Raw genomic sequence first — 56331 nt, 5'->3', positions numbered from 1 at the left:
CTGCGCGACCCTCGGCACCATCGCGGTGACGATCATCGCGGGCCCCTTGAACTATGTGGGCGCCAATCCGAAGGTCGATGACTGCGACCTACCTCAGCCGAGCTGATGGATGCCGCCGTGGCCGAACACTCGGCCACGGCGGTCAATCCGGCTGACGCGGCCAGTGCTTTCCGCTGTCGGAGAGCGTGGCCGGATCCGTGCTGTACATACCACCCGCGCTCGGTCGCACCGGTGTGAATTCCGACCGGCTGTCGCCGACTTCGGCCAGCCCGACCACGATCACCAATCCGGTGACCACCAGCGACACCGTCGCGATCAACGGCAGCAGCAATTGCACCGGCGTGACACCGTCCACCACGGTCATCGGTTCACCATGGTGCACGCGCATCGCCGCCATCGCCGTGTAGTGCATGCCGCACACCGCGATTCCCATGACCAGCGCGGCGCCCGCCGTCATCAGCAGGCCACGCACGTGCAGCATGAACCACAGCGCCGCCGTGGCCGCTACCACCGCGATCACGAGCGACAACGCCATCAGCGCCGGCTCGTATTCGATGACAGCCTGGGTGCGCATCGCCCACATCCCCAGATAGTGCATGGCAGCCACCCCGAGCCCGGTGATGGCGCCACCCATCGGCAGCGTCACCCACTCGTTGCCGCCCCCCGTGACGACGGTGAGCCCGATCAGCACCACCACGATCGCGATGACCGCGCTGAGCAGCGTCAACGGCACGTCGTAGCGGATGACCGCACCGTCGATGCCGAACCCGAGCATGGCCGTGAAGTGCATGACCCAGATGGCCGCGCCGCCCAGCGCGACCGACGCCGCGATGAGCCACCCGAGCGGTGCGGACGACGCTTTGGCGTGCACCGCGCACCGTAGCCCCAATACCGAACCGATGAACGACAGGCCGAAGGCCAGTACCGGATTCATCCAGCCATTGTTGAAGTGCTCGATATGAAGCACACGCGTTCCCCTGATCTACCCAACGCATTTCGACAGTGGGCTAGAGACTAATCCACAAGCGCAGACAGAACGCGGAGACAGAGAATTCCACGAAACCATTGCAATGCGAAATACTCGCTATCAAGAAATACGAACCGGTCGGAATTCCTGCGAGTCATTCATTCTGCGAACGCGCACGGATCAAAGCGGCCAGCCGATCCAGGGATTCCTGGTTGCGTGCCGAGAAGAGCAGATCTTGCGCCAGGCCGGGGATCAACTGCGCGGGTCCGCGGGCGGCGCGTTCGACCATCCGGATCGTGGTGTGCCCCGGGGATTGTTCGACGAGCGTGAGCGTGATCCATGCCGAGCCGACCGACCACAGCCGCGCCTCCAGCTCCAGCCGGTGCGGCGGGTCGATCGCCCGCACCACCGTCGTATCGCTGATCAGCACCGGCCACAGCCCGAATCGGTAGTGGATGCGGCTGCCGATGGCGGGCCAGCCGGGGTCGACCTTACCGATGTGCGAGGCGCCGACCACCCAGCTCGCGTAGAGCCAGCCGTCGGCCAGGGTCGCGAACGCCCGCTCCGGCCGCACGGGCACGGTCACCTGGGCTGTCAGCACGTCTGATTTCCTCGTCCGTCGCGGGAGTCCGGTCACCACAGCCTAATTGGTGTCGGGGTCCGCCGCCGGACGTGTTCGCACCGGCCCGGCGGGCACGGCACGCCGAACCCGCGACGATGCGGGAAAATTGCTGTCCGCCGTTTCGACGTGGGATCGTTCCCTTATGTCCACGGAAGAAGCACGGCTCGGCGACCCGCCGAGCCCCGCCGACACGGCGGCCGAACGCACCCTGTTCGGTCACCCCATCGGTTTGACCAACCTGTTCGGCGTCGAGCTGTGGGAGCGTTTCTCCTTCTACGGCATGCTCACCATCCTGGGCTACTACCTCTACTACTCCACCACCGAGGGCGGCCTCGGGATCGCGCAGAGCACCGCGCTCGGCATCGTCGGCGCGTACGGCGGCTTGGTATACCTGTCCACCGTGCTCGGCGGCTGGATTGCCGACCGGGTGCTGGGGATGGAGCGAACGGTCTTCTACGGCGGTGTCGTGGTCGTGGCCGGGCATCTCGCGCTGGCGGTGCTGCCCGGGCTCACCGGTGTCGGCGTGGGTCTGGTGCTGGTCGCGCTGGGTAGTGGCGGGTTGAAGGCGAACGCGTCGTCGTTGCTCGGCACGCTCTACGCGCCGACGGACGCGCGAGTCGACGGCGGGTTCACGCTGTTCTATCTGGGCATCAATATCGGCGCGTTCTGCGGCCCGCTGCTGACCGGCCTGTTGCAGCGCGAGTGGGGTTTCCACGTCGCCTTCGGCGCGGCGGCCATCGGCATGGCGCTCGGCCTGGCCCAGTACGTGATCTTCCGCCGCAATCTCGGCACCCACGGGCGCGAAGTGCCCAATCCCATCACCCGCCGCGAACTGACCCCGGTGCTGATCGCCGTCGCCGTCGCCGCGGTCGTGGTGCTGGTCGCCGTGCTGACGAAGCTGATCACCCTCGAGAATCTCTCCGACGTCACCACCGGCGTCATCGTGGTCGCCTCGGTCGTCTACTTCACGGTGATGCTGCGCAGCGCCAAGGTGACCCAGGTCGAACGAACAAGGGTGGTCGCGTTCATCCCGCTGTTCATCGCCAACGCGGTGTTCTGGTCGCTGTTCCAGCAGATGTTCACCATGCTCGCGGTGTATTCCGACGAGCGCGTCGACTGGCGGATCTTCGGCTGGGAGGCGCCGGCCAGCTGGATCGGTTCGGTCGAGCCGGTGTGGATCATCGTGCTCTCGCCGCTGTTCGCGCTGATGTGGACCAAGCTCGGCAATCGCGCGCCGAGCACGCCGATCAAGTTCGCGCTCGGCGTCATCGGGATGGGCATCGCGTTCTGGTTGTTCGCGCTGCTCAGCGGGTTCGACGGTAAGACCGTGCCGGTGCTCGCGGTCTTCGCGATCCTGGGCGGCTTCGCGGTCTCGGAATTGCTGCTCTCGCCGATCGGTCTGGCGGTCACCACGCATCTCGCGCCCGCCGCGTTCCGCTCGCAGATGATGGCCCTGTACTTCTTCTCCGTCGGTATCGGCACGTCGATGGCGGGCACGCTGGCCCGCTTCTACAGCCCCGAGAGCGAAACCGCCTACTTCGGGTTCAGCGGTGCCGCGGCCATCGTGGCCGGTCTCGTCGTCGTGGCGTGCGCGCCCTGGATCAAGCGCCGCATGCAGGGCGTGCACTGACCTGGTTACGGGTAATCCCCGATTACGTTCGTGAGAAGAAGGAGAAATACCGTGCCGACACCGCAAGACGCTCCAGACGTGGGCCGATCGCCCGGCCGAGGGAGCGGGTTGTTCCGCACCAAATCCGTCGAGCAGTCGATTCTCGACACCGACGATCCCGATTCCAAACTCCGCAAAGATCTGACGGCCTGGGATCTCACGGTCTTCGGTGTCGCCGTCGTCGTCGGCGCGGGCATCTTCACACTGACCGCGCGTACCGCGGGCAATGTAGCCGGGCCGTCGGTGTCGCTGGCATTCGTTTTCGCGGCGATCGCGTGTGGGCTCACCGCGGTCTGTTATGCGGAATTCGCGTCGACCGTGCCGGTGGCCGGTAGCGCCTATACCTATTCCTATGCCACTTTCGGTGAATTGGTGGCGTGGATCATCGGCTGGGACCTGATCTTGGAATTCGCGCTCGCCGCGTCGGTGGTCGCGAAAGGCTGGTCGCAATATCTCGGCACGGTATTCGGATTCGATTCCGCCACTGTGCAATTGGGGTCGATCACCTTCGACTGGGGCGCGGTGTTACTGCTCGCTGTGCTCGGCGTGCTGCTCGCCGTCGGCACCAAGGTGTCCTCACGGGTGTCGGCCGTCGCGGTGGCGATCAAACTCGCCGTCATCGCACTGGTGCTCGTGCTCGGTATCACCTATTTCAAGGCGTCCAACCTGAGCCCGTACATCCCGCCGTCGCAGCCCGCCGAGGAAAGCGCCAGCGGACTGCACCAGACGCTGTTCCAGTTCATCACCGGCGCGGGTGATACCAACTTCGGCTGGTACGGCCTGCTCGCCGCGGCCAGCATCGTGTTCTTCGCGTTCATCGGTTTCGACGTGGTGGCGACCGCCGCCGAGGAGACCAAGAACCCGCAGAAGGCGGTGCCGCGCGGCATTCTCGGTTCGCTGCTGATCGTCACCGTGCTCTACGTGGCGGTGACGCTGGTGCTCACCGGCATGGTGCCCTACACCGAGCTGTCCGGTGAGAACGCCACGCTGGCAACGGCATTCCAGATCCACGGCGTGGACTGGGCCAAGAACGTCATCTCGATCGGTGCCCTGGCCGGCCTCACCACCGTGGTGATGGTGCTGTTCCTCGGGCAGACCCGCGTGCTGTTCGCGATGTCGCGCGACGGTCTGCTGCCCCGCGGGCTTGCCCACACCGGCAAGCGCGGCACGCCGGTGCGGCTCACCGCCATCGTCGGCGTGATCTGCTGCGTGCTGGCCGGTTTCGTCGACTTCGGCACGCTGGAAGAAATGGTGAACATCGGCACGCTGTTCGCCTTCGTCCTGGTCTCGGTGGGCGTCATCGTCCTGCGCCGCACCCGCCCCGACCTGCCCCGCGGCTTCCGTGTCCCCCTGGTCCCCCTCATCCCCATCCTGGCCGTCGCGGCCTGCCTGTGGCTGATGGTGAACCTCTCGGTGGAAACCTGGCTGCGCTTCGTGATCTGGATGGCCATCGGCTTCGCCGTCTACTTCGCCTACGGCCGCCGCCACTCGGTCCTCGGTAAAAAGGCCGCGAGTGACGACTGACCAGCCCCTTCGATGACATGATCGGTCCCGGCGTGGTCTGTTCCGACACGCCGGGCCGACCTTGTCGACCAACAGGATTCCGGTACACCCGTACGATTCGCTACGCTATCCGGGACGCCCCTATAGCCCAATTGGCAGAGGCAGCGGACTTAAAATCCGCACAGTCAGGGTTCGAGTCCCTGTGGGGGCACTCAAATGCCAGGTCAGGCCCGGTTGGTGGGTCTGGGGACTTGCAAAATATGGGCGATTCCCAAAAAAACACCAAGAATTCGCGCCGAAACTTCCTGTTGCCTGCCAAGCCCAGCCATCGTCATGCGGGACCGCCGCAGCGAGTAGATCCCCCAGTTCCGAAACATGCCCACCCAGCTCCTCTCACGTGAGTTCGGGCCAAAACCGACTCGTGTCGACTCGCGATGGTCAGGTAAACATCATGGCCACGGAACGAACCTGCCAGGCCGATGACGCCCCCGGACGGATGGACGCTGTGGCTCTCCGCTGTGGTGGCCGGACGCACCAAGACATCCCGCTATGCGCCGACGAAGACCTGGTGCCGGTGTTGAGCGAATGGGCTGCCGATGACCGTCGGGTTCTGGCCGACCTGGGCGAACCGACTTGCCGACTACGCCACCATGGCCTCTGCCCACGGCGAGATCGACGAGAGCGGCCTTTTCCAACCTGGTTGTATAGCAACAGTTTCACCGAAAATGATCGCGGCTCAGGACTGTGGATTCGGTCCTTGGGGCCCGATCAACTCGATCCGAACGACCGCTGGCCCGAAGCGATCGTTGCCCGCGCCGTCGGTGAGTTCTCCGCGCCCGGTTCGACAGTGCTGTTGATCGACTAGCCAGCCCCACCGCCCGAGGCAACCTGCGCGTACCCACGCCGGACACGACAGCAGCCCTCGCGCAGATTCGGGACCTTGACCGCGACAGCACCGATGCCCCCGGACAGTGCTGAGTCCGTCGATCTCGTGATCGCGAGTCTGCTGGGCAACCTTGCCGATCCGGTGCGCGCTGCCGAGTACATCACCGCGCTCGCGACCGAGGCGATGGCGATGGGCGGCGTGCTGGTGGTGCTCAGCCGCTGCCGCCACAGCACCGAGGGCGTTCTGCTCGACCCGGCCGGTTCGATCATCCTCGCCGCCCAGTCCGCCGATCTGCTGTACCTCCAACACATCGTCGCCGCCCCGGTCACCGGCGACACCGTCACCGCGCCCACGCCCGCCGACCCGACCGTGCCGGGCCTGCCACGCCACCTCGTCGCTCATACCGACATCTGTGTTCCTGCTGCCTGAACACGGCTGACCTCTGCGCCAACCTTGCTGCCCGACATACCGATTCCGCGAAGGACAACTCGATGACTGCGCACCCCGCCACCACCCCTGCAGACACCGATACCGCAACCACCGCACAGGCCGCCGTCGATGTGCCGATGTCGGTGTGGGCAACCGCCCAGCACGCCCCGACCGCGCAACGGCGGGGCCGCTACCACCCCGACAGCGTCAAGCATCCGGCCAAGATGTTCCCGGCCATCGTGGCCCACGCCGTGAACACCTACACCCGCCCCGGCGATCTCGTCCTGGATCCGATGCGGCGGAATCGGCACCACCCTCGTCGAGTCGCTGCACCTGGGCCGCCGCGCGGTCGGTGTCGAATACGAGACCCGGTGGGCGGAGCTGGCACGCACCAACATCGGACTCGCCCGGGAAGCGGGTATCGGACTCGATGCGGCCGTCTACTCCGGTGATGCCCGCAAGCTGGGCGAGCTGGTCCCGCACGAGTTGCGGGGTCAGGTGGATCTGGTGATCACCTCCCCGCCCTACGGCGACAGCCTCCACGACCATGTTCGCGCCAACGGTGCCGACCCGGTCCGCAAAACCAACCACCGCTACGGCCGAGTCCTGGACCGCGGCAACCTCGCCAACGTCGGCCTCGGCCGCCTACTGTCGGGGTTCACCAAGATCCTCGCCGGGCCCCCTACTCGACGAGCATTCTATTCCATACGTCCAAGCCTCTCCCTACGCATAGCTTCCGTAGATTCGCGAATCCTCTGCTGGATACGCCAGGAATCCCGAAGGAATTCGATGAACCCATCTGCAAGCTTTTCCTCCTCGGAAGTACCCTCCTGGTAGCCATAGACTGCACCGGATCCACGCTTGAAGAAATACACTTTATAACCTTGATGATGACCGAAGAAAAAGCGGCCATCCAACGTTAACCCCTTGCCAGAGACATCTTCGGCCGCCTCTACCGCATCGAGCATTCGCGGAAAGAATAGGTCAGTTCCCCTAAAGAGGGTGCCAGCCTTCTTTCCCATCTTTTCAAGAAAGGCCTGATACTCATCAGGGATGGGGAAGCCTTCGGGGGCAATGGAATAAACCTGTGCGATCTCCGCCGAGTCACACCCTATTATCGTGTCGCTCGTTGCAAATCCGGACTCAATCAACTCATGACTGAACGTCTCTATGTCGTGGTCACTACCGTCATCCACCATAGGTAACCTTCACCTGCACTCCAGGGTATTTCTTCATGAATTCTTCTACCACACTCTGGCAAGCATCGCAAGGTTCACGCTCAGTATATAAGTCGATTGTCCCCGTTGCGCCAGGCTCAAGCTGTTGCGCTAAGCTATCAAGAATTTTAAACTCGGAGTCCGTAGGCCGGACCGTTAGCTTATCGTCGGACTCTGGCTTTAGGACCGGGTTCTCCGGTTTTTGCACCGTGCCCGTTGGAGAGTCGTCGCCACTGACCGCGTCTAGGCTGATTTGCTGTCCGTTAATCTCGCCCCGCGCCACGGCGACATTACGAGTTTTCTTTATCGTTTCTCCGCTTGCAGCCAGGCGTTCGCGAACCTTTTTGGCTTCCTCTGCTCCATTGATTGGAGATTGTCCTTGGTCTGTGAGCGCTACGCCCTGCCTTTCAGTGATCAGTATTGGCAGTGCGACGATGGTCAGCAGCTGGCCGTTGGTCAGCTCTGCTGTGGTGAAGGTGAGGCCGCCGAGTGTAGCGAGGAAGGTGTTGGCAGGTCCGGCGATGGCCCCGGCGGCATCGTTGAGGAAGTCGATATCGATCTCGACTTTGTTTCCGTTGGGGTCGGATGATTGTTGCTTGCTTGGTGTTTTTGTTTTTGTTGGTGGCTCTTTGACGGTTACCGTCGAACGCCCAATCGAGATGGCGGTGACGACCACGACCATCGCGAACTGGGTGTTGATGTCCGCGCGCATCGTCGTCAGAGCAACCTTGTGGGCCTCGATCGCCGCTGCGATATCGCCAGCCGCGGTACGGATGTCGCGGAGGCTGTGAGCGAGCGTGCGAAGGTTGGTTGCGTGGTTCGGAATGTCTCTTGGGACCTGAGATCCGAAGCCGCGCTCCAGCCCGGAGGCGACCGTGAGTAGTTGTGCCACACCGTATTCAAGCGGGTCTGAATTGCCGAAGGTCTTCCATGCGGTTGCCGCGCGCTCGAGGTTTTCGGTGTCGCCGTCAGGGACTTGGCCGCCAGAGACAAGCGTGGTGACTTTGTCTTGTAGTTCGGTCCAGTCTGTTTGCAGTCCGTTACTGTATGTTCCCGATGAGGCGACACCAGCAGCTATGCCCGGGCCGTAGGGTAGTTCCGTGGGGAAGCCGGTGGGCAACGTTGGGGGGTCGCCTTTGTTGGGGTCGATGTTGGCGATGTATTCCCCGAGCATCCAGTTGTAGTTGGACGCGGTCAGTATGTCGGCATATTTTCGCAGGGCGCGCGCGAAGTTGGTCGAGACCGTGGCCACTGCGGCGGCGCGGATATCGTAGGCCTTCGACCACGGCTGGACTGCTCTATATCCCCCGGCCATCGCGGGGGTGTCTAAAATAACGGTTTGCAGTGAGTTGTAGACGGTTTGGAATTTCTCCGATAGGTCGTAGCAGGCCTTGGCTGCGGTCTCATAGGACTGCGGGGAGATCGAGGCCACAAAGTTCAGCCGCCGCTCATTCTCAAGTTGATGTCTGATGCTTGGCTGTAGGCGTCGCGGGCAGTGACGGCGGCGTTGTACATCTGGGTGAGCCCGTCAACCACCGCTGCAGCCCCAGTTGCCCATTCTCGGTAGGCGTCCTCTTGAGCGGTGGCAGCAGCTCCGTGCCAGGTTTGTTGGATGGTGGCGATTCGGTGGTTGATGCCATCGAGGCTCTCGGTGAGGAATCCGATGAATCCATCGGCGCGGCTGATGAGCTGGTCTAGCTCGTCGATGTCGAAGGCGAAGTCGCGGGAGTGGTCGACCATCACAGGTTCAGTTCTGGTAGATCGAGCGAGCTTAGGGCATTAGAATTGGAGATGTCCTGGCTGACAATGGCTTTGCTCGCGTCACCCAAGAGTTCGCCCATGATGTTGAGGGCGTTCAACACGTCGGCGGCACCCTTCTTGGTTTCAGTCCAGCCTTCCCCGAAGGCGTCTGCCGCCGATCCTGTCCAGTTGCTGAGGACGCCAGATACCTCGCGTTCGAGCGAACTGAGTCCGTTGATCATCGACTCGGCGACTTGCTGGACGTAGTTACCCGCGTCGGTCACTTCTACTGGAACCATCGCGAAAACTGTTGTAGGCGTATCGTTCTCACTTGACACGCGACCCCCTCATCAAGACAACGGGGCCCAGCCTATCCACGGCAGGGTTGGAACCGCAACAATCTGTCGAGCGTTGGCCGCACCGGCGCATTCCTCGTGCGCCGATCTGGCCGCAGAACCCATATCTGGCGGTCCCGCAGCGAATTCTGTTGCGTCGGCCGATAAGGTACAGCGGACTTGTCAACCCGAAATAGCTGTGCATCGTCTCGCGTCGAGGGTCTGCACCGTGGGCCCGCAGGTGCCCGTGATCATCCGGGACTGAACGTGCAGCACGCCTTGCCATCGCCGCAGGTAGACCGACCGCCGTGATCTGGTGGGATCGAATGTGAACACCGAAAACCCCCGAACAGTCAGGGTTCGAGTCCCTGTGGGGGCACTCAGCATGACCCATGGCGCTGGGTCGCGGCGTCTTTCGGTGGGCGTTGAGCCCCTCTCCCCCGCCTGGAAGCGAGGCGGATCACCCTGGGGTTCGGTGGAGTCCCGGCGTAGGTTCATGGGCAGGGAATCGTCGGCACGAAGGGGTGTTATCGATGCGGGTGGTCACGCGGGTTCGGGGTTACATCAAGGTGCTGGGGCAGGCTCGGCGTCATCGGGGGGATCTGGTGGGGTGGCTCGGGCGGCGGCCGCAGATCGCGGCGGCGACCATGGGGTATGAGACGGCATTGCTGTTCAGCAACAAGCTGGATCCTCGGCTCAAGGAGTTGGCCGAGCTCAAGACGGCGGGGCTGGTGGCCTGTCAGTTCTGTCTCGACATCGGGTCGGCGCTGGCGCATACGGCGGGGCTGACCGAGCAGCAGCTCATCGATCTGCCTCGGTATCGGACCAGTGATGCCTACACCGAGCTGGAGAAGCTGGTGATCGCGTTCGCGGAGGCGATGACGGTGACACCGGCGGTCGATATCGACGAATTGCGCGAAACTCTGCTCACCCATCTGTCGAAGGCACAGCTGGCCGAGTTGGCGGCGAGCATCGCGTGGGAGAACCAGCGGGCCAGGCTCAATCAAGGTCTCGGTGTGCAGCCGACCGGGATGGCCGACGGGCTGGCGTGCGCGATGCCGGAACCACGGCGAGCCCCGTAAACGGCGAGTACCAGACGTCGACGGCCCCGCCTGTATATGGCGTGAGGTGGGGATACGAGTAGCCCGTGGGTGTTCGCTGCCATGCGGTGCACTACGTTGATCGCGAGCCGACCACGGTGACGTGGACGGGCGGGATTCTCGATAGTTCGCCGGTGTTCGAGCGCAGCGAGGGGATCGTCATGCATTCGGTTGGGGCTTTGATCGTTCGCGTCGGTTGTGTGGTGGCAACGCTGCTGGCCGCGGTGGGGTTCGCCGCGCCTGCCTCCGCGGATCCGCCGGACTCGGCGCTGTGCGCGTGGCGGTTCATGTCCAACAGCACCGTGCTGAATGTGGCTTTCCCCGATGCGAATTCGACGTATTGGCTGATGCCCTACGCGCTGGGACCGGGTAACTCGATCGAATTGTCCGGTACCTATCCGGCCGCCCGGTATTTCTCGTTGAACACCTACGGGACCGACCTCGACACCGTGGACACCCTGCGCGACGACCAGATCGTCGCCGATCCGGGCAGCGCCAATCCGTTCGTCGACGCCACCGCCGCATCGCTGCCCGCCGCGCAGCGGCGCTGGCACGCCACGCTGGTCAACGGGCCGGCCGACCACAGCCGCAACGAGATCCAGGCTGTCGCGAGTGGCAGAGCACGCCGATCGGCTTCGTCATCGTCCGTGTCTATGTTCCGACCGAACCGGCCTCGCTCAGTGGCGGCGTCCCGCTGCCCGATGTGAAGCTCTCGATCGCGGGCGCCGACGTGCCTGCCCAGCCCTGCGCGCAGCCCTTCGACCCGGCCGCGTACACCGGTCCCGTCGCCGACGCCGCCGAGGCCGCCTTCGACCGGGCGATCGCCGGAGCGGCCTCGGGCGCGTTCCCCGGCAACACACCGGAGGCGACGTTCAGCAACCCGGCCAGCACCTCCGGGCTCTTCCCGAACGGCGACAACAAGTACATCGGAACACGGATCAGCTATCAGCCGGGACGCCTGCTGGTGGTGCGCGGCAAGGCGCCGATATTTCCGAATAGTCGTGTGGGACAATCGCCTACCGATCCGAACCAGCAGGTGCGGTACTGGTCGATGTGCCAGAACGACCTGCGCTCGCCCTACCCCGTTGTCGCCTGCGCGGCCGACTTCCAGACCGCGATCGACGCGTCCGGCTACTACACCTATGTGGTTGCCACACCCGCGGACGTGCCTGCGAACCTCGACCCGAGCGTGACGGTGATTCCCTGGGGCAGCACCGACGTGGACAAGGTCCTGTTCCTGCGGAACATGACCCCGAGCGCGGAGTTCTATCCGAATTCGATCCAGGCGTCCCAGGACTCCGGCGGCGACCCGGCCGACACGATGGGCCCGTATTACCCGAGTACCACCTATTGCAGCACCGACACCTTCGCCGCAGGCGGCGCCGAAGGCTGCCTCGGCACCTGATCGAATCGAGCTACGTGCGAAAAGCGGCTACGGGCAGTCCGGGGCAGGGGCGTCCACGAACAGCGGTTCATTCGCACGGTTGACATACGCGACGTACAGCACCGTCGGCTCGCTGCCGAGATTACGGCCGACATGGACGTGATCCGGTCCGACAGTCTCGGACAAGCCCTGACCGGCGGAGTACGTCGTCCCCACGCAGTCCGACTCATATCGGGTCACCTGCCCCGCGGTGACCACAGCGAGAACATTCCCGTCGTGATAATGCCACCCGAGCGTCCCCCCGGGCTCGATGGTGATCCGCCGGAAGGTGAGCTTGCTCGGCAACGAGGCGAACGGACTGAACGCACTGACATCGACCTGGCTCAGCGGTTCGACGCTCACGCCGGACGGCGGCGTACCCGAAGCCGACGGCGCTAGCGCGACGACCGCGGCGGCGATCACCACGGCGCCGGCAAAAGCATTCCGATAGATTCGCATCTTCGCAGTATACGAGCCCACTACCTGCTCGAATAGCCGGAAACAAACCCGCAACCTCGCTCCCTCGTGCCGCACGGCACGCACTGCGCAGATCTACACCGATCCCGCGCTCGTCCGCGATCTCTGCGGACCTTTCGAGCGCACGAACGGCTAGATCCGTAACCGTCCGCCTGGGTGCCCGATCGGCCGCTAGGGGCAGTCCATCTCGTAGCGGGTCACCTGGCTCGCGGTGATCGCCGCGAGAACCTTGCCGTCGTGATAGTGCCAGGCGCGTGTACGCGGTATTTCACGCGAAATGCCAGACCGCAATGGCGGCAACAGATTTGGACCATCTCAAAACTACACTAAACATTCACTGGCACAGGGCGAACGCGGGCGCGTTCGGCGCCGGTACCGGCGGGCCGGGCCCGGAGACCGAGCGGGCCCACTGTTTGAAAAGTGATTTTCGAGGCACTACCGGGGCAAGAGGCTCGTAGAAGGAGAAACCCGTGTCTTCCGGAATTCTGGTAGTTGCCATCGTCATCGTGGTCGCACTCGTAGGTGCGGCTCTTCTGGTGCCGCCATACCTACGCCGGAAGCGTCTACGCGACCGTTTCGGGCCCGAGTACGACCGGGCCGTCGAGCAGACCGAGGATCGCCGCGCCGCCGAACGCGAACTGGCGGAGCGAGAGCGCAGACACAACTCGCTCGACCTGCGTGAACTGACGCCCGAACGCAAGGAGGAGTTCACCAAGGACTGGGCGAGGGTGCAGGAGCGCTTCGTCGACGAGCCCGCCGACGCCGTCGGCGAGGCCGACCGGCTCGTGACGACTGTCATGGCCGAACGTGGCTACCCCACAGAAGGTTTCGACCAGCAGGTCGCCGACCTCTCCGTCGAGCACGCCTCGACGCTCGGGCACTATCGCGACGCTCACGGCATCGCGGTCGAGCACGCGAAGGGCAAGGCGAGCACCGAGGACCTTCGGACCGCCCTCGTGCACTATCGCGCCCTGTTCCTCGATCTGACGAACGGCCACACCACGCACAAGAAGGACACCGTGTCATGAGCACCGAATACGACCGAGCCGAAACCGATTCGCGCACCGACGATATCGAGCGCGACAACCTCGTCGAGCACGACCGCGTCGCGGCCGAGAAGCGCGGCGAGCACCACGTGATCGACGCCGAGGTCATCGAACCCGATTCCCGACGCGATCCCAAGACCTCCTCCACCGTGGACGGCAGTTCCGATACGACCTTCATCGCGGGCAGAGGCGCGGATACCGCGGACGAGACGCGCACGGGTCACCGGCGCAACGACTCCGCCGACGAGTCCGACATCGTCGCCGCGGGTGGCACCGAGCCCGAGCCGGTCGTCCAGCAGCAGAGCCCGGCCACCGACGCGGAGGATGACGTCGTCCCGCTGTTCGACGAGAAGTCTCTGGAACAGCTGCGCGGACGCTGGCGCGATCTGCAGGGCACCTTCGTCGACGATCCCCATGATGCCGTCTTCAAGGCCGACGAGCTGGTCACCGAACTGATCCACGAGCTCACCAGCACCTACGCCGCGCGCAAGGGGATCATCGCGGACCGGTGGTCGGAGAGCCCGGACACCGAGTCGTTGCGGCGCGCGCTGCGCAGCTACCGCTCGTTCTTCAACCAACTCCTCACCCCCACCGCCTGATCTCTTTCGTCGGCGACCGCTGAACCGTACGAGCACGACACACAGCCTCGCTCGTACGGTTCAGCCGTGTTCAAGGTGAGATCAGATGTGCGGGTCTGCGCGATTCGGGCGTTTACCCGCTGATCAGGCCCTTGGCGATGTGGGTGACCTGGATTTCGTTGCTGCCCGCGTAGATCATCAGCGACTTGGCGTCACGGGCCAGCTGTTCGACCTTGTATTCGGCCATGTACCCGTTGCCGCCGAACAGCTGCACGGCCTCCATCGCGACCTCGGTGGCGGCGCGGGAGGAGTAGAGCTTCATCGCCGAGGCCTCGGCGAGGGTCACCTTGTCGCCCGCGGCGGTGCGCTCGATGGCGTTGAACACCATGTTCTGCACATTGATTCGCGCGATCTCCATCTCGGCCAGTTTCAGCTGGATGAGCTGGAACTGCGCGATCTCCTTGCCCCACAGCGTGCGGGACTTGGCGTAATCCACGCACAGGCGGTGACATTCGTTGATGATGCCCAGCGCGAGGGAGGCGATGCCGATGCGTTCGGCCGCGAAAGATTCCTTGGCACTGTCTTTTCCGTCGCCCTTGGCCGGGTTCTCGGTTTCGCCGAGCAGCCGGTCGGGGGTGATGCGGACGTTCTCGAAGAACAGTTCGCCGGTGGGCGAGGAGTTCATGCCCATCTTCTTGAACGCGGGACTCTGCACGAAGCCGGGCATGCCCTTGTCCAGCACGAATGTCAGCACCTTGCGGTCGCGGCGGTCGGTGCCGTCCTCTTCGTCCAGCTTGGCGTAGACGATGGTGACGTCGGCGTGCGGACCGTTGGTGATGAACGTCTTGCGGCCGTTGAGGATGTAGTCCTCGCCGTCGCGGCGGACGTAGGACTTCATGCCGCCGAACGCGTCCGAGCCCGAATCGGGTTCGGTGATGGCCCAGGCGCCGACCTTCGCCATGGTGACCAGCTCGGGCAGCCAGCGCTTCTTCTGTGCGAGGGTGCCGCGGCTGCGGATGGTGCCCACGGCGAGACCGAGGCTCACACCCATGGAGGCCACCAGACCCAGGCTCACGCCGGCGAGCTCACTGTTGAGGACCACACCCATGCTGCCCGCGCCGCTGAAACCGCCGCCCGGTTTGCCCGAGCCGGTGGTACCCGCCTCTTCGCGGGCGAGCGCCTTCTCGAGGCCGTCGCGCGCCATCTCGTCGAGCCCGAAGGTGGCGTACAGCTTGCGGATGATGTCGAACGGCGGCAGCGCACCACTCTCCAGCTGGTCGACGTGCGGGGTGACCTCCTTGGCGATGAAGCCGCGCACAGCGTCGCGGAACATCAGGTCTTCGTCTGACCACTGGTACATATCTGGACTCCCGAGGGATCGCCGGAACTTTCCCTCGAATATAGAACACGTTCTAATTCGGTGAGGCGAAGGTGCGGGTGACGACCGGGGCGACGAACTCCTCGAGCATGGCGCGTTCGTCGGCAGCGTCGCGACCGGGAGCCGACATTAGGGAGACGATGACGCGGGTGAGCCAGCGGGCCAGGCGGCTTCGCTCCGGGTCGGTCAGGTCCGTGGGGGCGAAGATGGTCGCGGCCAGGGACTCGATGACGTCGGAGTCCTGGCTGATCCGCCCCGCCGTGCCCGAGTCGGCGGGGCGGAACCAGGCGATGAGCAGGGGGTTGGCGCGAACTTCCTCAACCGCGCCGAGCATCGCGGCGACGATGCGTTCTCCCGGGTCGGTGATGTCGCGGAACCGCTCGTCGAGCTGGGCGACGATGCGGCGGGTCTCGCGGTGCACGAAGGCGAGCCGCACCGCGTGCCGATTGTCGAAGTAGCGATACAGGGTGGCGCGGGAGCATCCGGCGGCCTTGGCGATCTCGGCCATGCCGACCGCGGCCACCCCGTGTTCGGCGAACAGTTCGGCGGCCGCGTCGATGATGCGTTCGGCAGCCAGGTCCGCCCGATCGGGGGCCAGCCAGTCACCGCTCATACTGTTTCCCCTCCCACTGCCTCCGGCCGGTTCATGCCGAATCCTGCGCACGGAACGGCACCGAGACGGGCCAGCGCACGTAATTGCCCTGCGACCATTGCACCGCATCGAGGTCGACGGTGAAATTCGGGCACCGCGAGAGGAGTTCCTCGAGCGCCACGCGCGCCTGCATGCGGGCGGCGGCCGCGCCGAGGCAGTGGTGGTGGCCGTGACTGAAGGTGAGAATGCGCTTGGGATTGCGGCGAACGTCGAGTTCGGCTGCGGTGGGGCCGAACTCGCGCTCGTCGCGGTTGGCGGAGCCGTAGAGCAGCAGCACGCGACGACCGGCCGGGATGGCGGTGTCGTGCAGTTCGACATCGCGGGTGGTGGTGCGGGCCAGACCCTGCACCGGGGAGGTCATCCGGAGGAACTCCTCGATGGAATCCGGAATCAGGGACGGGTCGTCGGCGAGCAGCCTGCGCTGGTCGGGATTCGCGGTGAGGAGCTGGACCGCGCCACCCAGATTGCCGGTGGTGGTGTCGTTGCCGCCGGTGATCATCGTGAACGCGAAGCCGAGAATCGCGATCAGGCCGTCGTTGTCGCCGTCGGCGCCGAGGCCGGAGGCCAGCAGGTGCGAAATGGTGTCGTCGCCGGGTTCCACGCGGCGGCGGGCGATCAGTTCGGTGAAGTAGCCGACCAGTTCACCGACCGCGGTGAAGGCGTGCTGGTCGCCCGCGGCCAGTCCGGCACCGGCGACCGCACCGCCGACGATGTTCTCGGTCCACTCGTCGAACTTGCCGTGATCGTGTTCCGGCACGCCGAGGTAATGCGCGACCACCATGGTGGGCAGCGGTTTGAACAGCTTCTCGACGATATCGCCGCCGCCCTCCGCGCGCAGTCGCTCGATGCGCTCGACGACGAATCGGCGCACGGCGGGCTCGACCGAATTCACCTGGCGTGGGGTAAATCCCGGCGCCACCCTGCGACGGAAGTCGGTGTGCTCAGGCGGGTCCATGAAGACGAAGGGCTTGACGCCACCGAACCCGGCGGCCGCCAGGTCGATGTAGTCGACGGTCAGGCCCGATGCCGAGGAGAAGGTCTCGGGGTCGCGGGCGGCCGCCCACACGTCGGGGTGCCGCGACAGCACGTAGAAGTCATTGGATTCCAGACCGTCGGGGATCACCCGATGGACCGGATCATGTTCGCGCAGTGCGGAATACATGGACCAGGGATCGCGCCAAGTGTCTCCGGAGCGAAGTTCGAACCGCACCGAATGAGACGTCGTTGTACTCATGACTCTATAGTGAGACATATGGGCCATTTTGTCTAGCATCGCTGATGAAGTACGCGATACCCGCAGGTCGAACGCTTGCGCGCTACCGTGGACCGATGAGCAGTCGACAAGTATCCGGGGGCGTTGTGCACGAGTTGCCGGCCGATCTGCGTGCGGCGCTGCTCGGCAACTCGGTGGCGCTGGGTGCCTGGCAGGACATCACGCCGCTGGCCCGCAACGAGTTCATCTGCTGGGTCGAGGACGCCAAGCAGGACGCGACCCGCGCACGGCGGATTCGGCGCACCCAGGAGGAACTCGAGGAAGGTCAGCGGCGGCCGTGCTGCTGGCCCGGATGCAAGCATCGCGAGCGCACCGGGAGCTGAGCCGGGAGATTCCAAGAATCCGTCAAGCTTTCTGTCGGCGGCACCTGCGAACATCGCGGCATGGATGGGGAGGATTTCGGTAGCTGGGGAGCCGCGTTCATCTGGGCACTACTCGCCTGGTCGATCGCGGGGCCACTGTGGTTGTGGACCGGCGAGGAAGCCTGGCTGATAGTCCTGGTGATACCCGGCATCGGGTTCACGGGTGTCGGCCGGGGCATCGTGTGGATGGCACTGGCCACCCTGTCCGCTCGCGGAACCCGCTTCGCCGGATGGTTCTTCGTGTCGGTCGCCGTGGCGGACGCGGTGGCGATATCGGTGTGGAAGTTGTCGCCCTCGGGGTGGACCTGGCCGGTCGCCGCGGCCGGGGCGCTGTTCCTCGGCGCGGTGACCTATCTCGCGGTCGCCTCCGAAGTGGCCGACGGCTGGCTGCTCGCCCACGGCACCGCGCTGCGGCACGTCGAACAGGAGCTCGCATCGGCGCATCCGGAGCAGACGCAGCGTATCGATCGGTCGTCGATGTATGCCTCGGGGCCCACACTCGGGCTCCGGCCACCGCCCTTCGCGATCGGGGCGCACGGGATCAACGGCAAGCTCGGTGAATACCACGCCAGGATGGCGCGCCGATACTGGATCAGCGCCCACACCGACCTGGCCTTGATGCACGCGGCGGAATCGTCGGCGGCACGCCGCGAGATGGTCAGCGGCCCGCTGAGGCACGCGAAGATGCTCGACTTGGCGCAGTCGCTCTACGAGGAGGCGTTCTACCTCGACGAACTCCGCCGTAAGCGCGAAGCCGTCGAGCTACGGGCCGAAGAGATCGACCTGCGTCGTCAGCTCGTGCGCCGCTTCGACAAGCGGTTTCCGGCGCTGGTCGCGAAAGCCACCCGGCCCCGGGCGACAACCGCGACGAAACAGCGGGCGGTCGCGGTTCAGTTGCTCGGGCAGGGCTTGAAGACGTCGCTCGTTACCGCGCTGACCACCCAGATCGCCGGATTGACGGCATTGGAGCGGACCGCCGAGGCGGCCGAACTCCGGGCCGAAGCCGAGACGCTCGCAGCCTCGGACACCTGACCCGATTCGCGCTCACCCGCCGGGCCGAACCGGTGCCGATTCCCGCTCGTCGGGGAGTCAGGCGGGTGCGTCGAGGATCGACATGGCGATACCGTCGAGGATGTCGTGTTCGCTGACGACCAGTTCGGAAACTCCCGCGCGACTCGACAATTCGTCGGCCAGCACTTCGGTGATCACCGCGCCGCCGCCGATCACATCGACGCGGCCGGGATGCATCGGGCCGAGGGCGGCGCGTTCGTCGTGGTTCATGCCGATCAGGCGGTCGCAGACCTGGTGCACCTCGGCGAGGCTCAGGCGGGTGAGATGCACCCGCGCGGAGTCGTATTCGGGCAGATCGAGGGCGACGGCGGTGATCGTGGTCATCGTGCCCGCTACCCCGACCCAGGTGTGCACCTTGTCGACGGGGACCTTCGCGAAGGCCTCGTCGAGCTTCTGCTGGGCGAATTCTCGTGCGGCAGCGACCTGGTCGGCGGTCGGCGGGTTGCCCGCCAGGCAGCGCTCGGTGATGCGGACGCAGCCGATATCCGCGGAATAGGCGGCCTGGACACCGTTCTCGTCGCCGACGACCAGTTCGGTCGAGCCGCCGCCGAGGTCGACCACGACGAAAGGTCCCGCGTCAGCGGACAATTCACCGACGGCACCGGCGAAGGACAGCCGCGCTTCCTCGTCTCCGGTGATCACCTCGGCGACCGCGTCCGGCACGACGCGACCGAGTTCGGTGCGGGTCATCGAGAAGAAGTCGTCGCGGTTGGCGGCATCGCGGGTGGCGGAGGTGGCGACCATGCGGACGCGCGAAACACCCTGCGCCACCATCACATCCACGTAATCGGCCAGGGCGAGGCGGGTGCGTTCGATGGCTTCGGGCGCGAGGCGTCCGGTGGCGTCCACACCCTGACCGAGCCGCACGATGCGCATCTCCCGATGCACGTCGGTGAGGCCGCCGTCGGCCCCGACCTCGGCGATCAGCAGGCGGATCGAGTTGGTGCCGCAGTCGACTGCGGCGATGCGCTCACTCATGGTGTCCTCCAGAGGTCTCGACCCACGTACGGGCACTGCCCGCGATTATGCCTGTTCGTCAGGTGCGGCGGGCCAGTCGGCGGGGATCGCGGTCCCACGGAAGCCCGCGGCGGCGGCCAGCGCGACGGCCTCGTCACCGAAGGGGTTCAGACCGGGCCCCTTGGCGAGGGAGTGCGCGATCAGCACGTGCAGGCACTTCACCCGGTCGGGCATGCCACCACCGGTGAAATCGGTGCCGAGGGACTCGATCTCGTTACGTTCGGCCAGGTAGCTCTCGTGCGCGCGACGGTAGGCGGCGGCCAGTTCGGGGTCGGTGGCGAGGCGTTCGGTCATCTCGCGCATCACGCCGGCCGACTCCTGCCTGCTCGCCTCGGCGGTCAGCCGGGGATCGGTCAGGTAGTAGAGCGTGGGGAACGGGGTGCCGTCGGGCAGGCGGGGCGCGGTCTTCACCACGGCGGGCAGGCCGTCGGGGGTGCGGTAGGCGACTTCGAGCACACCGCGAGGCTCGCGGCCCAACTGCTTCGCGATGATCTCGAGGTCGTCGGCGTTCGGTGTCGTCACCGTGGTCCTTCCGGGGCTGGTTCGGAGATGCTGCGCCACAGGTCGGTGTACCAGGGGTCGGGCGCCGCGGTGCGGGTGCTCATCGGCGGCGGCGCTGGTGCTTCGATGCCGGGAATCTGCACGATGTAGGGGGTTTCGCCGGGCATCACCAAGCGCAGGCGATCACGCGCCTCAGAGCGGATGTAGGCCGGATCCTGTTGTTGCGCACGACGATCGCGCAAGCCGGCCAGGTCGGCTTCGAGTTCGGTCCGCTGTTTGGCCAGTGCCACGGCCTCGGCGCGCTGACTGAAGTAGGTGCGCGTCGGCACGGCCAAGGTCAGCGCGAGGCCGCACAGCACCGCCGCCAGGATCACCGCTTTCCCGGTCGAGAGACCGAGGATGGTGTGTTCGCTGCGCTCGAGCTTGCCGCTGGGCTTGCGCGAGGTGGCCGCCTCTGGGCGGCGGCGGGTGGGACGTTTGGCCGCGGTGGGGCGGCTCGGCGTGTCGAGACGGGGGCGGGAGCGCGCGGCCCGCGACGTGCGCCTGTCGCCTCGTCCACCAGGACTGGTTCCACGCGCACGTCGCTCGGTCATTCGCTACCGCCCCTGTACTGCTTTCAGAATTCGCCGGTGAAACGCGGGAAGGCCACGTCACCCGCGTAGCGTGCCGAATCACCGAGGGCGTCCTCGATGCGCAGCAGCTGGTTGTACTTGGCGACCCGCTCGGAACGCGCGGGGGCACCGGTCTTGATCTGGCCCGAGCCCACCGCGACCGCGAGGTCGGCGATGGTGGTGTCCTCGGTCTCGCCCGAACGGTGCGACATCATGGTCTTGTAACCGTTGCGGTGCGCCAGCTCGACAGCGTCGAGGGTCTCGGTCAGCGTGCCGATCTGGTTGACCTTCACCAGCAGCGCGTTGGCCGCGCCCTTGGCGATGCCCTCTTCGAGGCGCTCGGGGTTGGTGACGAACAGGTCGTCGCCGACCAGCTGCACCTTGTCGCCGATGGCGTCGGTCAGTGCGACCCAGCCGTCCCAGTCGTCTTCCGACAGCGGGTCCTCGATGGAAACCAGCGGGTACTTGGTGAGCAGGTCAGCGTAGAAATCGCCCATCTCGGCGGCGGTGCGGACCTTGCCCTCGAACTTGTAACCCTCGCCCTCGGTGTGGAACTCGGTGGCGGCCACGTCGAGCGCCAGCGCCACATCGGTGCCGAGCTTGTAGCCGGCGCGCTCGATGGCGATGCTGATCAGGTCGAGCGCCTCCACGGTGCCCGCGACGTCGGGGGCGAAGCCGCCCTCGTCACCGAGACCGGTGGACAGGCCCTTCTCCTTCAGCACGGCCTTGAGCGAGTGGTACACCTCGGTGCCCCAGCGCAGCGCCTCGCGGAAGGTGGGCGCGCCGATCGGGGCGACCATGAATTCCTGCACGTCCACGCCGGTGTCGGCGTGCGCGCCACCGTTGAGGATGTTCATCATCGGGACCGGCAGCACGTGGGCGTTCGGGCCGCCCAGGTAGCGGAAGAGCTCGAGACCCGAGGACTCGGCGGCACCGCGGGCCACGGCCAGCGACACACCGAGCAGGGCGTTCGCGCCGAGGCGGGACTTGTCGGGGGTGCCGTCCAGATCCAGCAGGACCTGGTCGACGGTGCGCTGCTCCACGGCGTCGAGGCCGATGATGGCGGGCGCGATCTCGTCGAGAACACCCTCGACGGCCTTGGTCACACCCTTGCCGCCGTAGCGGTCGCCGCCGTCACGCAGCTCGACGGCCTCGTGCTCGCCGGTGGACGCACCGGAAGGTACGTCTGCCCTGGTCAGGGTGCCGTCGTCGAGGGCGATCTCGACCTCGACGGTGGGATTGCCGCGCGAATCCAGAATCTCGCGAGCTCCGACCTGTTCGATAATGGCCACGAAAACTGCTCCTTACGACGGAAGGCACGGTAGGTATCACGGGAAGGGCCGTGCGGTGCCGAGCCTATCGTCTCGGCGGAGTGGGGAGTAACCGGCACTCCGGGCCGTGGGCAACTACACGCGGCGGCCGATGCTGTATATGGCGGCGCGATCGCGCACCACATGCATGTACTTGTTCGACTGGTTGTAGGCGAACAGGGCGCGCTGCCAGCCGTCGGCCGAGGTCAGATCGCCGCCGCGGGTGCAGAGGTAGCGGGCGGCGGTGAGGGCGGCGTCATCGATGTTCTGCGGGTCGGCCACGCCGTCGCCGTTGGCGTCGACACCCCACCGCTTCCAGGTTTCGGGGATGAACTGCAACGGGCCGACAGCGCGGTCGTAGGTGGTGTCGCCGTCGAGGCTGCCGCCGTCGGTGTCGCGGATGTCGGCATTGCCCTTGGTGCCGTCGAGGGCGACGCCGATGATCGCCGGGCGCACTGTCCCGTCGGCGTCGACGCCGGCACCACGGTGGGTTCCGTGTCCGCTCTCCACGCTGGCGATGCCGGCGATGGTGGTCCAGGCGATCCCGCATTCGGGCTTCGACTTCGCCAGCACGGCGGCGGCGTAGCCGTAGGCCTCCAGCGCGACCGGTTGGATGCCGATCGCGTCGGACTGCTCGTCGGCCCAGCCGCGCAACTGTTCGGCCGCGCGGCCGGGTGCGTCGACATCGATCAGCGGCAGCGCGACGCCCGGCCCCGGCGGCATGTCATCGGGGATCGACGCGAGCGAACTGCACCCCGCTAACAGGGCGCTGATCGCGACTGCGGCGGCCACGCCGACCTTCTGCACTGACATCTTTTCAATCATCCAGATCCAGCACTGTTTACGCACATCTCACAGGGAGTTCTCAGAGAAAGCCGCGGCAGGCCGGCGATTCCGCGGCCCGCACGGGGCGTCAGCCGAGCAGGTCGGCGGTGGCCTGGTGCGAGGGTGCGGCGAGAACGGTTGCCGGGGTGCCTGATTCGACTATTCGGCCGTGGTCGAGGACGAGAAGGTCGGTGCAGTGGCCGCGGACCAGAGTCATGTCATGGCTGATCAGGATGATCGCGGTGGCTCGGTCGGCGCGGAGGCGGTCGAGCAGGGACATGATCGCCGCGGCGGTGTCGGTGTCGAGGGCGGTGGTGATCTCGTCGCAGATCAGGACGGCTGGGTCGGCGGCGAGGGCCCGGGCCAGGGCCACTCGTTGACGTTGGCCGCCGGAGAGCTGATGGGGGCGGCGGGCGGCGAGGTCGGCGGGGAGGTCGACAGCGGCGAGCAGGGCGGTGACGCGGGTGCGGATCTCAGGTCTGGGGACCCGTGCGATGCGACGCAAAGGGCGTGCCAGGGTCTGCTCGACGGTGCGTCGCGGGTTCAATGCCGCGCGCGGGTTCTGGGTGACGAGTTGGATCCCGTTGGCACCGACCCCGATCCGCCGCCTGCTCCCCACCGGAACGCGCACACCACCGACATCCAGCGACCCGACGGCGTCGGTGTGCAAACCCGCGATCACCCGCGCGAGCGTGGTCTTACCCGCCCCGGACGGCCCCACGACAGCGAGGGCCGCGCCTGTGGGCAGGCTGAAACCGATGTTCTCGAGCACCCGGTGGCCGCCCGCGTCAGCGTTGATCGCCTCGGCGTGCAGGGCGATCTCCTCGCCCGCGACCGCCTGGCCGTCGGTGCGAGATGCTGTCGCGCTCCCCTGGACCTCGCCGGGTGGGTCGACAGGTCGACGTCCGGTCGCCGCCGAGTGCCCGTTGGACAGGTGTTCGGCTCGCACCGAATCAGCCACCACAGCAGCGACATTCACCGAACGATCACCGGGTGGGTGCAGCTCGATCACCGTGTCGGCGACGGCGTTGATCGCGTCGGTGTCGTGGCCGGAGAGAAGGACGGCCGTGCGGTTCTCGGTGGCGAGAGTCGAGATCAGCTGGGCTATTTCGGTGCGGAGAGTGCTGTGCAGACCTGCGAGTGGTTCGTCGAGAACGAGGATTCGGGGTCGCCGGAGAATGGCTCGGGCCAGGGCGACACGGCGTTGCTGCCCGCCCGAGAGGCGGGCGCAGCGACGGCGGAGATGGGTGGGCTCGAGGCCCACTCGCGCGAGGACGGCGAGGCGTTCGGCGTCGGAGGTGCCGGGCGCCGCCTCGGCCAGGACTGCCCGGACGCGAAGCAGCGGGTTGAGTTCGGAGCCGGGATCCTGGCCGACGTAGGCGATCTGTTCACGACGGAATGCGCGCAGCGCGCCCGCGTCGAGCGCGAACACATCTCGCCCCGCGACGAGCACGGTGCCCTGCCCGCGAGCGCCTGCGGGCAGTTGTCCGAGCAGCGCACGCATCGCCGTCGACTTTCCCGCACCCGATGCACCGGTGAGCGCGGTGACCGTCCCCGACTTCAGCCGAAACGACAACGGCGCCAGCAGCACCGCCCCGCTGTCAGCGACAACGCTGAACCCGTCCACCGCCACCGCCTCCCCCGAATCCACCACCGAGATTCCACATCCAGCTCCCGCCGGCGCAACCCCGCCCGCGTCGACCGCCTCCGATGCGGTTGCCGGGGTCTGACGGGTCCTGGGCCCACTGGTCACCACCAGATTCACACCGACCGCCACGGTGGCGATGGCAGCGCTCGGTGCCAGCACCGCCCAGGGATTCAAGAGCAGCCCGGAGGCATTGTCCCGGACCATGATCGCCCAGTTGTCGGGGTCGAGCGCGGAGACGCCGAGGAAGGCGATGGTGCTCACGAGATACACGGCGACGACGAAGCGGAGGCCGAGCTGGGTGGTGAAGACGGCGCGGAGATTGGGCAGGATTTCGCGGAAGACCAGGTGGGACAGGGATTCTCCGCTGGCGACGGCGGCTTCGACGTAGCCGGAGGCGGCGACGGTCGAGGCGGAGGCCGCGAAGATCCTGGCGCAGTAGGGAACTCCGAAGATGAGCGACACCACGATCAGCGCGGTGACGCCACCCTGCGGCCATGCGGTGAGTACCAGCAGGATGCCCAGGACCGCGGGCAGCAGGATCACGAGGTCGCCGCAGAGTTCGATGACCTTGCCCGCACGCGGGCGCACAGCGGCGATCGCGCCGAGGAAGGCCGACAGCACGGTCACCGCCACCGCGATCACCGCGGAGACGGCCAGCAACTGCGTGCCGCCGGTGAGCAGATGGCTGAGCACGTCCCGGCCGAGCCGATCCGTCCCGAGCAACGCTCCCCCACCCGGCTGCGCGAACGGCATCCCGACGGCTTTGTCCCCCGGGTAGGGCGCGAAGAGCGGCCCGGCCACCGCGAGCAGCACAACCAGCCCCACCCCGGCCGCCACCGAGTACGCGCCCCACCTGGACACCACAGTGCGACCTCCGAAGCCGGGCTTGCTCATCGCGCACTCCTCGACGCCCACGTCCGGACGATGTCGGCCATCGCGAGCAGCACCATGATGACGATCGCCGTCAGGGCGACCACCGCGGCGACCATGGTCGAGTCACGGTCGGCGACGGACCCGGCGAGAACGGCGCCGACACCGGGATAGTTGAAGAGCGTCTCGACCACCAGCGCGCCGCCGAACAGCATCCCGACAGAGGTGGCGTATCCGGCGACGATGGTCGGCGCCGCGAACGGCAGCATGTGCCGGAGCAGAATCGTGCGCGCCGGTAATCCTTCCAGCACAGCACTTTCCACATGTGGAGCCACCGCGACATCGAGCAGCGCCGAGCGCACCACTCGGGCGTTCCAGCCGATCTGCGGAATCGCCAACGCCAGCACCGGAAGCACCAGCATCTCGGGGCCGACGGGAAAACCGGAACGGCCGGTAATGGTCACGGCCGGAAGCCATCCGGTGGCCAGGGAGAACACCAAGATCAGCATCGTGCCACCGACGAACTCTGGTACCGCCACGGCAACAGTGCTGACGGGCTGCAGAATTCGTGCTCCGAGCGCGGCCGGACGCATCGCCCACCAGCAGCCGAGTCCCAGCGACACGGCGATGGTCAGGAGCAACGCGATCCCACCGAGCAGCAGAGTCTGCGGGAACTTGTCGGCCAGCAGCGCACCGATCGAATTCCCGCGGGCGGTCTGCCCGAAGTTTCCGGTGAGCACCCCGGAGATCCAGTCCAGGAACTGCACCGGCAGCGCGCGATCCAGGCCGAGCTCGTGCTCCTTCGCCGCCAGCGCGGCCGGATCCGCGTCCCTGCCGAGCGCCGAACGTGCCGCGTTGCCCGGCAGCAGATCCACCGCGACGAACACGATGGCCAGCAAGGTCACCAGGAGCGCGATCCGCCGCATCATCGGCAGGGCAAAGGTTTTCATGACACTCACGCCAGCCAGGCACGTTCCAGCTGGACGCGCGCGAAACCGCCGAGCGTCGGCAGATCACGCACCGTCGACGCGGCGATGTCGATACCGTCGGCCATGCCCCACACCAGATAACCGCCACGCTCGAACTCGATGCGCTGCAATTCGCGCACCGCACGCGTGTAGTCCTCTCCGGACGCGGCAAGGGCTTTGGCGTCGGCCGCGTCGAATTCCGGGTCGCGGAAAGCGGTTTCGTTGCGGTTGGTGCCCGAGACCATCAGCTTGTCGGCCAGGAACAGCACCGAGTCGTTGGTCCCCCACGACACCGTGTACAGCGGTGCGTTGAGCCAGGTCTGGTCGTAGAACGCGGCCGATTCGACCACCTGCACGTCGAGCCGGACGCCGATCTCGGCGAGCTGGGTGGCGATCACCTTCGCCGACTCGACCTCGCCCGGCACTTCGGCCTTCGTCACGAACGGGTAGCTGCGGCCAGTGTCGAACCCGGCCTCGCGCAGCAGGGTTTTCGCGCGTTCGACGTCGCGGTCGCGGCGCAGCGTGGTGTCGTAGAGCGGGTCGGCGGTGCCGAGAACGTCGGCGGCGACGGTGCCGTAACCGGAGTGCACCTGGTTGACCAGCGCGGTCCGGTCGACACCGAGGCGCAACGCCGTGCGCACCCTGGCATCGGCGAACGGGCCGTCGGCGGCACGCATCGCCACGCCGAGCATGGTGTCGTCGGCGCGCCGGATCACCTGCAGGTCGCCGCGTCCCGCCGCGGTGCGGCCTGCGATGGCGCCCACGTTGGAGGCGAGGTCGATCTGCCCGCCCAGTGCCGCGTTGCCCAGGGCGGTGACGCTGTCGAACATCGTCACCTCGATGGCGTCGAGCAGTGGCGGGGTGCCGTGCCAACGCTCGTTGCGCACCAGCCGGGCATTGCCGCCCTGGTAGGACTCGAGCCGGAACGGGCCGGTGCCGACCGCGGCGGTGAAGTCGGTGGTGCCCTTCGGCACGGTGAAGGTCATCAGCCGAAGCAGCAGCGGCAGTTGGGTATTGGGTGCGGGCATGGTGAACACGACGCGGTTCGGACCGTCGGCGACGATGTCGTTCTCGGCCACCGGCATCTTCGACGCGCCACCGACCGAGCGCAGGCGCCGCATCGACCACACCACGTCGTCGGCGGTCACCGGCGCACCGTTGTGGAAGGTCGCGCCGTCGGCGATGGTGAAGGTCCAGCTGCGGTTGTCCGCGCTGGGCTCCCAGCGCGAGGCGAGGCGCGGGGCGACGGTCGGATCCGCGCCGGGAACAGTGAGTGCGTCGTAGACGAGCGAGACGATGAGGAAGTCGCTGTCGTTGCTGAGGTTGGCGTGCGGGTCGCGTTCGCTGCGAGCGGCGGTGCCGAGCGCGCCGACGCGCAAGGTGCCGCCGCGCTGCGCGGTGGTGGACCGATCATCGGTGCCGCACGCCGCCGCCAGTAGCAGTGCGGTGACGCCGACGCCGGATTGGAAGAGCTGCCTGCGAGTGAAACCCATCGTGTTGCCTCCTCGAACCGCGTGCGCCGAAACCCCTTTCCCGACGCCGCAAACTAGGCGAGGCTAGCCTAAAAGAGGTCCCGAGTGGGGAGCTTCACTTCGACCGTCACCGAACCGCAGCGACCCGCGACACCCCGGTCAGCGCTCACTTCGGCAACCCGGGCAGGAAGCTACGTTATATGGATCGGCTATTTCCCTCGCCGACGCATTAGGTAAGTCTTGCCTAATCACACGCCAGGCACTACCTTCGCACATCGAGCCTGAAGATCACCCGCTTTCGACCGATGCGAAGAAGGGAAACCGGTGAAAAGCGTTCTCTCCGAACGTATGACGATTCACCAGCACGACATCGAATACCGCGAGCTCGATCCCGACGCCGCGACGGCGCTCCGATCGCTCGCGACAGATATCCGCCACCGATTAAGTGACGCACCACACACCACGACCCTGCACGATCCCGCGTTGATCGCCCGGATCACCGAGCGCGTCGGCGACCTGCCCGACAGTCTGCGCCACGCCGTTCGACCGCCCGCCACCGCCGCGGGCGCGACCGTGGTGCGCGGGTTGCCCGTCGACGATGCCGATTTCGGTCCCACCCCGGCGCACTGGCAGGCCGCGGCCGAGCACGCGCATCCCGGCTCGCTCGAACTCGACATCGTGATGTTGCTGCTCGGGCGTTGTGCCGGTGAGCCGTTCGGCTGGCAGGGCCAGCAGAACGGCAGGCTGGTCAACAACATCGTGCCCGCCGCGGGCCACGAGGACGAACAGTCGGGCGCGAGTAGTTCCACCCTGCTCAGCCCGCACACCGAGGATGCCTTCCACCATCAGCGCGCGAACCTGCTCATGCTGGCCTGCCTGCGCAACCCCGACCGGGTCGCCACCACGGTCTCCTCGGTGCGCGAAGTGCGTCTGTCCGACGAGGACCTGCGGACCCTCACCACCCCCACGCTGCCGATCCTGCCCGATGTCTCCTACGGCACCGGTTTCGATCAGCTCGCACCGTTACCCACACTGTGGCTCGACGAAAATGACGCTGTCACAGCACGTTACGATCCCGCCTACACCCCGATCGACGATGCGGACGCGGTCTTCCGCGCCGCCTACGCCAGGCTCACCGCCGAACTCGCCAGGGTCAGTCACGCCCCCGCGCTGGCCCCCGGCGAGCTCCTGCTGGTGGACAACGATGTGGCCGTGCACGGGCGCGTTCCGTTCCGCGCGCGCTACGACGGCACCGACCGCTGGCTCAAACGCATCAATATCCGGCTGCCCGAACGCCGTCGGCGCGCGCAGGAGTCGTCCGAGAATGGGTATGGCCAACGAGTGGTCGCGCCGTTCCGGGCGACCGCTGATCGGACAGCAGAGCGGGGCATTGCAGATGAACGAGGATCCGTTGAACAACCGTGACCGCGGGATCGGGCTGCGCGTCCTCTCCCGCAGCGACCTGGCCGACGTGCCGATCAGCCCCGCCGAAGTGGTGCGCGCTGTCGAGGAGGCCTATCTCGCCTTCGCGGCGGGCGAATCCGACAATCCACGCAAGCTGAGCGTCGCCGACCCCGGCGGCTCGTCGGTGTCCTACGCCATGCTGGGCCGCGACGGGCGCCGGCGCGTGGTGGCGATGAAGACCTCCTACAAATTCGATCCCGGTCACGACCGCAGCACCAAGCGGTACTACACGACCATCACGCTCTACGACGACACCACCGGCGCCCCCATCGCGATGATGGACTGCGCGCGGGTCGGCGCGTTGCGTACGCCCGCCGTGTCGGCACTGCTGGTGCGCGAGACGGTGCGGCGCGGGGCGGAGAGCGTGCTGCTCATCGGCACCGGTACCCAGGGACGTAATGCGTTGCCGCACCTACTCGCCGCGAACCCGCAGTTACGCAAGCTGATGGTGTACGGCACCCATCCCGAGGGATTGGCCGCCGTGCACTCGCACCTGGCCGACGCGGCGCCGCACGCGCTGCTCGATGTGGTCGACGACCCGTACGCGGCGGCGGCGTCCGCCGATGTGGTGCTGGCCACGGCCGGCCCCGGCACCGAGGTCGCCCTGGAATCCTCGCATCTGGCACCGGGTTCGGTGGCGGTGCTGGTGGGCTACGGTCTGGCACCGTCGACGCTGGTCGAGGCCGATCGGGTCGTCGCCACCAGCGCGGCGCAGATGGCACTGACGGGCACCGACATGGCCGGACCCGACGGAACGCTGCGTTCGGTGGATGCCGAACTGCCGCAGGTGCTCACCCGCAGCGCGGTGGCCCGCCGGACCGAGGACGAGAAGATCTTCGTCTACAACAGCGGACTGGTGCTCACCGATATCGCGGTCGCGCACGCCCTGGCCGCCAGGGCGATCGCCGAAGGACGTGGCACGGAGGTGCCGTTATGGGACTGACGGGTGCACAGCCCGGGGTCACCGGGGACAGCACCCCACCGGCCGCGCCGCGATCCGACGCGCGGGTGCCGCCGAGCCCGCCGCACATCGAGGACCGCGTCGTCGACCCGGCACTATCGGCAACCACCGACCGGCCGACGCACTGCGCACCACCGATGCCCGCTCACACCGACGTGACGCAACAGCGGCTACTCGCCGATCCCTGCCTGCTCCGCGATATCGCCGACGCGGTCGGTGGACCGTTTCATGTGCTGTTCCCCGAGCGGGTCGCGGTGAATATCAGGGCGTTTCAGTCGGCCTTCACCGAGGCGGGCGTCGACGGGTTCGTCTACTTCGGGAAGAAGGCGAACAAGGCGGCGTGCGTGGCTCGTGCGTGCGCGGAGAGCGGGGCGGGGATCGACGTCGCCGGCACCGGCGAACTCGTCGCGGCGTTGGGGCAGGGGGTGCGCGGCGAGGACCTGATGGTCACCGGGCCCGCGAAGTCCGACGAGCTGCTGTGGCTGGCGGCTCGGCACGGGTCGTTGATCGCGATCGACGCGCTCGACGAACTCGACCGGCTCGCCGCGCTCGAACTACCGGTGCGGGTGCTGCTCCGGGTACTGCCGGAAGGCTCGACCAGCCGGTTCGGGCTCGACCCGATGGAGCTCGAACAAGCGATCCAGGCCATCGGCGCGCCGATCACGCTGTCGGGCTTCAGTTTCCACCTGTCCGGCTACGACGCTGTCGCCCGCTCCGAACAGGCGGTCGCGCTGGTCGGGCACTGCAGGCGCGCACGAGCCAACGGCCATCGCGCGGACACGATCTCGATCGGTGGCGGGTTCGGGGTCGACTACCTCGATGCCTCGACATGGACCGAGTTCCAGAACACCCTCAGCGACAAGTGGTTCCACACGAATCCGCCCGGCGACTACTACCCCTATCACTTCCCGGCCCCCGGCGCGGCGATGCTCGATGCCGTGCTCTCCCACAACGACCTCGCCGGGCTGTTGCGCGACAACGGAATACGACTCGCGATCGAGCCCGGCCGTGCCCTGCTCGACCAAGCGGGAAGTTCCGTCTTCCGGGTCCAGGGCGTGAAAACCCGAACCGCACAGGGAAACCCGTACGACATCCTCACTGTCGACGGCACCAGTCTCAGCCTGTCCGAACAGTGGTTCGACAGTGAATACCTGCCCGATCCCGTGCTGTGGCCCGAAAGCACCGGCCACCTCACCCCCACCTGCGTCGGCGCCACCACCTGTCTGGAGTCCGACCTGCTGAGCAGACGGCGCATCCCGCTGCCCCGTCGCGCACGAACCGGCGACCTGCTCGTCTACCCGAACACCGCCGGGTATCAGATGGACTCCAACGAGTCCCCGTTCCACGAACTCCCGCTCCCGCCGAAGGTGGTGCTGCGCGCAGGCGCGGACCGACTGCGCTGGAGTCTGGACAGCACTGCCCGCTGATCCACCCGAGCTCTCAATTCGATGGAGGAACACCCCATGGCTCTCGTCACGCGCGTGACGGACCTGATCGGCCGCACCCCCCTGTTCGAACTCGCCGTCACCGACACCGGCACGCGGCTGCTGCTCAAGCTCGAGCAGTTCAATCCGACCGGCGCCGCCAAGATCAGAATGGCCCGTTCGATGGTGCTCGACGCGGAGCGGCGAGGTTTGCTGCGCGATGGCGGGCATATCATCGAGTCGACGTCCGGCAACACCGGACTCGGCTTGGCGGTGGTCGCGGCCGAACGTGGCTATCGATTCACCGCCGTGGTCGACAACCACGCCTGTAAGGACAAGTTGCGCGCGATGCGAGCCATGGGCACCGACCTGGTGTTCGTCGCCGACGACGGTGACGACGAACTGGCCACCTCGGCACGGGAAGACCTCGCCGAGGCCATGGCGGCCGCCCGTGACGACGCGTACTTCACCGAACAGCACAACAACGACGCCAACGCCGTCGGCTACTACGCCGTCGCCGAGGAATTGCTGGCCGAGGTCGAGCGGGTCGACATCCTGCTCTCCGCGGTCGGCACCGGCGGCTCCCTGTTCGGCACCGCCACCCGGCTGCGCGACCTCGGCCTGCCCGCCCGGGTGATCGGGATCGAGCCGGTCGGGTCCATCGCCTTCGGCGGCGAGGGCGGACCGTACTGGCAGTCGGGCACCGGCACCCCACCCGGCGCGACCATCGGCACCGCCGTCGACTACGCCCTGCTCGACGAGGGCGTGAAGGTGAGCGACGTCGACGCCTTCGCCACCACCCGCGCGGTCGCCAGGACACACGGTCTGTTGATCGGTGGTTCGGCGGGCGGTTCGGTGCACAATGCCTTGGCGCGGCTCGAGGAGTTCCCGGCCGGGTCCACCGTGGTGACCATCGTGTGTGATGGTGGCGAGAAATATCTCGACACCGTGTTCGACGACGACTGGATGAGCGCCCGCGACCTGCTCGATCCCGCCGCCGAAGCGGAAGTGACCACGCTGCTGCGCCGCTACTCACCGCTGCGGCGCCAGGACGAATTGATGGAGGTCAGGTGAGCGCGATCGCGCGCGAGACGAACCGCGGAGCGGGCGGGTGAACGGCACGGCGACCGATAGCAGCGCGCTGGCCAGGCTGGCGACGCCGATCGCGCTCACCCAACTGGCGCAGATCGCGGTCTCGACGACCAATCTCGCGCTGATGGGCACGCTCGGTGTGCGCGAGGTCGCCGCGGGCGGGCTGGCGCTGGTGCTGTTCAACCAGATCCGCACGATGTGCGTCGGGCTGATCACCGGCACCGGCAATCAGATCGCGGGCGCGCTCGGCGCGGCCGGGAAGCGCGGCGGTTCGGCCGACGACGAAGTGCGCGCGGTGGTCCGGGCGGCGTTCGTCATCGCGACGATCGCCGGGCTGCTCGGCGGCGCGCTGCTGATCGGGCTCGGGTGGGTACTGCCGTGGCTCGGCCAGGATGCCGGCGTGCTCGACGCGGCACGGCCGATGATGATCGCCCTCGCGCCAGGGTTACTGCCGTGCCTGTGGTTCCAGGTGCTGCGCCAGTACACCGTCGGCATGCAGCGACCTCAGGCGTTGCTGCTGGTCACGCTCGGTTCGGTGGCCTTGAATCTGGTGCTGGCGCTGGCCTTCATCCACGGCTGGGCCGGTATTCCGGCGATGGGCCTGACCGGTGTCGGCATCGCGACCTCGCTGGTGTTCCTGATCACCTTCGGGGTGTTCTGGGCGATGGTGCGCCGCGACGAGCAACTCGGCCGCACACTGCCCTCGACGCCGTGGCCGGTGCGCTGGGCGACCGTGCGCGAGGAACTGCGCCTCGGCACGCCGATCGCGCTCACCTACGGTTCGGAAGCGGGCATGTTCTCGGTGCTCGCGCTGGTGATGGGCAGTTTCGGGCCCGCCGCGCTGGCCGCGCACAACGTGGTCTACCAGATCATCTACATCGTGTTCCAGATGGCGATCGGGCTGTCGCACGGAGCGTCGATCCTGGTGAGCGATGCGGTCGCGCGCGATGAGTTCGGCCACGCGCGGGCGCTGGCCTGGCTGGCGCTGCGGATGGCCGCGGTGATCGCGATCGTCACCGGCGCTGTCTACGTGCTCGCCCCGGACATCGTGCTCGCGCCGTTCCTCGATACCACCGACACCGATACTGTCGCCATCGCGCACACCCTGCTGCTCGTCGGCATCGTGCTGCAATTCTTCGACGCCGCCCAGAACATCGGCACCGGGCTCCTGCGCGGGCTGAAGGAGACCTCCGCGGGCTTCCGGCTGTCGCTGGTCGGTTACTGGGGTGTGGGGCTGCCCTCGGCGCTCCTGCTCGCGTTCCCGCTGCATCTGGGCGCGGCCGGGGTCTGGTGGGGCTTGACGGCCGGCCTGGCCACCACAGCCGTACTGATGCTGCGCAAGTACTTCGCGCTGCTCGATCAGGCCGGCGTGGTCCCGCCACGACGGGTGCCGGTCACCCAATCACGATGACAGCGAGCACAGCAAAGGCGGGCGACACACAGTCGCCCGCCTTCGCTGTCGTGGTTCGTCAGAGATTCACGCCGTAGTCGCGGGCGATGCCCGCCAGGCCCGAGGCGTAACCCTGGCCGACAGCGCGGAACTTCCACTCGTTGTTGTGGCGGTAGAGCTCGCCGAACACCATCGCGGTCTCCGTGGACGCGTCCTCGGACAGGTCGTAGCGCGCCAGTTCCACGCCGGTGTTCGCGTCGGTGACGCGGATGTAGGCGTTGCGGATCTGGCCGAACGACTGGCCACGGGCCTGGGCGTCGTGGATCGACACCGGGAAGAAGATGTTGGTGATCGTCGGCGGGGTGGCGGCCAGATCGACGTTGATGATCTCGTCGTCGCCGTCGCCCTCACCGGTCAGGTTGTCACCGGTGTGCTCGATGGTGCCTTCCGGCGAACGCAGGTTGTTGTAGAAGACGAAGTGCTGATCCGAGAGCACCTTCAGGTTCGTGCCGGTCGCCAACGCGCTGGCGTCCAAGTCGTGGTCGGCACCGGTGGTGGTACGCACGTCCCAGCCGAGACCGACCGCCACCTTGGTGAGGTTGTCGGTCTGCTTCGACAGCGAGACATTGCCGCCCTTGGCGAGTGTGACGCTCATGAAAACCCTTCTGTCCAGATGGTGTGCCGTAGAGGAACTTACGCTGCGGGCCCGTTGTCGGCCCAGGATCGCAGGGTCTCGACCCGACCCTCGAGCGCCCGCAATTCGGTGTCGTCGAGGACGGTGCGCTGGATGCCACGGTCGACGGCGAACGCGGACTGTCGATGGTCGTCGATCACGTCGACGTCCAGCTGCACCGCGGTGTAATCCTGCGCCGACGGCATCTGCTCGGCGATGACCGTCGCCCGGCCGCGCGCGCACAGCGCCACATTGCCGCCGCCCAGAATCAGCAACGCCACCTCCGGCTGTGCCCGCAATCGCGCCAGCGACCCGCGATCGGACTTCAAACTGAGGAGAATCCGCCGGTCACCCGCGCGCACCGGCCACGACACCGGGATCGCGTGCGGCCCCGCGTCGGTGGTCACCAGCACCGCGATGGTTTCCTGCGGCCATACCGGCAACACGTCCAGCTCAGGGTGGTCGGTCATCACATCCTGTCCTGCCGGATCTACCTCTGTACCCATCAACCTCACCTCGACGATCGCCGGACCCCTGCCCCGCCGCGGACGGCGAGCTGCTTCGAGTCTAAAGCTGTGTGGCCCTTGCCCGCTGGCGCGCGCACGATTGTCCACAAGATCTCAGCAACGTCTCAGCCGCCGACGCCGTGCGCAGGCGCCCGCGCAGCGTCGTTAGCTCAGCGGTAGCCGACACGGTCGGCGAGGGTTGCTCAGCGCGGCCAGAAGGTGTGCCAGTCATCCGCGCTGAGCGGCGACCGAGCGCCTCGTTCGGCTTCGGCGGCGTCCTCGGCGGCGCGGATGGCGGTAGCGAAGTCGACGGCCGCTGTGCGGAGCCGTTCCTCGGCCGAATCAGGACCGCCCAGTTCCACCACGCGCAGAGTGTCCGGGACGAGATCGGCTGGCAGACCCGCGTTGGCGCTGCGGGTGCGGATCTTCTCGGCGAGAGCGAGGGCGGGCTGGGCCATGGCGATGCCGTCGAGGCAGGAGCGGCGGGCCTTCTCCGCGGATTTGCGCTCCTCCCACGCCTTTTCCTGCGCCGCGATCTTGGCGGCCACCGAGGTACCCGAGGAGAAATCGGCATCGGTGAGGTAGGGACTGCGATGGACGAGTTTGCCGACCAGGGTCGCTGCCACGTCGTCGACGGTGAACTCGCCCGCGTGTTCGGCGATTCGGGAGTGGAACAGCACCTGCAACAGCAGGTCGCCGAGTTCTTCCTTGATGGTTTCGGCGTCGCCCGCCTGGATGGCGTCGAGGAGTTCGTAGGTCTCCTCGAGGAGATAGGGGCGCAGCGACTCGTGAGTTTGGGTGCGCTCCCAGCCGCCGAAATGCCAGAGGCGATCCATCACCTCGACGGCGTCGGACAGTCCCGCGGCGACGACCGCGGTGTCGGCCTGTTCCTGGGACATCTCCTGGCTCATCGCGCCGCCGCGGCTGCCGTCGGCACCGAAAGATCCACCATCCCCTGGGGTTTACCGTCCAGCACCAGCAGAAGATCGGCGACGAATTGCAGCACTGCCACGTCGCGCACCCGGTCGGCGCCGACACTGTCGGTGATCCGGGGCAGCGGCAAGGTGATCAGCCCGCTCGCCGGGCGATAGTTGGCCGCGGGGTAGATCCGCTTGAGCCGAAGTTGTTTGGAATCAGGAAGATTCAGCGGGGCGATCTTGAGCGACGAGCCGGTGACCACGATCTCGGACACGTCGTACTCACGCGCGAGCAGACGCAGCTTGGCCACCGCCACCAGTCGCCCGACCTCCACCGGCAGCGGGCCGTAGCGGTCGACGAGCTCCTCGACGACCGCGGCCAGGGCCGAATCGTCCTGGGCGGAGGCGAGTTTGCGATAGCCCTCGAGCCGCAGCCGGTCGCTGGCGATGTAGTCGGGCGGGATGTGCGCGTCGACGGGCAGATCGATGCGCACCTCCTTGTTCTCCTCGGTGACGATCGGCTTGCCGTCGGCGGCCGCGCGGTAGGCCTCCACGGCCTCGCCGACCAGTCGCACATACAGGTCGAAGCCGACACCGGCGACGTGACCGGACTGTTCGGCGCCGAGCACGTTGCCCGCACCACGGATCTCGAGGTCCTTCATCGCCACAGCCATACCCGCGCCGAGATCGGAGTTCTGCGCGATGGTGGCCAGTCGGTCGTAGGCGGTCTCGGTGAGCGGCTTCTCCGGCGGATACAGGAAGTACGCGTAGCCGCGCTCACGGGAACGACCGACACGACCACGCAACTGGTGCAACTGCGAAAGTCCGAGGGAATCGGCACGTTCCACGATCAGCGTGTTCGCGTTGGAGATGTCGAGGCCGGTCTCGATGATCGTGGTGCACACGAGCACGTCGTACTCGCGTTCCCAGAACCCCTGCACGGTCTTCTCGAGCTGGTCCTCGTTCATCTGGCCGTGCGCGACGACGACGCGCGCCTCGGGCACCAGATCGCGAATCTTCTTGGCGGCCTTGTCGATCGAGGACACCCGGTTGTGCACGTAGAACACCTGACCGTCGCGCATCAGCTCGCGGCGGATGGCGGCGGTGACCTGCTTGTCGTTGTAGGCGCCCACATAGGTGAGCACCGGATGACGTTCCTCGGGCGGGGTGAGGATGGTCGACATCTCGCGGATGCCTGCCAGGCTCATCTCCAGGGTGCGCGGGATCGGAGTGGCCGACATGGTGAGCACGTCGACGTGGGTGCGCAGCGCCTTGATGTGTTCCTTGTGCTCCACACCGAAGCGCTGTTCCTCGTCGACCACCACCAGGCCGAGGTCCTTCCAGCGCACGCCGGTCTGCAACAGCCGGTGGGTGCCGACCACGATGTCGACCGAGCCGTCGGCCAGCCCGGCCAGGATCTCCTTGGAGTCCGAGGCATCGGTGAACCGCGAGAGCCCCTTCACCGTCACCGGGAAGCCCGCGACGCGTTCGGTGAAGGTCTGCAGATGCTGCTGGGCGAGCAGCGTGGTGGGCACCAGCACGGCGACCTGCTTGCCGTCCTGCACCGCCTTGAACGCGGCGCGCACGGCGATCTCGGTCTTGCCGTAGCCCACGTCGCCGCAGACCACGCGGTCCATCGGCACCGCCTTCTCCATGTCCGACTTCACGTCGGTGATGGCGGTCATCTGGTCGACGGTCTCGGTGAACGCGAACGCGTCCTCCATCTCCTGCTGCCACGGGGTGTCCGGGGCGAAGGCGTGGCCCGGCGCGGCCTGGCGCGCGGCGTAGAGCTGCACGAGCTCGCCCGCGATCTCGCGAACGGCCTTGCGCGCCTTGCGTTTCGTGTTCGCCCAGTCGGAGCCGCCGAGCTTGGACAGGCTCGGCAGTTCGCCACCGACGTAGCGGGAGAGCTGGTCCAGCGATTCCATCGGCACGAACAGGCGGTCGCCGGGCTGGCCGCGCTTGCTCGGCGCGTATTCGATCACCAGGTACTCGCGGCGCGCGCCGCCGATGGTGCGCTCGATCATCTCGACGAACCGGCCGATGCCGTGCTGGTCGTGCACCACCATGTCGCCCGAGGTGAGGGCGAGCGGGTCGACCTGGTTGCGGCGCTTGGCGGGCAGCCGCTTGCCCTCGGTGGGCGCGGTGACCCGGTTGCCGGTGAGATCGGATTCGGCGACGACCACCAGCCCGGCATCGTCGAAGATCAGCCCGTCGTGCAGCGAACCACACAGCACCCCGACCACTCCCGGCTCCGGCACCCCTCCGGCGGGCAGCAACGCGGCGGGCACTTCGGCCTCGCCGAGCCGTTCCAGCACACGCTGCGCCGTACCGTGACCGGTGACCACGACGACCGCGCGGCCGCCGGTAGCGACGTGCGCGCGCAGCGACGCGAAGATGGTGGCGACCAGTTCCTCGGACCCGCGGGCGGTGGGCCCGGCGGCCACCGGCAGGTTCACCTCGATCGGGTCGCCGGAGCTGAGCGGGCTCAGCGTCCACCACGGCAGGCCGAGTTCGTCTGCGCTGGTGTGCAATTCGGGCAGGCTGCGGTAGCCGGAGGCAGCCAGGTCGAGGCCGTTGGCGCCCAGCGGCGCGTCGCTGCCGAACGAGGCAGCGGTCCATGAGGCTTCGAGGAACTCCTCGCCGGTGCGCACGAGATCGGCTGCGCGAGTGCGGATCTTCTCCGGATCGCACAGCAGCAACTGGGTGCCTCCGGGCAGCGCCTCGGTGAGCAGGCTGAGCTTGCCCGGCGCGAGGACCGGCAGCAGGGCCTCCATGCCGTCGACGGGGATGCCCTCGGCGATCTTGTTCAGCATCTCGACCAGCGAGGCGTCGGCCTCGTTGTCGGCGGCGACCGCGGTGGCGCGCTCGCGCACCGGCGTGGTGAGCAGCAACTCGCGACACGGCGGCGCGACCACCGTCTCGACGGTGCTCTCGGTGAGCGAACGCTGATCGGCGACCGAGAACGGACGGATCTCGGTGACCTCGTCGCCCCAGAACTCCACGCGCACCGGATGATCCGCCGTCGGCGCGAACAGATCGAGGATGCCGCCACGCACCGCGAACTCGCCGCGCTTGCCGACCATGTCGACGCGGGTGTACGCGAATTCCACCAGGCGAGCGAGCAATTCGTCGAAATCGTGTTCACCGCCGACACGCAGCACCACCGGCTCGATATCGCCGAGCCCGGCCGTCATCGGCTGCATCAGCGAACGCACCGTGGTGACCACGACCCGCAGCGGTTCGGGGTAGACGGGGTCTTCGGGATGGGCCAGCCTGCGTAGTACCTCGAGCCTGCGCCCGACCGTGTCGGGGCCGGGCGAGAGCCGTTCGTGCGGCAGGGTCTCCCAGGACGGGAACATGGCGACCGACGGGCCGAGCATCTCGGTGAGTTCCACGGTGAGATCGTCGGCCTCGCGACCGGTCGCGGTCACCACCACCAGCGGACGCTGATCGGCGATCGTCGCGGCGACGAACGGCCGCACAGCCGATGGTGCGACCAATTCCACCCCGGATTTGCCGACCAGGTCGGTGACCATCCGCAGCGCGGCGTCACCCGCGACCACTTCGGCCAGACCGGCGAGCGGAGGACGAAGGGAGGACATTGTTCGCTCCTGAATACGCAGACGGGATAGGCGAGGCAGCCCGTCTCGAAGTCTAGATGAGTGATTCCCGGGGGTCGGCCCGCGGCTGACCCCCGGCGAAACAATCCGAGGTCCGGCAGACAGTCGAGCAGCGTGTCGAAGACGGGGCTCGGCCGGGGGCCTGCTGTTCGCCGACAGGCTCGGCACCGTGGATGCCGCGACACGCGTAGGGTCGAGGCGTGAGTCTGGCTCGACGTGAACGCCACGCCCTCGTGGAAACGATGACCGAGGCCGGCCCTGCCGCGCCGACCCTGTGCGGCACCTGGACGGTGCACGACCTCGCGGCCCACCTGGTGGTCCGCGAACGCAGGCCCGACGCGTCGGTGGGCATCGTCTTCCGGCCGATGGCCGGCTACCTGGAAGCCAAGCAGGCGCAGATCGCGCAGCGGCCGTTCGCCGAGCTGCTCGAGCTGGTCCGCACCGGCCCGCCGTGGTGGTCGCCGTTGCGCCCGGTCGATGCGGTGGCCAATCTCAGCGAGATGTTCGTCCACCACGAAGACGTGCGCAGGTCAGAACCGGGCTGGGAGCCAAGGCAATTGGCGGCACGCGACGAGGACCGCCTGTGGACCGCACTGCGCGCCGTCGCCCGCGCGGCCTACCGCAAGTCACCGGTTCCGGTCGTCCTCGCGACGCCGCAGGGAGCCCGGATCACGGCGCACCGTGGCGACGGCGCCGAAGTGGTGCTCACCGGCACGCCGTCGGAGCTGCTCCTGCACGCCTTCGGCCGCGACGAAGTCCGGATCACCCCGACCGGACCCGAGGCCGACGTGCGGACGGTGCTCGCCACCGACCGCAGCGTGTGAACTAGACGACGTAGCGGCGCAGCCTGCGCGCCGCGAACTCCCGGAAGTACGACAGCTTCTCCGGCGGCACCAGCGAGGGCAGCAGGAAGTACCAGGCCCGCTCCATCCGCGCCGCCATCTGCTCCATCGACTCGGTGCCGACCGCGACGATGTGCACACCCGCGGTGAGCTCTTGGAGCAGCACACCGACCACCTCGGGATCGAGGTCGGCGATCAGGTCGCCCTGGGCGATGGCCCGCTCCGACAGCAACCGGTAGGTCTCGCCCCAGGTCTTGGCGATGTTGTCGCCCTGCGCGCCGCGATAGTCACCGATCTGATGGGTGAGCTTGAGCATCGCGCCCACCATCGGATCGTTCATCGACAGATCGGCCACCACATAGGTGATCCCGACGGCCGCCTCCAGCGCGGGCACCCGGGAATCGAAGAAACCCTGACAGGATCCGGTCAGGCGCTCGTTGCCCTGATCGACCACCGCCCTGGCCAGCTCCTCCTTGGAGCCGAAGTGAAAGTACAAGGCGCCCTTGGTCACATTGGACTGCGCGATGATTTCGCTGAGGCTCGCGTTGGCGTAGCCCAAACGGAGAAAGACATCGGCAGCGCCAGCAAGGACGGAGTCGCGGGTGATCTCCGCGCGTGCTTGCCTAGCCATCAGATCCGCCTGTCATCCAATAATCCAGCCATCCTGAAGTAGACCGACATCCCGAAATTTGCTCGACATACCGCCCGGCAGCACCCAAAAGGATGGGTGAACCGTACCACCAGGCGGCAAAGTGGCAGCCGAATCATGGATTCGGTCCACGCTGCTTGCGCTAACGTCCGGTTACCCCACCGCTGGTCGGCGTAGTCCCCGTATTCCATTCGGAGCTGAGCCCCGGTTCGGCTTCCAAATGACTCAAACCGTTCCAACACAGGTTGACCAGGTGCGCCGCGACCACCTCTTTGGGCGGAGTGCGCTCGTCGAGCCACCACGTGGCGGTGGTCGAGACCATGCCGACCAGAGCCTGGGCGTAGAGCGGAGCGAGGCTGGTATCGAGATCGCGACGGCCGAAATCACCGGCGAGCAGATGGGCCACCTGGTTCACGGCCTCGTTGAGCAGGCTCGAGTAGCGCCCGTCGGAGTTGGCGGCGGGCTGGTCGCGGACCAGGATCCGAAAACCGTCGGTCCGCTCCTCGATGTAGGTGAGCAAGGCCAGCGCCACCTGCTCTAATCGCACCCGCGATCGATTGCGGGTGAGTGAGGAGGTGACCATCTCCAGCAGCATCGACATCTCGCGATCGACGACCACCGCGTACAGGCCCTCTTTGCCACCGAAATGCTCGTAGACCACCGGCTTCGACACCTGCGCCCGCTGCGCGATCTCCTCGATCGATGTCGCGTCGTACCCCCGCTCCGCGAACAACGCGCGGCCGATCTCGATCAGCTGCTGCCTGCGCTGCGTACCCGTCATCCTGGGCCTGGCGGCCCGCCCCGGCTCACTGGACGACATGCGTGCCCCCGCCTCTCCGCGTTTCGACTCACGAGAAATCAGTACGTGCGTTCCAGAAGGCTAACAACGGCGTCCGAGCACGGACGCGACAGGCGTGCACAAGATTCGCCCGAGGGCGGGATCGTGTGCGAGGATCACTGGCGTGCCGTAGCACAGTGGTGGGCTCCGAGAGCCCACTGGTGTGGCGATCCGCCGTAGTGTAATGGCAGCACCTCTGATTTTGGTTCAGATAGTTCAGGTTCGAGTCCTGGCGGCGGAGCACACGGACACACAGTGACGTATCGTCGGCCCGCACCATCTACCGACCGAACCCGCCACAGCACTCGCTGACAGGCAGCCGAGGGAGATCCATGCCACCGCAGACCGCCGTCGTCGTTCTCGCAGCAGGTGCTGGGACGCGAATGCGGTCGAAGACTCCGAAAGTGCTGCACCCGTTAGCAGGCCGGTCGATGCTCTCGCACGCGCTGCACGCCGCCGTCGAGATCGATCCGACCCACCTGATCACCGTTGTCGGGCACGACCGGGAGAAGGTCGGAGCCGCCGTCGCGGACGTGGGTAAGGAACTCGGCCGCGAGATCGTGTGCGCGGTGCAGGAGCAGCAGCTCGGAACCGGACACGCGGTGCAGTGCGCACTGGGTTCGATCCCCACGGACTTCGACGGCGACCTTCTCGTCACTTCGGCCGATGTGCCGCTCCTCGACGGGCACACTCTGTCCGCGCTGCTCGACGAGCACCGCAGCTACGCCGAACGGCCCGCCGTGACGGTGCTGACCTTCGTGCCCGACGACGCCAACGGTTACGGCCGGATCGTGCGCGACGACGACGGTCAGGTCGCCGAGATCGTGGAGCACGCCGACGCCACCCCGGAACAGGCCAAGATCAAAGAGGTCAACTCCGGCGTCTACGCGTTCGACGCGTCCGTGCTGCGCACGATGATCGGGCGGCTGTCCACCGCCAACGCCCAGCACGAGCTCTACCTCACCGATGTGCTGCGGCTGGCCCGCGAAGCCGGTCATCCGGTACACGGCGCGCGGCTGATCGACTCCAACAAGGTCACCGGCGTGAACGACCGGGTGCAGCTGTCGCAGGCCGGCGCCACCCTCAATCGCTACATTCTCGAACGGCACATGCGCGCGGGCGTCACCATCATCGACCCGGCGACCACCTGGATCGACGCGAGTGTGCGGATCGGGCGCGACGCCGTGCTGCGGCCCGGCACCCAGCTCTTCGGCAGCACCGAGATCGGCGAGGACGCCGAGATCGGGCCCGACACCACGCTCACCGACGTGCTCGTCGGAGTCGGCGCGAGTGTGATCCGAACGCACGGGACGCACGCTCAGATCGGCGACGGCGCGTCCATCGGCCCGTTCAGCTACCTCCGCCCCGGCACCGTCGTGGGCGAGGAAGGCAAACTCGGCGCGTTCGTCGAAACCAAGAACGCCTCGATCGGCGCGCATTCGAAGGTGCCCCACCTCACCTACGTCGGCGACGCGACGATCGGCGAGTACAGCAACATCGGCGCTTCCAGCGTTTTTGTGAACTATGACGGAGTGAACAAGCACCACACCGTGGTTGGTTCCCATGTGCGAACAGGTAGCGACACCATGTTCATCGCGCCGGTCACCGTGGGTGACGGCGCCTATACGGGTGCGGGTACTGTACTGCGCAGAAGCGTTCCACCGGGTGCACTTGCTGTGTCGGGTGGGCCACAGCGCACTTTTGAAAACTGGGTGCAGCGCTACCGTCCAGGAACCGCTGCGGCGCGCGCGGCGGCGGAAGCCATCGCGGCAGACGAGACGTCTTCGAAGACAATCGAGCAAAAGGATGGCAACCAGCAGTGACCGCGTTCTCGATCGACAACCAGAAGAACTTGATGCTCTTCGCCGGCCGGTCACATCCTGAGCTGGCCGAGCAGGTCGCCAAGGAACTCGACGTCGACATCACCCCGCAGACCGCGCGTGACTTCGCCAACGGTGAGATCTTCGTCCGGTTCGAGGAGTCGGTCCGCGGTTCCGATGCCTTCGTGCTGCAGAGCTTCCCCGCGCCGCTCAACCAGTGGCTGATGGAACAGCTCATCATGATCGACGCGCTCAAGCGCGGTTCGGCCAAGCGAATCACCGCGGTGCTGCCGTTCTACCCGTACGCGCGCCAGGACAAGAAGCACCGCGGCCGCGAGCCGATCTCGGCCCGCCTGGTCGCCGACCTGCTCAAGACCGCCGGTGCCGACCGCATCATCAGCGTCGACCTGCACACCGACCAGATCCAGGGCTTCTTCGACGGCCCCGTCGATCACATGCACGCGCTGGTGCAGCTGTCGGATTACATCCGCACCAATTACCCGTCGGACAACCTCGCGGTCGTCTCCCCCGACGCGGGCCGCGTGAAGGTCGCCGAGAAGTGGGCCGACGCGCTCGGTGGCACGCCGCTGGCGTTCATCCACAAGACCCGCGACCCGCTGGTGCCCAACCAGGTGAAGTCCAACCGCGTCGTCGGTGACGTCGAAGGCCGCACCTGCGTGCTGATCGACGACATGATCGACACCGGTGGCACCATCGCCGGCGCGGTGAAGGTCCTCAAGGAAGCCGGCGCGGGCGACGTGATCATCGCGGCCACCCACGGTGTGCTCAGCGATCCGGCCGCCGAGCGCCTCGCCAACTGTGGCGCCAGGGAAGTCGTCATCACCAACACGCTGCCGATCAGCGAGGACAAGAAGTTCCCGACGCTGACCGTGCTGTCGATCGCGCCGCTGCTGGCCCGCACCATCCGCGAGGTCTTCGAGAACGGCTCGGTCACGGGCCTGTTCAACGGCAACGCTTGAGCTGTTCCGCCTCTCCGTGACTTTTGGCCAGACTGAGGCGCGGGGTGGGTTGGGGACGCGGCAAGCCTTCAGAGGTTGAGGGTTAGCTCGTGCCCGGTGAGTTACCCATGTTCTCTCGAGACCAGTCGGTGCGTTTGTCCTCGGACAATGGCGCACCGGCTGGTCTTTGGTGCATGGTGGTCCTGTCGTAGTGCGGGACGTGACAGGGGGCGGCATGGGGACTGAGCCGGAGCGGCGGGTCGAACTCGGTAAGGATCAGGTTGTGCCGCGGGTGCAGGACGCGCCGGAGGTGGCTGATCCGGCGGGCGGGGAACCATGGGGTGGGATCGCCGCTCCGGTAACCCCGGGTGATGCGGTGCCGTATCCCCCACCGCCCGCCGCTCAGCCCTGGGCTGGGGTCGCGAATCCGGCTGTCGAGTTGCCGCCGTATCCGCCGCCACCGCCGGGGCCGATGTTTCCCGCGCCCGGCTATCCCGCTGTCGGCAATGCCGCGCCGATATATCCCGCTCCGGGCTATCCGCCGCCTGGTCGGGCTCCTTACGGAGCGCCGCAATACCCGGGGCAGTTCCCGTCGCCGCCTCCGCCGGGGTACGGCTACCGGGACAGCACGCCGGTGTGGTCGATCATCAGCTTCTGCTGTGTCGCGGCGTCGGTGCTCGGTGGGGTGATGCTGTGCGGGCTGCCGGTGCTCGTGACCGCGCCGACGGGAGTCGTGCTCGGGCTGGTCGGACATGCCAAGGGTGAGCCGATGGGCAAGTGGGCGGCGATCGCCAATGGGGCCATCGCGGCGCTGGCCGCGGTTCTGGTGCTCGTGTTCGTGGCACTGATCGGCGGTGTTTGAGCCTCGGCGGGCGATACTGGTAGGCGGTAGCCGGCCCGGTCGCCACGCCGCCCCCGTCCCCGAACAGAACTGAGAAACGCCGCACCGATGGACGCTTTCACCGGATTCCCGCTCGCCGGACTCGACTTCTACGAAGACCTGGAGGCCGACAACTCGAAGGCCTTCTGGAACGCGCACAAACACATCTACGACGAGGCCGTGCGCGCACCGATGGTCGCGCTCGCCGCCGAACTGGCGGCGGAATTCGGACAGGCCAAGATCTTTCGGCCCTACCGTGACGTCCGATTCTCGGCCGACAAACTGCCCTACAAAACCCACCAGGGTGCGGTGGCGGGAGTGTCGCCCGGCGTCGGCTGGTACGTGCAGATCGGGGCGGCGGGACTGTTCATCGCGGGCGGCTGCTTCCGGCCCTCGCCCACCGCCTTGGCTGTCCTGCGGGCCACGATCGACGACGAGGTGCGCGGCGCGGAGCTGGAGAAGATCCTGGCCGCGACGACGGCGGCCGGTTTCACCCTCGGCGGCGACAAGCTCAAGACCAAACCGAAGGGCTACGCCATCGACCATCCGCGCATCGACCTGCTGCGCCACAAATCACTGACCGTGCACCGCGAGTTCGGCGCACCGGAGTGGCTCACCACCCCGGCCGCGGCCACCGAGATCCGCCGCGCCTGGAACGACCTGCGGCCGCTCGTCGAATGGTTCGCCGCCGTCCTCCAAGGCGTCCCGGAGGACACCAGCGGCAGACGCCCGTAGCCGGCGACCGCCCGGCCCGGGCGTGGTTCGTGACGGACGGCCGTCGGAGGCCGATACTGGAAACCATGAGCCGTGAACCGTTGGACATGGACATGGGCGATGACGATCAAGCCGACGACATCGTCGAATACGAACGCTATGTGGAAGACCCACCGGCCGACTACGTGATCCGCAATCACGAAGCCGACGCCGACGGCTTCCTCGGCATCAACGAGGAAGTCTCCGAGGAGTACACCGAGCGCCGGTCCCGCCAGGAGACGATGGCAGAGGACGAACGCCCCGCCGAGGTAGGCGCGATGCGCGTGGTCGGCGACGACGATGTCGACGGCGACCTCTTCGACGACGACGCCGTCAACGGCGAGGAAGGCGTCGAAAAGGACCTGGAGGGCGACGAGAACCTCACCAGCGGCGAATACCTCGCCGACGAACTCGACCTCTGACCACACGTCCCGCTCGATGACGTCACCGCCGACGCACCCCGCTTGTCGTGACCGCTCGGTTGTCGCCCTCCTGACCTGACCGCCGGCGCGCTTTTCGTGGCCGGAGCCGGGACTCAGCGGCGTTCGGACAGGGACAAGATGAAGCGGTTGTCGGGGTCGGTCCAGGTGTGCGTGGGGGTGAAGCCGGCTCGGTGCAGTTCGGCGGCGAGGGAATCGGGGCGGAATTTGGCGGAGATCTCGGTGCGCATCTCTTCGCCCGCGGCGAAGTCGACGGTGAGGTTCAGGCCGGCGACGGTGGCTGTCATCGCCTCGGTGGCGCGCAGGCGCATTTCGATCCACTCGTTCTCGGCGTCCCAGAGGGCGACGTGGTCGAATTTCTCGGGGGCGAAGTCGGCGTCGAGACGGTTGTTGAGGACGTGCAGGACGTTGCGGTTGAATTCGGCGGTGACGCCCGCGGCGTCGTCGTAGGCGGGGACCAGGATCGCCGGGTCGACGACCAGGCCCGCGCCGAGCAGGAGCAACTCGCCGGGTTCGAGGACCTCGTTGATGCCCGCCAGGAATTCGGCGCGCTCGGCGGGGACCAGGTTGCCGATGGTGCCGCCGAGGAAGGCGATCATGCGGCGGCCACCGCGGGGCAGGTTGTGCAGGGTGTCGGTGAAGTCGCTGACCACGCCGTGCACGGACAGATTCGGGTACTCCGCCGCGATCTCGGCGGCCGCGCCCCGCAGCGCCGAGGCCGAGACATCCTGCGGAACATAGGTTTTCAGCGAACCTTCGGCGGTGAGCGCATCCAGCAGCAGCCGGGTCTTGGCGGCCGAGCCCGAGCCGAGCTCCACCAGCACCTCGGCGCGAGCGGCCGCGGCGATCTCACCGACGACCCGCTCGAGCAGGGCTCGCTCGGTGCGGGTCGGGTAGTACTCGGGCAGTTCGGTGATCCGTTCGAAGAGCTCGCTACCGCGTGCGTCGTAGAACCACTTGGGCGGCAGCGACTTCGGGTCGGCGGTCAGACCGGTGCGGGCGTCGGTGCGCAAGGCCGCGGTGAGATCGTCGTCGGTGAGGTGGATGTCCAGCAGCGGCGCGGTCATGAACGGACCCTTTCGGTAGCGGGGAGTTCGAGTGCGGTGATGGTGCAGTGGCCGGGTGTGGCGGTGACCAGTTGGTGGTCGACGACGGATTGCCAGCGTGGGTCCGCGTCGTAGGGTTCGGACGAGAGCACGGCGTAGTCGTCGGTGACGAGCACCGACAGCGCGTGCCAGCAGGTGGTGGCCCACAGCTGGATTCCGTTGCCGAGCAACAGGTTCAGGCGAGCGCTCGGCTGATACCGGAGAACGGTCGCGACCAGCAGCTGGAGGGCGTCGGCCGGGGAGGTGACGGGGCCGGCGGGGTCGATCACCCCGAGCAGGCCCCGCAGCAGCACCCACAGCGCGGCGGAATCGGTGAGCGCCTCCGCCCGCAGCAGCACCGCGGGTGAATCGAACAGCGTTGCGGTGGTGCAGACTTCACGCAGGTCGGCGACGACGGCGACGAGCGTGGTTCGCCAGTCCGGGACGACGCCGTTGTGGCTGAAGGCCCAGTGTTCGTCGGTGAAAGGCGCGCAGGCCGAACGCTCCACCGGCATGCCGACGGTAGCCGAGCGCACGGCGGCGACGACCGAACGGGATTCGAGCTGCCCGAGCACCTCGGCGACGGCGGGGTCGGTCCAGATCGGGGCGTGGTTGCGGTAGCGGGTTACCGCGTCGCGGGCGCCCTCCGTTCCCACATCGGCGCGGCGCCACCAGGCCACGCCGAAGCCGTCGGCGTTGATGGTGCCGCCCGCGCGCATGTCGACCGGCGCCCAGGACTGGGTATAGAGCGAGTGGGGGCCGCGCAGAATCAGCTCGCCGACCCCCACCGGTGGGCCGACGTAACCGAGGTGCCTACACATCAGAGTTCGTCCTCGCGCAGATCTCGGGCGAGCCGGAACCCGGCGAAGATCTGCCGCCGGATCGGGTGATCCCAGTTGCGGAAGGTGGCGCGGCAGGCGACCTCATCGGTGCCGAAGGATCCGCCGCGCAGAATGCGGTAGTCGCCGCCGAAGAAGACCTCCGAGTATTCGCGGTAGGGGAACGCGCGGAACCCGGGGTAGGCCTCGAAACCCGAGGAGCACCATTCCCAGACGTCGCCGATGAGCTGGTGCACGCCGGTGGCCGACGCACCGGCCGGATAGGCGCCGATCTCGGCTGGTTCCAGGTGTCGCTGGCCGAGGTTGGCCAGGTGCGCGTCCGGTTGGTCCTCGCCCCACGGATAGCGCCGCGACGCACCGGTTTCCGGGTCGAAGCGGGCCGCCTTCTCCCATTCGGCCTCGGTCGGCAAGCGCTTGCCCGCCCACCGCGCGAAGGCCTCGGCCTCGAACCAGCACACATGCACCACCGGCTGATCGAGCCGCAGCGGGGTGCGGACGCCGAATGCCGTGCGCGTCCACCCGTCACCGTCGCGCTCCCAGAACTGCGGAGCGACCAGGCCGGCCTCCCTGCGGTGCGCCCAGCCACGCTCCGACCACAGCTCGGACCGGTCGTAGCCCCCGTCGTCGAGGAAGGCGAGGAACTGCCCGTTGGTCACCGGCGCGACATCGATAGCGAAGCCGTCGACGTGCACCGGATGGGCGGGGCGTTCGTTGTCCAGCGCCCACGGATCGGCCGAGGTCCCCATCAGGAATTCGCCTGCGGGAAGGATGACTTCGCCACCCGCCGACACCTGGGCGACCGGGGCGGGCGGCGCTGACAGGACCGGCGCGCCGATTCGCAATTGATGGGTGGCGAGCATGGTCTCGTCGTGCTGCTGTTCGTGCTGAGCGATCATGCCGAATGCGAAACCGTTGTCCACCAGTGGATTACCGGACAGATCACTGGAATCGAGGACGTCGAGGACCTTTTCGCGCACCGAGCCGACGTAGCCACGCGCCTGCTCGGGGTTGAGCAGCGGCAACGCGGGCCGGTTCGACCTGGCGTGCTTGAACGCGTCGTAGAGCTCGTCGATATCGGCTCGCACCGCATCGCGGCCGCCGACATCGCGCACCAGCCACAGCTCTTCCTGGTTCCCGATATGCGCCAGGTCCCAGACCAGCGGCGACATCAGCGGCGAATGCTGCGCGACGAGATCGGCTTCGTCCACGCTCTCGGTGAGCAGGGTGGTGCGGCGGCGAGCACGCGACAGGACCTCGGCGATGCGGGCCCGCGTCCGGTCGCGGTCACTGTGGTCGGCGGGGGCGGAAAGAGTCACGAGAGCTCCGAAACAGACAGGTCGGCAACGACTTCGGACAGAAGAACAGCGGCATGCCGGCCACGGGCGGCCGGCGGCGAGACCATCACGACCCGCCCGCGCCGTTGCATGCCGAGTCGACCTCGGCGAGTGGACTGCGGCCCGCATTACATCGGCGGGCCGCGGCGGCCAATTCCGCGGCAGCGGAGGGTGTTCGCGCATGGGCGGCGGCCAGGTCGAGCACGTCTACGGCAGCGCGGCGCAAGTGCGGGTCGAGCAGGCCGCAGCGCGCGGACGTCAACCACTCCCCCGCGGTGGGTGCGGCGAGGGCTGTCGCCTCGGCGACGACAGCGGGGGTCGACAGCAGCGCGTCGAACAGGTGGATCGGGGTGGTCCACGCTTCACCGGGCTGGGTGTCGAGGTAGCGGACCTCGAGGTGACCGGATGCTCGAACCGGGGGAAAGAGGGTGGTCAGGTGGTAGTCCAGATCGGCGCGGGTCGGGCGGCGGCCCACTTCGTCGTCGAGGGCGCCGGACAGCCAATCGGCGAAGGTGGCACCGGGAGGCGGGGACCAGTCGGCGTCGGCATCGGCGCACCGCACACACAGCAGCGGCACGTCGAGAGCCCAGTGGGCGTACGAGGTGATCGGGTCCGCCCAGTCGGCCACCGGGGGTCTGGAACGGGCGGGGTCCAGGCGCAACCAGGTGCGCATGCGCTGAGACGCCCAGTCGCCGCGCGGCACGCCGTGCAGGCGCGGTGAGCAGGCGAAGGCGGCGATGAGGGTGGGGCCGAGGGCGTAGAGGGCGGTCCAGCGCGCCCGCACCTCGGCGGGATCGGCGCCGGCGTCCACGCTGACCTGCGTGGCGGCGGTATTGCACATCATCAGGGTGCCGAAGGGGCCGACGCCGTCGAAATGACGTTCCATCGCCGCGTAGCGGGGCAAACGAAGCAAACGCTCGGCGGGACGGCCCGCATCGGCGGCGGCGGCGAAGACGCTGATCTCCTGGTCGGCGAGCAGGTCCCGCAAACGGGCCGCATCAGCGCGCAGATGCTGCGTCAGCGCGGCCGGATCAGCGAACGGTGCGCTGGAAAGTTCTATCTGACCACCGGGTTCGACGGTGACCAGGCTCCCGCCGGGCAGAGCAACCGCGGCGGAAGCGGGAGCGAGGGAGGTCGGTGTGTGCGGCCCGAGGGCCGCTGCCAGCTGGTCGAGCGAGGGCCGCGAACCGGTGGGACCGGCGGTGAGCCACTCCAGTTCGGCGCCGATCAGCGCAGGGGGACCGAGCTTGAAACAGACGCCGCCGACATAGGCCTCCGCCGCCGCCCTGGACGACATTTCTCCCTGGTCAGGAGCATAATCGGGCCACGATGAACGTTCCAGGGTGACCGCCATACCAACCTCCACGTGCTGCGTGCTGCCGGGGAACCTGCGTTTCGCTCATTCCAGAGTAGCGAGGTCCACCGACAGAGAAAGTGACGAAAATCCGAACGGCTCGGGGCGCTATCGTCGTCACCATGCTTGACCTTGCCGCGATCAGAGCCGACACCGCAGGACTTGCCGACGGTCAGGTCTTCCTCGACAGCGCCGGATCGTCACTGCCGCCGAAGATCGTCCTCGACACGATGATCACCCACTTACACCGCGAAGCGGAGATCGGTGGCTATCGGGCGGCTAATGAGCGTCTGGACGATCTCGCCGCGGTGAAGACCTCGATCGCGACGCTCATCGGCGCCACGCCCGACACCATCGCCCTCAGCGACAGTGCGTCCCGGTCATGGGCCGATTTCGCCTACTCGGTACCGCTGCACCCCGGCGACCGGATCCTGATCTCCGGCGCCGACTACGCCAGCAACGCGATCGCCGCGCTCCAGCGCGCGAAGCACACCGGTGCGGTGGTCGAGCGCATTCCCAGCGACGACACCGGCCGCCTCGACACCGACGCGCTCGCCGACATGCTCGACGAACGGGTCCGGCTGGTTTCGCTGCAACACGCCCCGACCAACGGCGGCCTCGTGAACCCGGTCGCCGAAGCCACCCGCATCGCCCACGAAGCCGGTGCGCTGGTACTGCTCGACGCCTGCCAGTCGACCGGCCAGCTGCCCATCGACGTCACCGAACTCGGGGTCGACGCCATGTCGACGACCGGTCGCAAGTGGTTGCGCGGCCCCCGGGGCACCGGGTTCCTGTACGTGCGTTCCGAATTGGCGCAGACGATGGAACCGACCCGCCTCGACCTGCACAGTGCCGCGTGGGTGAGCCCCGGCGAATACCGCCTGGCCGACGACGCTGCCCGGTTCGAATTCTGGGAGTGCGGTGTCGCCGCCCGCCTCGGTCTCGGCGCCGCCGTCGACTACCTGCTCCAGCAGGGCCCCGACGAGGTCTACGCGGCCGTGGCCACCCGCGCCCAGTACCTGCGCAAGACCCTGCCGGAGCTGCCCGGCGTGACCGTGCGCGATCTGGGCACCGAGCACAGCGGCATCGTCTCGTTCACCGCCGACGGCCACGATCCCGAACAGCTGCGCGATCGGCTCGCCGAGCACGCGATCACCGTCACCGTCAGCCACGCGGGCTCCACCCTGCTCGACATGTCCGAACGCACCCTGCCTGCCGTGCTGCGGGCCTCCCCGCACTATTTCGTCGGCCCGGCCGACCTGGACCGCTTCGTCGCGACGCTGGCCGACCTCACTCGCTGAGCCCCGCGAGGTGCTCGCGGACGATCCGGTCCACGAGCACCCGCGGGTCCTGATCGGGGGCAACGATCTCCAGCGTCCGGTTGACGGCGATCGTCGCCAAACCGTGCACATTGGTCCACAGGGCCAGCGCGCGCTGCGGCGCCGACTCCGGCGCCACCGCCGCGACCAGCTCCACCACCTGTCCGTACAGCGGCCGCGTCGTCGCCCGCAGATTCTCGCCGGAGCCCGCCAGCAGATCGTGGCGGAACATCAGCGTGAACATCTCGGGCCGCGACACCGCGAAATCCACGTAGTCAACGGCCATTCGACGTAACCGTTCCCGCGGGTCGTCGATCGTGGCGAGCACCGAGAACCGCTCGATCAGCTCCCCGAATCCGCGCGCCGCGATCGCCGCGAGCAGCGCCGCGTGCGTGGGAAACCACCGCCGCGGCGCGCCATGGGAGACGCCGGCGGCCCGCGCGATCGCACGCAGCCCGAGTGCGCCGAAACCGTCGGTTTCGAGCAGATCGACACCGACGTCAACCAGGCGCTCGCGCAACGATTCAGGCATACCGGCAATTCTGCACACCCGTTCGCGGACGTTCGCGGTCGCATGCGTAGACAGTGTCTACTAGTCTGCGTAGACAATGTCTACGAAGGGACTGCCCATGTGGTACCTGCTGTGCAAATACGTCCTCATCGGCCCGGCGCTGCGCCTGCTCGGTCGCCCGCACGTCGAAGGGCTGGAGCACATTCCACGCACCGGTCCGGTGATCATCGCGGCCAATCACCTGGCCTTCATCGACTCGCTCTACCTGGCCCTGGTGATCCCACGGCCACTCACGTTCCTGGCGAAGCAGGAGTACTTCGCAGGCACGGGGTTACGTGGGCGATGCAAACGCTGGTTCTTCACCGCGGCGGGCCAGGTACCGGTGGACCGCACCGGCGGCGACGCGGCCGCCGACGCGCTCGCGGCGGCCACCGCGATCCTCGACGGCGGCGGCGCCTGGGCAATTCACCCCGAGGGCACACGGTCACGGGATGGCAGGGTCTATCGTGGTCGCACCGGGGCGCTGCGCGTTGCCATGGCCACCGGGGCACCGGTGGTGCCCGTGGTCCTGGACGGTACCGATCGCATGAATCCTCGCGGTCGGAAACTGTTGCGTTTCACCAAGGTACGCATCACCGTCGTCCACCCCCCGCGGCGCTATCCCACAGCTGTTCATCACGCCCAGGTCAGAGCGGCAACCGACCTGCTGATGCGGGAAATTGCCACGTTATCGGGTAGACCATACGTAGACCGCTACGCAGCCACCTTCGCTGTCTAGGGCGCAACAGCAGGGGTGCTGGGGCGTCAGCCCGGGTTAACACGCGCGGGGCGGGGCGGGATTTCTTGTTGGGAGTGCAGAGCACGGCCGTAACCGATCGTTGGCGTAAAGGGAGACCGACGTTGAGCAGGTTCACCGACGAAATGTTTGGCACAGCGTTGACCAGCTCCAAGGGGCTGGTCACCGGAGAGCCGGAGGCACCACTGCGGCAGACCTGGGGGGACATTCACAGGCAGGCGCGGCGGATGGCGGGTGGTCTCGCGGCCGCCGGGATCGGGCACGGCGACGCCGTCGGCGTGCTGGCCGGCCTGCCGGTCGACATCGCGCCTGCCTGCCAGGCCATCTGGATGCGTGGCGCTTCCATCACCATGCTGCATCAACCCACGCCACGCACCGACCTCGCGGTCTGGGTGCGTGACACCGAAACGGTGCTGCACATGATCGACGCGAAGGCGGTCGTACTCGGCGCGCCGTTCGCGGCCGCCGAGCCGGTGCTCCGGGAACGCGGGATCATCGTGGTGCCGGTCGAGGAGCTGCACCGGGGTGTCGACACCGATCCGGTACCGACCACCGAGGGCGATATCGCGTTGCAGCAGTTGACCTCCGGTTCGACCGGATCACCCAAGGCCGTCCGGATCACCCACGGCAACTTCAACACCAACGCGCACGCGATGTTCACCCGGGTCAAATTCCAGCTCGACGACGACGTGATGATCAGCTGGCTGCCGCTGTTCCACGACATGGGCATGGTCGGATTCCTCAGCGTGCCGATGCAATTCGGTGCCGAGGTGGTGTGCGTGACACCGCTGGACTTCCTGGCCAGGCCACTGCTGTGGGCCGAGCTGATCGACAAGTATCGCGGAACTGTCACCGCCGCGCCGAATTTCGCGTACTCCCTGCTGGCCCGGCGCCTGCGTCAGGCCGAACCCGGCTCCCTGGATCTGTCCAGCGTGCGTTACATGTGGAACGGCGCCGAACCGGTCGATCCCGACACCATGATCGCCCTCGCGGCGGCGGGCGACCAGTTCGGGCTCAGCCCGATGGCACTCACGCCGGTGTACGGCATGGCCGAGACCACCCTGGCCGTATCGATTCCCGACCCCGGCAACGGGCAGGTGCTCGACGTGATCGATGCCGACCTGCTCGAGGTCGTCGGCAAGGCGGTACCGATCGCCGAGGACGGCCACCACGGCACCCCGCGCAGGCTGCCCACGCTGGGGCACCTGGTCGACGATCTGGAGGGTCGCGTCGTCGACGCCGAACGTCAGCCGCTGCCGGTCCGCTCGGTCGGCGTGATCGAATTGCGCGGCCCCGCTGTCACTTCGGGCTATGTCACCGTCGACGGCTTCCGCCCCGCCAAGGATGCCGACGGCTGGCTCGACACCGGCGACATCGGCTACTTCACCGAAGACGGCCTGATGGTGGTGTGTGGGCGCATGAAGGACGTCATCATCATGGGCGGGCGCAACATCTACCCCACCGACATCGAACGAGCCGCACTGCGCGTACCGGGCGTGCGCCCCGGCAACGCGGTCGCGGTGCGCCTGGACGCGGGGGAGAAACGCGAGAGCTTCGCGGTGGTGGTCGAATCCAACGATTATCAGGAGGCCGACGAGGTGAAGCGGATCGAGCGCGAGATCGTCCACGAGGTCTTCGCCGAAGTAGGCTCGCGCCCCCGCACGGTCGCCGTCCTCGGGCCGGGAGCCCTGCCGAAGACCTCCTCCGGCAAACTCCGACGCTCTGCCACCGCGGTGCACTTGCGATAGCTACTCACCGCACCCAGTCGCCCCCGTCTTCAACAACCCCCCCAACCCACCCACCGCACTCCCGACCCCTAGGGAGGGACGGCCACAAAGTGGCCGGTCGCGGCCGGGTCGCCGGTTAGCCGCCGGGGCGTACGCGACGAAGGAGCAAGCCCCGGTGGCTAACC

At 67.3% G+C, this 56331-nt stretch carries 52 protein-coding genes, 2 tRNA genes and 2 pseudogenes (1 of these 56 only partly in view); 27 read left to right on the top strand and 29 right to left on the bottom strand.

What is annotated here, in order from left to right:
• A protein-coding gene (locus ACFULV_RS24995) for a hypothetical protein (RefSeq protein WP_378660670.1) crosses the window boundary here: on the top strand, nt 1–106 show its end. Its footprint begins 107 nt before the window's first position; 106 of the gene's 213 nt are visible here — the last part of the coding sequence; the start codon falls outside the window, past its left edge; its stop codon occupies nt 104–106.
• 36 nt (nt 107–142) lie between these two features.
• Here the strand turns inward: ACFULV_RS24995 and ACFULV_RS24990 are convergent, their stop codons facing one another.
• Nucleotides 143–934: an MHYT domain-containing protein gene (locus ACFULV_RS24990; RefSeq protein ID WP_378660667.1), complete on the bottom strand. Its 792-nt coding sequence runs from the start codon at nt 932–934 to the stop codon at nt 143–145.
• Between the two features lie 187 nt (nt 935–1121).
• Entirely contained in the window at nt 1122–1568 is a 447-nt protein-coding gene (locus ACFULV_RS24985) for an SRPBCC family protein (protein ID WP_378660664.1), read from the bottom strand.
• 163 nt (nt 1569–1731) lie between these two features.
• Here ACFULV_RS24985 and ACFULV_RS24980 point away from each other — a divergent pair, with 163 nt between their 5' ends.
• From ACFULV_RS24980 to ACFULV_RS24960, 5 genes and pseudogenes are all read left to right on the top strand, one after another.
• On the top strand, nt 1732–3219 hold the full coding sequence (locus ACFULV_RS24980; protein WP_378660661.1) for a peptide MFS transporter: 1488 nt from the start codon (nt 1732–1734) through the stop codon (nt 3217–3219).
• 51 nt (nt 3220–3270) lie between these two features.
• Nucleotides 3271–4782, top strand: coding sequence for an APC family permease (locus tag ACFULV_RS24975; protein ID WP_378636168.1), 1512 nt, complete (start codon nt 3271–3273; stop codon nt 4780–4782).
• Between the two features lie 116 nt (nt 4783–4898).
• Nucleotides 4899–4972 (top strand) — tRNA-Leu (locus ACFULV_RS24970).
• Between the two features lie 729 nt (nt 4973–5701).
• Nucleotides 5702–6076: a hypothetical protein gene (locus ACFULV_RS24965; RefSeq protein WP_378660659.1), complete on the top strand. Its 375-nt coding sequence runs from the start codon at nt 5702–5704 to the stop codon at nt 6074–6076.
• Between the two features lie 276 nt (nt 6077–6352).
• A pseudogene (locus ACFULV_RS24960) lies at nt 6353–6571 on the top strand (hypothetical protein); the annotation flags it as partial.
• A 203-nt stretch (nt 6572–6774) separates the two neighbouring features.
• On the opposite strand, the gene ACFULV_RS24955 reads toward ACFULV_RS24960, so the two are convergent.
• The 4 genes from ACFULV_RS24955 to ACFULV_RS24940 are packed head-to-tail and all read right to left on the bottom strand — an operon-like array spanning nt 6775 to nt 9332.
• Entirely contained in the window at nt 6775–7272 is a 498-nt protein-coding gene (locus ACFULV_RS24955; RefSeq protein ID WP_378660657.1) for an SMI1/KNR4 family protein, read from the bottom strand.
• Nucleotides 7265–8725 (bottom strand): deaminase domain-containing protein, encoded by a 1461-nt coding sequence (locus tag ACFULV_RS24950; RefSeq protein WP_378660655.1) that lies wholly within the window; start codon nt 8723–8725, stop codon nt 7265–7267. The genes ACFULV_RS24955 and ACFULV_RS24950 overlap by 8 nt, the downstream gene beginning before the upstream one ends.
• A gap of 5 nt (nt 8726–8730) precedes the next feature.
• Complete coding sequence (locus ACFULV_RS24945) at nt 8731–9033, bottom strand: WXG100 family type VII secretion target (RefSeq protein WP_378660654.1); 303 nt, start codon at nt 9031–9033, stop codon at nt 8731–8733.
• Nucleotides 9033–9332: a WXG100 family type VII secretion target gene (locus tag ACFULV_RS24940; RefSeq protein ID WP_378660652.1), complete on the bottom strand. Its 300-nt coding sequence runs from the start codon at nt 9330–9332 to the stop codon at nt 9033–9035. The genes ACFULV_RS24945 and ACFULV_RS24940 overlap by 1 nt, the downstream gene beginning before the upstream one ends.
• Nucleotides 9333–9901: 569 nt before the next feature.
• Between ACFULV_RS24940 and ACFULV_RS24935 the strand changes: the two genes are divergently transcribed.
• Together ACFULV_RS24935 and ACFULV_RS24930 are read left to right on the top strand one after the other, a co-directional pair.
• Nucleotides 9902–10450, top strand: a complete 549-nt coding sequence (locus ACFULV_RS24935) for a carboxymuconolactone decarboxylase family protein (protein WP_378660650.1) — start codon at nt 9902–9904, stop codon at nt 10448–10450.
• Between the two features lie 179 nt (nt 10451–10629).
• Nucleotides 10630–11873: pseudogene (locus ACFULV_RS24930) on the top strand (hypothetical protein).
• A 27-nt stretch (nt 11874–11900) separates the two neighbouring features.
• Here ACFULV_RS24930 and ACFULV_RS24925 read toward each other — a convergent pair.
• Nucleotides 11901–12350, bottom strand: a complete 450-nt coding sequence (locus tag ACFULV_RS24925) for a cupin domain-containing protein (RefSeq protein WP_378660646.1) — start codon at nt 12348–12350, stop codon at nt 11901–11903.
• A 488-nt stretch (nt 12351–12838) separates the two neighbouring features.
• On the opposite strand from ACFULV_RS24925, the gene ACFULV_RS24920 reads away from it, so the two are divergent.
• A complete protein-coding gene (locus ACFULV_RS24920; RefSeq protein WP_378660644.1) occupies nt 12839–13396 on the top strand; it encodes a hypothetical protein in 558 nt (185 codons plus the stop codon).
• A complete protein-coding gene (locus ACFULV_RS24915) occupies nt 13393–14013 on the top strand; it encodes a hypothetical protein (RefSeq protein WP_378660641.1) in 621 nt (206 codons plus the stop codon). The genes ACFULV_RS24920 and ACFULV_RS24915 overlap by 4 nt, the downstream gene beginning before the upstream one ends.
• A gap of 112 nt (nt 14014–14125) precedes the next feature.
• On the opposite strand, the gene ACFULV_RS24910 is transcribed toward ACFULV_RS24915, so the two are convergent.
• From ACFULV_RS24910 to ACFULV_RS24900, 3 genes are read right to left on the bottom strand one after another with little or no spacing between them, the layout of a single operon-like run.
• Nucleotides 14126–15352: an acyl-CoA dehydrogenase family protein gene (locus ACFULV_RS24910; protein WP_378636123.1), complete on the bottom strand. Its 1227-nt coding sequence runs from the start codon at nt 15350–15352 to the stop codon at nt 14126–14128.
• Nucleotides 15353–15404: 52 nt separating this feature from the next.
• Nucleotides 15405–15983, bottom strand: coding sequence for a TetR/AcrR family transcriptional regulator (locus ACFULV_RS24905; RefSeq protein ID WP_378660639.1), 579 nt, complete (start codon nt 15981–15983; stop codon nt 15405–15407).
• A gap of 31 nt (nt 15984–16014) precedes the next feature.
• On the bottom strand, nt 16015–17256 hold the full coding sequence (locus ACFULV_RS24900; RefSeq protein ID WP_378660637.1) for a cytochrome P450: 1242 nt from the start codon (nt 17254–17256) through the stop codon (nt 16015–16017).
• A gap of 95 nt (nt 17257–17351) precedes the next feature.
• Here ACFULV_RS24900 and ACFULV_RS24895 point away from each other — a divergent pair, with 95 nt between their 5' ends.
• A complete protein-coding gene (locus ACFULV_RS24895) occupies nt 17352–17618 on the top strand; it encodes a YdeI/OmpD-associated family protein (protein WP_378660634.1) in 267 nt (88 codons plus the stop codon).
• Nucleotides 17619–17678: 60 nt separating this feature from the next.
• Entirely contained in the window at nt 17679–18689 is a 1011-nt protein-coding gene (locus tag ACFULV_RS24890) for a hypothetical protein (RefSeq protein WP_378660632.1), read from the top strand.
• A 57-nt stretch (nt 18690–18746) separates the two neighbouring features.
• Here the strand turns inward: ACFULV_RS24890 and ACFULV_RS24885 are convergent, their stop codons facing one another.
• The 8 genes from ACFULV_RS24885 to ACFULV_RS24850 all read right to left on the bottom strand — a co-directional run bounded on the left by ACFULV_RS24885 (nt 18747) and on the right by ACFULV_RS24850 (nt 27971).
• On the bottom strand, nt 18747–19706 hold the full coding sequence (locus ACFULV_RS24885) for an exopolyphosphatase (RefSeq protein ID WP_378636113.1): 960 nt from the start codon (nt 19704–19706) through the stop codon (nt 18747–18749).
• Nucleotides 19707–19751: 45 nt separating this feature from the next.
• A complete protein-coding gene (locus ACFULV_RS24880) occupies nt 19752–20267 on the bottom strand; it encodes a DUF501 domain-containing protein (RefSeq protein WP_378636110.1) in 516 nt (171 codons plus the stop codon).
• Entirely contained in the window at nt 20264–20839 is a 576-nt protein-coding gene (locus ACFULV_RS24875) for a septum formation initiator family protein (protein WP_378660631.1), read from the bottom strand. The genes ACFULV_RS24880 and ACFULV_RS24875 overlap by 4 nt, the downstream gene beginning before the upstream one ends.
• A gap of 23 nt (nt 20840–20862) precedes the next feature.
• On the bottom strand, nt 20863–22149 hold the full coding sequence (eno, locus tag ACFULV_RS24870) for a phosphopyruvate hydratase (RefSeq protein WP_067451558.1): 1287 nt from the start codon (nt 22147–22149) through the stop codon (nt 20863–20865).
• A gap of 114 nt (nt 22150–22263) precedes the next feature.
• Complete coding sequence (locus tag ACFULV_RS24865; protein ID WP_378636105.1) at nt 22264–22980, bottom strand: lytic transglycosylase domain-containing protein; 717 nt, start codon at nt 22978–22980, stop codon at nt 22264–22266.
• A 100-nt stretch (nt 22981–23080) separates the two neighbouring features.
• Nucleotides 23081–25534 (bottom strand): ATP-binding cassette domain-containing protein, encoded by a 2454-nt coding sequence (locus tag ACFULV_RS24860; RefSeq protein WP_378660629.1) that lies wholly within the window; start codon nt 25532–25534, stop codon nt 23081–23083.
• Entirely contained in the window at nt 25531–26460 is a 930-nt protein-coding gene (locus tag ACFULV_RS24855) for an ABC transporter permease (RefSeq protein ID WP_378660626.1), read from the bottom strand. The genes ACFULV_RS24860 and ACFULV_RS24855 overlap by 4 nt, the downstream gene beginning before the upstream one ends.
• Nucleotides 26461–26465: 5 nt before the next feature.
• A complete protein-coding gene (locus ACFULV_RS24850; protein ID WP_378660624.1) occupies nt 26466–27971 on the bottom strand; it encodes an ABC transporter substrate-binding protein in 1506 nt (501 codons plus the stop codon).
• 327 nt (nt 27972–28298) lie between these two features.
• Between ACFULV_RS24850 and ACFULV_RS24845 the strand changes: the two genes are divergently transcribed.
• Genes ACFULV_RS24845 through ACFULV_RS24825 form a run of 5 tightly spaced genes read left to right on the top strand, consistent with a single transcriptional unit; the run spans nt 28299 to nt 34302 of the window.
• Entirely contained in the window at nt 28299–29375 is a 1077-nt protein-coding gene (locus ACFULV_RS24845; RefSeq protein WP_378660621.1) for a TauD/TfdA family dioxygenase, read from the top strand.
• On the top strand, nt 29347–30357 hold the full coding sequence (locus ACFULV_RS24840; RefSeq protein WP_378636093.1) for an ornithine cyclodeaminase family protein: 1011 nt from the start codon (nt 29347–29349) through the stop codon (nt 30355–30357). Before ACFULV_RS24845 ends, ACFULV_RS24840 begins: the two co-directional genes overlap by 29 nt.
• On the top strand, nt 30348–31802 hold the full coding sequence (locus ACFULV_RS24835; RefSeq protein ID WP_378660619.1) for a Y4yA family PLP-dependent enzyme: 1455 nt from the start codon (nt 30348–30350) through the stop codon (nt 31800–31802). Before ACFULV_RS24840 ends, ACFULV_RS24835 begins: the two co-directional genes overlap by 10 nt.
• Nucleotides 31803–31838: 36 nt before the next feature.
• Entirely contained in the window at nt 31839–32873 is a 1035-nt protein-coding gene (locus ACFULV_RS24830; RefSeq protein WP_378636088.1) for a PLP-dependent cysteine synthase family protein, read from the top strand.
• Nucleotides 32874–32910: 37 nt separating this feature from the next.
• Entirely contained in the window at nt 32911–34302 is a 1392-nt protein-coding gene (locus ACFULV_RS24825) for an MATE family efflux transporter (protein WP_378660616.1), read from the top strand.
• Nucleotides 34303–34360: 58 nt separating this feature from the next.
• Here the strand turns inward: ACFULV_RS24825 and ACFULV_RS24820 are convergent, their stop codons facing one another.
• From ACFULV_RS24820 to mfd, 4 genes are all read right to left on the bottom strand, one after another.
• The gene (locus ACFULV_RS24820; RefSeq protein ID WP_378636082.1) at nt 34361–34936 is read right to left on the bottom strand and encodes a TerD family protein; all 576 of its coding nucleotides are present in this window, start codon (nt 34934–34936) and stop codon (nt 34361–34363) included.
• A gap of 38 nt (nt 34937–34974) precedes the next feature.
• Nucleotides 34975–35460 (bottom strand): hypothetical protein, encoded by a 486-nt coding sequence (locus ACFULV_RS24815; RefSeq protein WP_378636080.1) that lies wholly within the window; start codon nt 35458–35460, stop codon nt 34975–34977.
• A gap of 203 nt (nt 35461–35663) precedes the next feature.
• A complete protein-coding gene (locus ACFULV_RS24810) occupies nt 35664–36359 on the bottom strand; it encodes a MazG family protein (protein WP_378660613.1) in 696 nt (231 codons plus the stop codon).
• Nucleotides 36360–36367: 8 nt separating this feature from the next.
• A complete protein-coding gene (gene mfd, locus ACFULV_RS24805) occupies nt 36368–39982 on the bottom strand; it encodes a transcription-repair coupling factor (RefSeq protein WP_378660611.1) in 3615 nt (1204 codons plus the stop codon).
• A gap of 218 nt (nt 39983–40200) precedes the next feature.
• Here mfd and ACFULV_RS24800 point away from each other — a divergent pair, with 218 nt between their 5' ends.
• Nucleotides 40201–40824 (top strand): TIGR03085 family metal-binding protein, encoded by a 624-nt coding sequence (locus ACFULV_RS24800; RefSeq protein WP_378660609.1) that lies wholly within the window; start codon nt 40201–40203, stop codon nt 40822–40824.
• 1 nt (nt 40825) lies between these two features.
• Here the strand turns inward: ACFULV_RS24800 and ACFULV_RS24795 are convergent, their stop codons facing one another.
• Nucleotides 40826–41473, bottom strand: coding sequence for a TetR/AcrR family transcriptional regulator (locus tag ACFULV_RS24795; RefSeq protein WP_358071707.1), 648 nt, complete (start codon nt 41471–41473; stop codon nt 40826–40828).
• A gap of 160 nt (nt 41474–41633) precedes the next feature.
• Nucleotides 41634–42311, bottom strand: a complete 678-nt coding sequence (locus ACFULV_RS24790; RefSeq protein ID WP_378660606.1) for a TetR/AcrR family transcriptional regulator — start codon at nt 42309–42311, stop codon at nt 41634–41636.
• Nucleotides 42312–42499: 188 nt separating this feature from the next.
• Here ACFULV_RS24790 and ACFULV_RS24785 point away from each other — a divergent pair.
• The 6 genes from ACFULV_RS24785 to ACFULV_RS24760 all read left to right on the top strand — a co-directional run bounded on the left by ACFULV_RS24785 (nt 42500) and on the right by ACFULV_RS24760 (nt 47163).
• Nucleotides 42500–42570: transfer RNA gene (locus ACFULV_RS24785), tRNA-Gln, on the top strand.
• 91 nt (nt 42571–42661) lie between these two features.
• Nucleotides 42662–44152: a bifunctional UDP-N-acetylglucosamine diphosphorylase/glucosamine-1-phosphate N-acetyltransferase GlmU gene (gene glmU, locus ACFULV_RS24780; protein ID WP_378636066.1), complete on the top strand. Its 1491-nt coding sequence runs from the start codon at nt 42662–42664 to the stop codon at nt 44150–44152.
• Entirely contained in the window at nt 44149–45129 is a 981-nt protein-coding gene (locus tag ACFULV_RS24775; RefSeq protein ID WP_056813833.1) for a ribose-phosphate diphosphokinase, read from the top strand. Before glmU ends, ACFULV_RS24775 begins: the two co-directional genes overlap by 4 nt.
• Nucleotides 45130–45343: 214 nt before the next feature.
• Complete coding sequence (locus ACFULV_RS24770) at nt 45344–45970, top strand: hypothetical protein (RefSeq protein WP_378636063.1); 627 nt, start codon at nt 45344–45346, stop codon at nt 45968–45970.
• A gap of 87 nt (nt 45971–46057) precedes the next feature.
• Entirely contained in the window at nt 46058–46723 is a 666-nt protein-coding gene (locus tag ACFULV_RS24765) for a DUF2461 domain-containing protein (RefSeq protein WP_378636060.1), read from the top strand.
• A gap of 65 nt (nt 46724–46788) precedes the next feature.
• A complete protein-coding gene (locus ACFULV_RS24760) occupies nt 46789–47163 on the top strand; it encodes a hypothetical protein (protein ID WP_378660603.1) in 375 nt (124 codons plus the stop codon).
• Between the two features lie 113 nt (nt 47164–47276).
• Here ACFULV_RS24760 and egtD read toward each other — a convergent pair whose 3' ends face one another.
• The 4 genes from egtD to egtA all read right to left on the bottom strand — a co-directional run bounded on the left by egtD (nt 47277) and on the right by egtA (nt 51793).
• A complete protein-coding gene (gene egtD / locus ACFULV_RS24755; RefSeq protein WP_378660600.1) occupies nt 47277–48248 on the bottom strand; it encodes an L-histidine N(alpha)-methyltransferase in 972 nt (323 codons plus the stop codon).
• Nucleotides 48245–49087, bottom strand: a complete 843-nt coding sequence (egtC, locus tag ACFULV_RS24750) for an ergothioneine biosynthesis protein EgtC (protein WP_378660597.1) — start codon at nt 49085–49087, stop codon at nt 48245–48247. The genes egtD and egtC overlap by 4 nt, the downstream gene beginning before the upstream one ends.
• Nucleotides 49087–50421, bottom strand: a complete 1335-nt coding sequence (egtB, locus tag ACFULV_RS24745) for an ergothioneine biosynthesis protein EgtB (protein ID WP_378660595.1) — start codon at nt 50419–50421, stop codon at nt 49087–49089. The genes egtC and egtB overlap by 1 nt, the downstream gene beginning before the upstream one ends.
• A gap of 85 nt (nt 50422–50506) precedes the next feature.
• Entirely contained in the window at nt 50507–51793 is a 1287-nt protein-coding gene (gene egtA, locus ACFULV_RS24740; protein ID WP_378660592.1) for an ergothioneine biosynthesis glutamate--cysteine ligase EgtA, read from the bottom strand.
• 122 nt (nt 51794–51915) lie between these two features.
• On the opposite strand from egtA, the gene ACFULV_RS24735 reads away from it, so the two are divergent.
• Nucleotides 51916–53094: an aminotransferase class V-fold PLP-dependent enzyme gene (locus tag ACFULV_RS24735; RefSeq protein WP_378660590.1), complete on the top strand. Its 1179-nt coding sequence runs from the start codon at nt 51916–51918 to the stop codon at nt 53092–53094.
• On the opposite strand, the gene ACFULV_RS24730 is transcribed toward ACFULV_RS24735, so the two are convergent.
• A complete protein-coding gene (locus ACFULV_RS24730) occupies nt 53084–53644 on the bottom strand; it encodes a TetR/AcrR family transcriptional regulator (protein WP_378636044.1) in 561 nt (186 codons plus the stop codon). The genes ACFULV_RS24735 and ACFULV_RS24730 overlap by 11 nt on opposite strands.
• A gap of 97 nt (nt 53645–53741) precedes the next feature.
• Here ACFULV_RS24730 and ACFULV_RS24725 point away from each other — a divergent pair, with 97 nt between their 5' ends.
• Both ACFULV_RS24725 and ACFULV_RS24720 read left to right on the top strand, forming a co-directional pair.
• Nucleotides 53742–54401 (top strand): lysophospholipid acyltransferase family protein, encoded by a 660-nt coding sequence (locus ACFULV_RS24725; protein WP_378660792.1) that lies wholly within the window; start codon nt 53742–53744, stop codon nt 54399–54401.
• A gap of 122 nt (nt 54402–54523) precedes the next feature.
• Nucleotides 54524–56167, top strand: a complete 1644-nt coding sequence (locus ACFULV_RS24720; RefSeq protein ID WP_378636039.1) for a fatty acyl-AMP ligase — start codon at nt 54524–54526, stop codon at nt 56165–56167.
• Nucleotides 56168–56331 lie beyond the last annotated feature (164 nt).

This window comes from Nocardia sp. NPDC057272, from assembly GCF_042668615.1.
GTDB lineage: Bacteria > Actinomycetota > Actinomycetes > Mycobacteriales > Mycobacteriaceae > Nocardia.
The sequence above is the reverse complement of the archived record's forward strand: the minus strand, read 5'-3'. Positions and strand labels throughout refer to the sequence as shown.

Bases quoted from the DNA above. Each gene is read 5' to 3' on its own strand.
- ACFULV_RS24990 (WP_378660667.1), bottom strand. From the start codon at position 934: ATGAATCCGGTACTGGCCTTCGGCCTGTCGTTCATCGGTTCGGTATTG.
- ACFULV_RS24980 (WP_378660661.1), top strand. From the start codon at position 1,732: ATGTCCACGGAAGAAGCACGGCTCGGCGACCCGCCGAGCCCCGCCGAC.
- ACFULV_RS24945 (WP_378660654.1), bottom strand. From the start codon at position 9,033: ATGGTCGACCACTCCCGCGACTTCGCCTTCGACATCGACGAGCTAGAC.
- ACFULV_RS24940 (WP_378660652.1), bottom strand. From the start codon at position 9,332: ATGGTTCCAGTAGAAGTGACCGACGCGGGTAACTACGTCCAGCAAGTC.
- ACFULV_RS24935 (WP_378660650.1), top strand. From the start codon at position 9,902: ATGCGGGTGGTCACGCGGGTTCGGGGTTACATCAAGGTGCTGGGGCAG.
- ACFULV_RS24925 (WP_378660646.1), bottom strand. From the start codon at position 12,350: ATGCGAATCTATCGGAATGCTTTTGCCGGCGCCGTGGTGATCGCCGCC.
- ACFULV_RS24915 (WP_378660641.1), top strand. From the start codon at position 13,393: ATGAGCACCGAATACGACCGAGCCGAAACCGATTCGCGCACCGACGAT.
- ACFULV_RS24910 (WP_378636123.1), bottom strand. From the start codon at position 15,352: ATGTACCAGTGGTCAGACGAAGACCTGATGTTCCGCGACGCTGTGCGC.
- ACFULV_RS24905 (WP_378660639.1), bottom strand. From the start codon at position 15,983: ATGAGCGGTGACTGGCTGGCCCCCGATCGGGCGGACCTGGCTGCCGAA.
- ACFULV_RS24900 (WP_378660637.1), bottom strand. From the start codon at position 17,256: ATGAGTACAACGACGTCTCATTCGGTGCGGTTCGAACTTCGCTCCGGA.
- ACFULV_RS24895 (WP_378660634.1), top strand. From the start codon at position 17,352: ATGAGCAGTCGACAAGTATCCGGGGGCGTTGTGCACGAGTTGCCGGCC.
- ACFULV_RS24890 (WP_378660632.1), top strand. From the start codon at position 17,679: ATGGATGGGGAGGATTTCGGTAGCTGGGGAGCCGCGTTCATCTGGGCA.
- ACFULV_RS24885 (WP_378636113.1), bottom strand. From the start codon at position 19,706: ATGAGTGAGCGCATCGCCGCAGTCGACTGCGGCACCAACTCGATCCGC.
- ACFULV_RS24875 (WP_378660631.1), bottom strand. From the start codon at position 20,839: ATGACCGAGCGACGTGCGCGTGGAACCAGTCCTGGTGGACGAGGCGAC.
- ACFULV_RS24865 (WP_378636105.1), bottom strand. From the start codon at position 22,980: ATGTCAGTGCAGAAGGTCGGCGTGGCCGCCGCAGTCGCGATCAGCGCC.
- ACFULV_RS24860 (WP_378660629.1), bottom strand. From the start codon at position 25,534: ATGAGCAAGCCCGGCTTCGGAGGTCGCACTGTGGTGTCCAGGTGGGGC.
- ACFULV_RS24855 (WP_378660626.1), bottom strand. From the start codon at position 26,460: ATGAAAACCTTTGCCCTGCCGATGATGCGGCGGATCGCGCTCCTGGTG.
- ACFULV_RS24850 (WP_378660624.1), bottom strand. From the start codon at position 27,971: ATGGGTTTCACTCGCAGGCAGCTCTTCCAATCCGGCGTCGGCGTCACC.
- ACFULV_RS24845 (WP_378660621.1), top strand. From the start codon at position 28,299: ATGACGATTCACCAGCACGACATCGAATACCGCGAGCTCGATCCCGAC.
- ACFULV_RS24840 (WP_378636093.1), top strand. From the start codon at position 29,347: ATGAACGAGGATCCGTTGAACAACCGTGACCGCGGGATCGGGCTGCGC.
- ACFULV_RS24835 (WP_378660619.1), top strand. From the start codon at position 30,348: ATGGGACTGACGGGTGCACAGCCCGGGGTCACCGGGGACAGCACCCCA.
- ACFULV_RS24830 (WP_378636088.1), top strand. From the start codon at position 31,839: ATGGCTCTCGTCACGCGCGTGACGGACCTGATCGGCCGCACCCCCCTG.
- ACFULV_RS24820 (WP_378636082.1), bottom strand. From the start codon at position 34,936: ATGAGCGTCACACTCGCCAAGGGCGGCAATGTCTCGCTGTCGAAGCAG.
- ACFULV_RS24815 (WP_378636080.1), bottom strand. From the start codon at position 35,460: ATGGGTACAGAGGTAGATCCGGCAGGACAGGATGTGATGACCGACCAC.
- ACFULV_RS24810 (WP_378660613.1), bottom strand. From the start codon at position 36,359: ATGTCCCAGGAACAGGCCGACACCGCGGTCGTCGCCGCGGGACTGTCC.
- mfd (WP_378660611.1), bottom strand. From the start codon at position 39,982: ATGTCCTCCCTTCGTCCTCCGCTCGCCGGTCTGGCCGAAGTGGTCGCG.
- ACFULV_RS24795 (WP_358071707.1), bottom strand. From the start codon at position 41,473: ATGGCTAGGCAAGCACGCGCGGAGATCACCCGCGACTCCGTCCTTGCT.
- ACFULV_RS24790 (WP_378660606.1), bottom strand. From the start codon at position 42,311: ATGTCGTCCAGTGAGCCGGGGCGGGCCGCCAGGCCCAGGATGACGGGT.
- glmU (WP_378636066.1), top strand. From the start codon at position 42,662: ATGCCACCGCAGACCGCCGTCGTCGTTCTCGCAGCAGGTGCTGGGACG.
- ACFULV_RS24770 (WP_378636063.1), top strand. From the start codon at position 45,344: ATGGGGACTGAGCCGGAGCGGCGGGTCGAACTCGGTAAGGATCAGGTT.
- ACFULV_RS24765 (WP_378636060.1), top strand. From the start codon at position 46,058: ATGGACGCTTTCACCGGATTCCCGCTCGCCGGACTCGACTTCTACGAA.
- ACFULV_RS24760 (WP_378660603.1), top strand. From the start codon at position 46,789: ATGAGCCGTGAACCGTTGGACATGGACATGGGCGATGACGATCAAGCC.
- egtD (WP_378660600.1), bottom strand. From the start codon at position 48,248: ATGACCGCGCCGCTGCTGGACATCCACCTCACCGACGACGATCTCACC.
- egtC (WP_378660597.1), bottom strand. From the start codon at position 49,087: ATGTGTAGGCACCTCGGTTACGTCGGCCCACCGGTGGGGGTCGGCGAG.
- egtA (WP_378660592.1), bottom strand. From the start codon at position 51,793: ATGGCGGTCACCCTGGAACGTTCATCGTGGCCCGATTATGCTCCTGAC.
- ACFULV_RS24735 (WP_378660590.1), top strand. From the start codon at position 51,916: ATGCTTGACCTTGCCGCGATCAGAGCCGACACCGCAGGACTTGCCGAC.
- ACFULV_RS24730 (WP_378636044.1), bottom strand. From the start codon at position 53,644: ATGCCTGAATCGTTGCGCGAGCGCCTGGTTGACGTCGGTGTCGATCTG.
- ACFULV_RS24725 (WP_378660792.1), top strand. From the start codon at position 53,742: ATGTGGTACCTGCTGTGCAAATACGTCCTCATCGGCCCGGCGCTGCGC.